Source organism: Limnobacter sp., from assembly GCF_964228395.1.
Classification (GTDB): Bacteria; Pseudomonadota; Gammaproteobacteria; order Burkholderiales; family Burkholderiaceae_B; genus Limnobacter.
This window is the reverse complement of the sequence record NZ_CAXQZX010000014.1, coordinates 1-54887: the sequence shown is the minus strand read 5'-3', so window position 1 is coordinate 54887 and position 54887 is coordinate 1. Positions and strand designations below refer to the sequence as shown.

Sequence of the window (54887 nt, the reverse complement as noted above, 5' to 3'; positions counted from 1 at the left end):
GTCCAGCGGCAGGCTGCCCTTGAAGTGATCCACCCGATCAACCACAAACACCTGGTCAGTTTGGTCGGGCAGTTCATCGAAACGGCGCAGGTAACGCAATACGACTTCAAGAGTCACATCGTCGCGTATGGTTACCATGTCGAAGTCCATGAGCGCACCCACGCTGTCTTCGGGATAACTCATGGCCGCGCGCAGTTGCTCGCGCTCCTCCAGGCTGAGGCTGCTCGCCAGCTTTTCCACCACATCGCGTGGCAGGTCGGGGGCGAGCTCCGCGATTTCGTCAGCGTCCAGGGATTCTGTGGCAGCGAACAACTCTTCACTGTCCATGGACTTGATCAGGGTCTCACGAACGGCGTCGCTGAGTTCGAGAAGAATTTCCCCATCACGCTCCGAACGCACCAGCCCCCACACCACCAGACGTTCTTCCAGCGGGAGGCTTTCAAGCACATAGGCCACGTCGGCGGGGTGCAATTGGTAAAGCTTGTTGGCCAGCTCGGTGAGGTGTTGGCGATGCACCAACTCCTCCACCAAGCTCTGCCTTTCGGGGTTGACGTGGCTTTGCTGATTGTGCACCACGCTTTCGATGACTCTTTGCTTGCGCAACAAGGCCTGCACTTCAGCCAAGGCCTTGTGTGCATCATCCAGATCACGGGGCAGTTGCACTTGCTCCTGATCGTCGTAGTCGGCCGCTTGATCGCTCAAATGGTGGCTCGCACAAAGTTACACAGCAAAAAATTACAATGCCTGGAAGGCCAACACCGCCACTGCGGTGGGGCCAAGCGCCGCCAAAAACAACTTGCCGGGGTGAATTGCGCCATCGTTAAAATAATGACGCAAAATGGCAAAGCCTGCTGGGTTGGGGGCATTGGCAATCACGGTTAAACCACCGCCCGTGACCGCGCCCGCAACCAGCGCGTATTTGAACTCATCGCTGACTCCTTCTACCAGTGAGCCAAGGTAGGTCAGCGCTGCATTGTCCGTGATTGCGGTCAAGGCTGTGGCACCGTAGTACAGCACGGTGGGGCTCATGCCCTTGAGCACGTCCTGTAGCCACCACGCCTGCATACCCCCCAACACCACCAGGCCCGCGAGGAAAAACGCAACCATCAGACCCTCTTTTAAAATCAGACGGTCTTGGTAACGGCTATAGGCCGAGGTGTAACCCAAGAAGAACAAGAACAGACCCATGAACACCGCTGGGTGGTGAGCAAATACAACCACGGACACCAAAAACAAGAGGTGGGTGCCAATGACCCAAAACGGCATGTCCTCGGGTGGGCCGTTCTCAGACGGTTTTTTCATGGCGGCCAGTTCTTTGGCAAACAGCACGGTGAGCGCGGTGGCGTTCACCAACACCGCAAGCGCCGCTTTCCAGCCAAACATGGTCAACATGTAATGCATGTCAAAGCCCCACTTGGCTGCCACCATTAGCACAGGCGGTGCCGCAAATGGTGTAAGCGTACCGCCGATTGAAATGTTGACAAACAAAACACCCAAGGTGCCGTATTTCAGGGTGTTGCTGATGCCCTGGGTATAAAAGCGGTCACGCAGCAAAAACGCGGCCAAGGTCATGGCGGCGGGCTCGGTAATAAAACTGCCCAGCAGCGGCACCAGCGACAAAGTGGTGAAGAAGTAGGCCACCTGCCTGTCCATTGGCAGCAAGGCGGCAGTGCTTTTTACAATGCGCCCGGCCAATACCAAGATGGGCTTGCTGGCGGCAATCACCATGATGGCAAACACAAACAGCGGCTCGGTGTAGTTGCGCGTATCCACATAAGCCACCGCTTCGCTCTGGCCAAGCACAAAAAACATGAACACCACCAAGACCATCGCCCAGAAGCCGAACACCGCTTCCACTTCACCCAGCAAATGCCACAGGCCTGCATGGTTGGGCTGGGTATGCGCCAGGCGCTCAAAAAACTTGGTTGAAAATGTGTGAATGACCGCAATCGCAAACAGACTTGCGCCGATGATCTCGATGGTTGTGGGGTTCACGTTGTTTCCCTTTGGTGTTGTTATGGTTTGGACTGAAATACAATTTCGCCTTGCGGGCCACGAACCTGCGCCACCGGTAACCAGCCACGCAAGCTGTTGATGAGCCACACCGCCTCGGCTCGGCGAAAGTCTTGCACAGTCAGGCGTGCCGTTTGAAGGGTATTTTCCCTTAAAAGCACTTCGCGCATCACCCCAGGCAGCAAAACCACACCGTCATTTTCTTCAAGGGCGGGTGTCAGCAAGCCACCATCCAACTGCAACACCAAATTGCAACGGCAGGTCTCGGTGAGTGCACCGTTTTGGCTATACAACACGGTGTCAAAAACATCCGCTTCCGTGGGTGACCACCTATCGTAGTGACCACGCAAGGTGGTTTTATGCAGCACAAAAGCTGGTGGTGCAATCATGGGGGCGCTTGCCAATTGCAGGTTCACAGGCCCCAGGGGGGAAGGAAGGGGCTGCACATCCACTGCAAGATGCCCTTCGGCGTGCAACAGCCACCGGCTGCGGTGCCGCCCTTTCGGCCAGGCAGAGGCATGCTGCTTTAAAGCCCTTCGAATTGCAGATTCATCCCACACATAGGAAAAAAAGTCGGCTGCCCTGGCCATGCGCGCGATATGCAAATCCAGATGCTGCCATTGGCCCTCGCACAGCAACACGGTTTCCAGCACCTGAAAATCGATGCTGGCCTGCCGCAAGAAAGCGGTTTTTTGCCACCACTCGCGTTTTTCGTCCAATGGGTGGGAGTACCACGTGATGCCACTGCCCACCCCATAGGTGAGCGTGGGAAGGTGATCCTTGTCGGATTGAAAAACTGCAGTTCGAATGGGCACGTTGAACTGGGCAACGCCGCTGGGGCTGATTACACCGGCCGCACCACAATACACCCCCCGAGGCGCTGGCTCCCACTGAGCAATGCGCTTCATGGCTTGCGATTTGGGTGCCCCGGTAACACTGCCACACGGAAAAAGCGCCTCAAACACATCCACCAAAGCCAGGCCTGGCCTCAACGTGCCGATGATGGTGGAGGTCATTTGTTCAACAGTGGGCAAGTGCATGACATCAAACAAAGACGCCACCTGCACCGACTTTGGCACACACACCTTGGCCATGTCGTTGCGAAGCAGGTCAACAATCATCACGTTCTCTGCCCTGTCTTTGCTGCTGTCACTGAGGGCTGACATGGGCAGTTGCCTCTGACGCGGGCGGGTGCCCTTCATGGGCGACGTTTTCAAGGCGCGGCCATTTAATTCAAAGAACAGCTCCGGCGACCAGCTCAGCACCACCTGCCCCGGCATGCGCAAAAACAGGCTTTGCTGCGCAGGCTGTGTATTAAAAAAGTGCAAAAACAAAGGCCAGGGGTCAAGACTCGAACTCTTGGCCTGCAGGCGTGTGGTGAAGTTGATTTGGTAAAACTCGCCAGACTCAATGGCCGCACGTATGTCGGCAAAGCGTTCCAGGTAATCCTGCAACGGCATTGAATCCAGCCAAGGTTCAAACGCTTGCGCTTGAGATTCTGCTTGTTGAAGCAGCGGCAGATTGTGTATTTGAGAGGGTCGGTAGGCGGCAAAATAAGCCAAGGGCGCATGGCCTGCCACGGTGCGCGTCACAAGGCTGGGGTCAAAGGCTGGGGCTGCTTCATAGGCCACTGCCCCCACCACCCAAAGGCCTTGCATGGCCCAGTCGGAGGCCTGCTGCACGGCGGCTTTTACTTCAGCGAGGGCCATGGCTTGCACGGCATGCAAAGGTTCACCCATGGCCACGCGCAAACCGTGAGCATCAGATCCATCGCTGGCCATGCTGGCATGCCAGGCGGCCGTGACTTGGGAACACTCCATGGGGGAAACAAGCCCAAAACATCCAGGTCACATTGTAGCCTGCGCAACCGGCCTTGCTATTGAGCCAGACGCACACCCTGCAGAACAGGCTGCTGTTGACGCTGGTGCTCGAGGCCTTTCTGGCCCAGACCGAAAAACGCATACACCTCATCGCGTTTGGCAATGGTGTCTGCCATGCCCATGCGGATCAATTCGCGGGTGTAATTCGATTCAAACAACAGATAACTGGCCAATGAGGAGCCGCTCGCCTCAGTCGCCCCCAGGGCCGAAAGCATGGTACGCACCGGGCGAGGCAGATCCTGCGTGTGCCTGGCTGCAATTTCGTCGATGCGCTCAGAGGGCGAAATCACCAACAGTTCCACAGGCTTGAGCGTGGTTTTGCTGGCCATTTCAGGCGGTAACAACGACAAGGTTTTATTCACTCGGCTCAGTCGCTCAATGTCGATGGACAAGCTATCCAGAAAGATTGAGGCCATGGCATGGCCTGCAATTTGAGCCAAGCTGGGGTAGGCATCACGCACATCCATCAACTTGGTGTGATCGTTCTCGGACTGGCTGGATCCAATCACCATCACCTTGTTGGCCCCCAAATGGATGGCGGGGCTGATGGGCGCCAACTGACGAATGGATCCATCGCCAAAGTGTTCAGTGTGTCCGTCAATTTCAAGCTTGACCGCCGGGAACACAAACGGGATGGCCGCTGACGCCAGCAAATGCTGCACCGTGATGCGGTCTGGCAAAGCCACCCGCAAGGTTCTGGACCACGATTCAATGGCATCGAGAGACTGAAAGAAGGTGACGTTGCGCCCCGAGCTGTAACTGGATGCTGTGACCGCCAAAGCCCGAATGGTGCCGTTTTCAAGGGCCTCATCCAAACGCCGGAAGTGCAGCAATTCGTGCAGCAAATGCGCCAAGGGTGAGTTATCCAGCAGGCACTTGGGGCGCTTGCGCAACATCCAGCCGATCGACAAGGCCGACAACCAGCGCGCGCCGGTGCGAATAATGCCCAGGGAATCGGAGCGGAACACTTGCTCCGAGCGGAAGTTTTCCCACACCCGCATCATGCGGTCGGTTGACTGGTAAAAATTTCGACCCGCGCACACGAGGGCGGCCGCGTTGATGGCGCCAGCCGAAGTGCCACACAAAATCTTGAAGGGAAAATCAAATTCGCGGCGGTCCTCTTGATCGAACCACTTGGCCAACTGGTGCAACACACCCACTTGATAGGCCGCACGCGCACCACCGCCAGACAACACCAGACCGGTGACGTCGTCTCGGGAATGCATCAGTGGAGTGGGCAGGTTCTCGTTCATGTGAACATTGTGCGCCCAATCGTGAAACATTTAAAAGTCAAACAGGCGCGCCTTGCACGCCCATTTGTACCTTTAAACAGGGCGCGCAAGCACGCCCTTGTAACCTGGATTACAGAGTACTTACCCGCTCAGAGTTGGCATCGAGCACGGCCAGTGCGGTCATGTTCACAATGCGGCGCACGGTGGCAGACGCCGTCAAAATATGCACAGGCTTGGCAGCACCCAGCAGCACAGGCCCCACAGCAATGCCGTTGCCTGCTGCAGACTTCAACAGGTTGTAGGCAATGTTGGCTGCATCAATATTGGGGCAAACCAGCAAATTGGCTTCCCCGGTGAGGGTAGAACCGGCAAAAATGGTGTTGCGTACCGATTCATCAATGGCGCAATCACCGTGCATTTCACCATCGACCTCCAGCCAGGGCGCAATGTCGCGCAACTTTTGCAAAGCTTCCCGCATTTTGATGGCCGAAGGTTGGTTGCTGGAGCCAAAATTTGAATGCGACAACAAAGCCGCTTTGGGCTGAACGCCCAAGCGCAGCATTTCTTCAGCCGCCATCAGGGTGATTTCAGCAATTTGATCGGCGGTTGGGTCGTAATTCACATGGGTGTCGACCAAAAACACTTGGCGGTTGGTGAGCATGAGGCCATTCATCGCACCGTAGGTGTTGCACCCCGCACGCAAGCCAATCACCTGATTCACATAATGCAAATGCAGGGCATGGGTGCCAAAGGTGCCACAGATCATTGCGTCGGCGTGGCCCTTGTGAATCATCATTGAACCGATGAGAGTGTGTCGGCGGCGCATTTCAATTTTGGCATAGGCCTCGGTCACCCCCTTGCGCTTGGTGAGGTCGTAATATGAACGCCAAAAGTCTTTGTAGCGCTCGTCGTACTCGGGGTTGATCAACTCGAAGTCGACACCAGGTTTGATCCGCAAACCGAAACGCTCCAGGCGACGCTCCACCACCGCTGGGCGACCGATTAGAATTGGCTTGGCCAGGCCTTCATCCACGACCACCTGAACGGCGCGCATTACGCGCTCATCTTCAGCTTCGGCAAACACCACACGGCTGGTTTGTGGGGTTTCTTCGACGCAGCGCTTGGCCACGGCAAAGATGGGCTTCATAAAGGTGCCCGAGTGGTAGACAAACTGCTGCAGTTGGTCTTTGTAGGCCGCCATGTCATCGATGGGGCGGGTGGCCACGCCACTTTCCATGGCCGCTTTGGCCACCGCCGGCGCAATATGCACAATGAGGCGGGGGTCAAACGGCTTGGGAATGAGGTACTCGGGCCCAAAACTTAAATTTTGGGTTCGGTAAGCTGCCGCAACAATGTCGGACTGTTCTTTGCGAGCCAGCTCTGCCACGGCGCGCACCGCAGCAATTTCCATTTCTTTGGTGATGGTGGTGGCTCCCACATCCAAGGCACCGCGGAAAATGTAAGGGAAGCACAGCACGTTGTTGACCTGGTTGGGGTAATCGGTGCGACCAGTGCACATGATGGCATCGGAGCGCACCTCGTAAACCTTCTCAGGAAGAATTTCGGGGGTGGGGTTGGCCAAGGCCAAAATCAGCGGCTTGGCGGCCATGCTCTTGACCATGTCTTGGCTCATCACGCCACCGGCAGACAATCCCAAAAACACGTCGGCCCCAGACACCACCTCAGCCAGTTTGCGGGCGCTGGTTGGCTGGGCAAACTTGGCTTTGTCGGGGTCCATATTCTCGGTGCGGCCCTCAAATACAACACCGTCGATGTCGGTCACCCAAATGTTTTTGCGCGGCAGGCCCAAATCCACAAGGAGTTCTAGACAGGCCAGGGCCGCAGCGCCTGCACCAGAGGCCACCAACTTGACCTGATCCAACTTTTTGCCAACCACTTCCAAGCCATTCAAAATGGCGGCCCCCACCACGATGGCCGTGCCATGCTGGTCGTCGTGAAACACAGGAATGTTCATGCGGTCGCGCAGCGCGCGTTCGACTTTGAAGCAATCGGGGGCTTTGATGTCTTCGAGGTTGATGCCCCCAAAGGTCGGCTCAAGCGAGGCAATAATCTCGATCAACTTATCTGGATCGGTCTCTTTGATTTCGATGTCGAATACATCAATGCCGGCAAATTTTTTGAACAGCACGGCCTTGCCTTCCATCACTGGCTTGGCGGCCAGCGGCCCGATATTGCCCAAACCCAACACCGCGGTGCCATTGGTGACCACGCCCACCAAATTGCCCTTGGCGGTGTAACGCACGGCGGTGGATGGGTCCTGCTCAATTTCTTCACACGCTGCCGCCACACCGGGGGAGTAAGCCAGCGCTAGATCACGCTGGTTCACCAGGCTCTTGGTGGCAGAAATTTGCAACTTTCCGGGCTTGGGGAATTCGTGATACTCGAGGGCGGCTTGGCGAAAACGCTGATCCATCGGTTGGGCCATATAATTGTCTCTTTGTGTGGTGATGCTACAGAATCGAAAATTATAGGCTCAGACCCCGGCCAATGTAGTCGGGGTTTTCCACAAATCGGTCATCATCTTGCCTCACACCCATTTCAGGTGAATATCCATGCTGTCCCACCTTGCCAAACTCATCGAACCATTTCACGTGATGGAATTGGTGAAACAGGCCGACCTGCTTGAACAGCAAGGTCGATCCATCATTCATTTGTCGATTGGCGAACCCGATTTTGGTGTGCCTGAACCCGTGCTACAGGCACACCAGCGCGCCCTGCGGGATGGCAAAACACGCTACACGCCCGCCTTGGGGCTTCCCGCCCTGCGCGAGGCGGTGGCCCATCATTACTTGCACACCTTTCATGTGAAAGTGCCCGCTGAACAGGTGGTGATCACAGCGGGTGGCTCGGCGGCCCTGCTGTATGCCTGCCTTGCACTGATTAACCCCGAGCAAGGGGTATTGCTCACCGACCCGGGTTACCCCTGTAACAAGACTTTTGTCATGGCGGCGCAGGGTATTCCACAATTTGTGCCGCTTGAAGAACACAAAAACTTTCAGCCCGCCTGGAGCGATTTGGCGCAGCACTGGCAAAGCAACACGGCGGGCGCCGTGCTGGCCACGCCATCCAACCCCACAGGCACACAAATTGACCCAAAGGCCATGCAAGGCATTCTGGCTGGCCTGGCGGCACGGCGAGGCTTTTTGATTGTGGACGAAATTTATCAATCGCTGTGCTACGGCACACCCGCCCGAAGCGTGCTCCAACTCAGCGGAGCCCCTTCAACGGGTCAGGCTCTGGTGGTGATCAACAGTTTTTCAAAGTATTTTGGGATGACAGGCCTTCGGCTTGGCTGGATGGTGGTTCCGCCTGATCTGGTGGCCCCTGTGGAGCGCCTGGCCCAAAACCTCAGCATTTGCCCTAGTGCGCCAGCCCAGTGGGCAGCCTTGGCTTGCTTCGAGCCAGACACCTTAAGCCTTTGTGAACTGCGTCGGCAAGAATTTGAGCGCAGACGAGACTTCATGCTTAAGGCCCTGCCCAAGGCCGGAATCGCCGTGAACTCAAGCCCAGACGGGGCTTTTTACCTGTACACGCAGAGCCCCTACAACAGCGATCAATACTGCAAAGATCTTTTGGAAGGCGCGGGAGTGTGTGCGATTCCCGGGAAAGATTTTTCAAGAATGCACGGTGCCAATATGATGCGATGGTCTTATGCCAACGCTTTGGACCGCCTGGAGGAGGCCATGCACCGCCTCCAGCAATTTAACACTCGAGCTTGATTAACTTTCGCTGCTGGGCTTGGCCACCGCAGATACTTTTTCGCTCTTGTCGCGGGCTGCCACGAGGTGGCCCTGCTGGTACACAGAGTCAATGCGGGCTTTCAGGCCCAACACTTTGCCAGGGTAACCGCCATCGTTGCCGTGAATGGCTGCACCCACGTACCAACGCAAACCATCTGAAACAGAGCCAGTGCGGCGAGTGTATTCACGGATAATCTTCGCACCCACACGCATGTTCATTTCTGGGTGCAAGGGCGACCAATCGCCAGGGGACAAGGCTTCAAATTTGTCCTTGTGGATCTTGGGCATGACCTGCATCAAACCACGCGCACCCACTGGGCTGGCAGCAAATGGGTTGTAAGAAGACTCAATGCCCACAATGGCCAGAATAAGTGTGGGCTCGACCTTTTCTTCTTTGCCGACCTTGTAGGCCAATCGGACGATCGATTCGACAGCTTCTGGCGACACGCGGTAACGCTTGGCCAAGAAAGACACCACTTCACGCTGACCGGCAGTCAAAGGCTTGGCGCTTTCGGGAGTGCCGAATTTGATGGGCAACATGCCGCCGGGCTGGGTTTGGGGTGCGGGCGAATCACTGCGTGGCACCTCTGCACCGCCACCTGCCAAGCCGGTGGACAGCAGGTCAATTTCATTGGCGAACACCGCCTGAACGGGCTCCGAGAAAAACACCTTGCTGCGCCACTCGGGGTTGACTGCCAGTGCAGCCACCGCACCAGCGGTGATTAAAACAGATGCTGCGCCAAACAATGACAGCGCATTCTTAATGGTTTTGAAGGCCTGGGCGGTATTGACCGGCTGGTCAACCTTCAGGACGGTTTCGTACTGCTTCATGCAACCTCCTCTGCTACGCAAACGCAATTTCTTGCATTGTTTGACTCAGCGGTGCATCTGCCTCGTTTTGATCCGTGAGGCAGAACGTTCTGCTCTGGCCCGAATTCGCCGAAAAGTGGCGCGGCCTGAACACTCTGAAAACGGGGCGAACCCCGTCGCGAATGTGTGACGGTTTTGTGTTGTACCTGTCACTAAGCTGAGCGGATTCTAGGGGGAGCCAGCAAGGGGGTCAACCCGAAATCTGGTAGAGTCTTTCTACACAAAACAGGCACTTAGCGGTTCGCTCAAGCCTGATGCGCTTTTTCGGGGTTTGAAAAAGCGCTCTAGCGCTCGCGTGTGAATGAGTGTTAACTGTTCGATTCCTACAACAAATTGCTTCTTTTTTCACAATGCGGTACAAAAATCTTCGGGACTTCATCGATTTACTCTACAAAGAGGGTGAGTTGCTTCGGGTCCCTGAATCAGTCAGCCCGGTGCTGGAAATGACCCACCTGTGCGACAGGGTGTTGCGTGCCCAAGGCCCTGCCCTGCTGTTTGATGCACCCAGAGGCTACAAGCATCGGGTGCTGGGCAACCTGTTTGGCACACCCAAACGCGTGGCCATGGGCATGGGCGCAAGCAACACCTCGGCGCTGCGCGACATTGGTCAAACCTTGTCTTATTTAAAAGAGCCCGAGCCTCCCAAGGGGCTGCGCGACGCCATGGACAAGCTGCCGCTGGTCAAACAGGTGCTCAGCATGGCGCCCAAGGTGGTGAGCAAGGCCCCCTGCCAACAACACGTGCTGGAAGGCACCGATGTGGATTTGAATCAAATTCCCATTTGGACCTGCTGGCCTGATGATGCAGCCCCCCTGCTAACCTGGGGCTTGGTGATCACCAAAGGACCCAACCGAAAACGGCAAAACCTGGGCATTTATCGGCAACAACAAATAGGAAAGAACAGGCTCATCATGCGCTGGTTGGCCCACCGGGGTGGCGCTCTGGATTTTCGTGAGCATGCCCTTAAAAACCCGGGCCAACCCTTCCCCATTTCAGTGGCCTTGGGTGCCGACCCAGCCACTATTCTGGGCGCGGTCACCCCTGTGCCTGACACACTGTCGGAGTACCAGTTTGCTGGCCTGCTGCGCGGCAGCCGCACCGAGCTGATTAAGTGTGTTGGCAATGAACTCCAAGTACCCGCAGAAGCTGAAATGGTTCTGGAAGGCCACATTTACCCAGCCGACCACCCAATTGCAGTGCAAGCACGGCGAGGACGAAACGATGGCGAAGTGCCCAGCATCCGGGAGGGTGTCACTGTGCTGCGTGAACCCCCACCCATACCCAGCTACCTCAAAGGGTGGGACTGTGCGCTAGAAGGCCCCTATGGTGACCACACTGGCTATTACAACGAACAGGACTGGTTCCCCGTGTTTACCGTGGACCGCATCACCCTGCGCGACGATGCAATTTACCACTCCACCTACACCGGCAAACCACCCGATGAGCCAGCTGTGCTGGGCGTGGCCTTAAATGAAGTGTTTGTGCCAATTTTGCAACGCCAATTCCCGGAGATTGTGGACTTTTACCTGCCCCCCGAGGGATGCAGCTACCGCATGGCCGTGATTTCCATGAAAAAGGCCTACGCTGGGCATGCCAAGCGAGTGATGATGGGCACTTGGAGCTTTTTGCGCCAGTTCATGTACACCAAGTTCATTGTGGTGGTGGACGACGATGTGGATGCTCGGGACTGGAAGGAAGTGATTTGGGCCATCACGACCCGAATGGATCCAGTCAGGGACACAGTGCTGTTAGAGAACACTCCGATTGATTACCTGGACTTTGCAAGCCCGGTGAGCGGCCTGGGCGGCAAAATGGGGCTGGATGCCACCAACAAATGGCCGGGCGAAACACACCGTGAATGGGGCAGAAGCATTCAACCCGACCCGGGTTTGAATGAGCGGGTCAGGGAGCTGATGACCCGGCTTGGCCTTTGAAAGTGGGCCCCCCGGGGCTAGTACCCCGGGTTTTGAACCAAAACACAGCCGTAGCCAACACCACGGCCGCCATGCCAGCCCGCAGCGTGACCTTGGCCAAGGGCTGGCGGTAGCGAAGCATGACGGTCGATGCCAGCAGACCGAGCATGGGATGTTGTTTTAACCAGTCCTGAAGCGGCTGGCCTCCCAAGGCACCCAATGGACCCAAGGCGTTAACATTGCGCTGACCAAACCACTGACTTGCCTTTTTAAACAACTGGAGCCACGCGAATTGTTGTTTCAGGTCATCGATCTCGCCACCCAGTTGCATGCGCTCCAATTGCGCCTTCATTTGCAGCAATTCTTTTTTGGCTTGAAGATGATCAAAGCGCTGGCTCATGAATCGCCCTTGCCTGCAACGGGTTGAATACTTTCCAGAATGGCTTGGCGGTCTTTGCCGAGTTCGGCCAAGGTGGCCTCAAACAAAGGCGGTTGCTCTGCCAAGGCCTGCTTTAAGCGAACTAAAAACCACGCGGCCAGGCCCAGGTAAAAAAGAACACAGCCCATTAAAGCCGCCATGCGGTGGGTTTCCCAAAACCAAGCCACAACAGCCAAACATGCAAACACAGAGGCCAAGGCCGCGGCCAGAGCAAGCAAAATGGACCAAACCACCGTGCGCACCGTGGCCTGGCGAGCTTGGGCCAACTCAACCCCCGCCAGTTCCAGGCGTGTTTGGCCCATGCCCAACAGGCTGGCCATCACACGCTTTAGCGCCGACTGGGCTTGAGAACTCATCACAGCAGACAGGCCTTAACGGCGGTTAACAATAAGACCCAATACAAAGCCAACTGCGGCCGCAATGCCCACTGCGCGCCATGGGTGATCGTGCACGTAGTCGTCGGTTGCGCGCGCGGCGGCTTTGCCCTTTTCAACCACGGCCGATTGAGCGTCTTGCATCACCTCTTTGGCTCGGCGCAAACTCACCATGGCCTTCTCGCGGAGTTCTACGGCGCGCTCACCCGACGATGAGGCAGCGGCTTTTAAAAGGTCTTCCGCATCGCTCAACACGATTTTCATGTCGCTGAAAAGTTTGTCCTTGCTGTTTTCCATGCGTACGCCTCAAAAAAATTGGGTTTTTAACAATCTTTGAGTCTAACAAAGGAAGACCGACCAACGCGGCAGTTGGCCAGCAAGCGTGTTGTTTTTAAGTCAGCATTATTCGCCACGGTACAAAAACTCAAGCAGGTTCTCCATGGGCGGCCAACTGTCGTAGGCCCTGGGGCTTTTAACCAGAACGCCCACAGCCCACCATTGCCCTTCCACATCGCGCAGGTATCCCCCCAGGGAGCGCACGCCGTTCAAGCTGCCAGTCTTTAGGTAGGCATAGCCGCCAATGTTGTTCACCCGGCGGTGCAGAGTGCCATCCACACCCGCGCGCGGCATGCTGGCCAGGTAATCCGGAAAATCGGCTCGCGTGGCCATGTACCGCAAAAACTGCGTCAAACCCTGCGCATCAATCCGCGTGTTGCGTGACAAGCCCGATCCGTTCTCGAAAAACCAGCCTTTGGTGCCTACCCCCATGGTCCCCAGCCAGGCCAGCATGTCGCGATTAAACACCTCGGGCGACCCAGACACAGCCAGCTCCATGTGGCGTGCCATCACATTGCTCGACCATTTGTTCACTTGCTTGACCAGATCGCCCAAAGGCTGGCCAAAGTGGGTGTACAGCGCGATGGTGTTGGAAGGGGTCGTCCCCTTGATGACCTGCCCACCTTGCGGACCAGAAAACTGCCCTCCCAGTTCGGCCCAAATCTCCTTGACCCACGATTCCCACAACCAGTCCTGCACCGGCACGCGAATGGGCAATCTGGAGTGGCCGCAACGCCGCGGATAAGTGCCTTTCACGGTGACCACCACGTGACTGCCTGCCTTTGCAAAATCAATCGACATGCCGTTTTTCCAAGCCCCACAAGCGCCTGGGCTGAGCTGAACCTCCGATACAAAAGCCCAATTTTTGGGGGCCTCTTCGGGCAGCACCTGCACAGAATTGTCCAGAATATGCAGATCGATGGACATGGCTCCGTAATTCATGAGCAAGGCATCGGGCTGTGCATGGTAGGCGCGGTGTGGCGCATCGTCGAAGTCTTCTTCAGACGCGGTTGGCGCAGTGGATGATTGGTCAGCAAAAGCCGAATCGTCGAGCACCACAGGGCCATCGATGACCCGAACTCCTTTGCTGCGCAACTGCCTCAAAGAGAACCACAAGTCAGAAGACAAAAATGCGGGATCTCCAGAACCCTTGATGTAAAGAGGCCCCTGCAATACCCCGTCTTTGGGCTCGGCCTGCGCGTGGAAACCGGTTTTAAAGCGGTAATTGGAACCCAGTTTTTCGAGAGCCAGGCCGGTGGTGAACACCTTGGCCACCGAGGCAGGGTTGACCAACACTTGGCCGCCATGAACAAATGCCTGGGCGCGCCGACTCACATAGGGCGGCAAAGGCAAAGCGTGAGCGGTCAATTCATCTGCCGAAATGCCCTTGGCCTGGAAGGCCTGCAAAACGGGCTTGGGGAAACTTCGCGCGATCGGCTCGGCGGCCTGCGAAGGCGTGGTGTGTGTCGTTAACAGGGCAGCCAACAGGCCGCACATCCAGAAGCTTCGCCTGGCCTTCAAAGTCGCAATCCTCCCGAGTTGAGTTGATCAACTCAGGATAACATTGGCCCCGCCCGCGCCTGCAGGGCCAATTGCTTCAGGTGTGTTTCTTGGGGTCTTTTTTTCGTTCCCAGGGGCGAGAAGGTGACTCTGGCTTCGCCGGCTCTTCGGCCACAGCCGGTGGTGCAGCGTGCGCAGGCTCGGGAACTGCTTGCGGCTGGGCGGCAGCCGCCTCGCCCTGCTCAGGTCGTGCATCTTTGGGCAACCAACGCTGTCGCCCGGTGGCGGGTTCTACCGGTGCAGCAGCAGAGGCAGCCGGGTTTGACTGCGGCGTGAGCACCCCAGGGGCCACAGCCGCCGGCGCAGCGGCATGACCACCAGCAGCCGGGGCAGAGAATGCCGAGGTTTTGATCTCCGGCTTAACCACCTCGATTTCGTTGGCCAGCATGTAATCGTTCATGTCTCGCCACCCCTCAAACACACCCGCGGGGTGGGTCTTGGGGTTGAGAGCGAAGCAGTCTTCCAGCGCGCGGCCCGAGTGCCTGCACGCGGCGCCCACGGCCTTGCTGTCTTCGATCGACAACTTGCCATCCAGCCCGGGGATTTGTGACAAGTCACACGAGCTAAGCATGGTCGCAGCGCCTGCCACCATCATAATTTTGAATGTTTTCATGTGTTCATCCCGCCAAACAGCGATTTGCCCGCCAGTTGGACTGACGGCCTCTACAAGGAATAACGGCGGTACTGGGCAAAAATTGATAGCCCGGGCTCGGGAGTGTGGTGTTTTTCTTCTAAACAGCCGTAAAGACTGAATTATTTCTTGTGCACCGCACACCTTCCCTGTAGACTCCGGTCCCAGATAGCAAATCAACGGGTCGTTTCCATACGATTGTCAATTTGGGCCGCGTTGGGTTGCCTTTGTTACGCACCATGTGTGCCTTGCCCATCGCCGCCAGTTCTCTTGCGACTGTACTTGCCACCCCTCGGGTGATTGTTCGCGTCATTTCTGCTCGTCGATGATTTTTTGAGCCATAAACATTTGGATATTTGTCATGACCACGTCTTTTGACGCCATGGGTCTTGCTGCGCCATTGCAACAAGCCCTGAACGCTTTGAACATTTCAACCCCCACACCAGTACAGGCCCAAGTGGTGCCCCTGGGCATGGAAGGCGGCGACCTGATGGTGAGCAGCCAAACCGGCAGCGGTAAAACCTTTGGCTTTTTGCTGCCCGTGATGCATCGCATGATGGAAAGCGGGGCCAGCCCCATGGAGTCCCTGGCAGGCCCAGAGGTACTCGTGCTGTGCCCCACCCGCGAACTGGCCCAGCAGGTCAGCCAAGACGCCATCAATTTGGTGAAGTTTTACAAAGGCCTTCGCGTAGCCACCGTGGTAGGCGGTATGCCGTATGGCAAGCAAATGGCCGCCCTGCGCGGTGCGCGTCTGGTGGTGGGTACACCAGGTCGTTTGCTGGACTTGGCCCAACAAGGCAAGTTGAATTTGTCGACCGTCAACACCTTGATCGTTGATGAAGCCGATCGCATGCTTGACCTTGGCTTTTCTGAAGACCTGGAAGCCTTGAACGAGCAATGTGGCAATCGCGAACAAACTCTGATGTTCTCAGCCACGTTTGCCAAGCGCATTGTGGGCCTGGCCGAAAACATCATGAACAACCCCCAGCGCATAGAAATGGCCGCTCAGAACGAAGCCAACACCGACATTGCGCAAAAACTGATGTGGGCAGACAGCCGCGGCCACAAGCGCAAACTGTTGAATCACTGGCTGGAGCAACCCGATATCAACCAGGCCGTGATTTTTACCAGCACGCAGGTGGACGCAGAAAACCTGGCCCGCGACTTGATGGACGAGGGCGTGCGCGCCTGCGCCCTGCACGGCGCCATGCCCCAAGTGGTACGTAACCGCCGCTTGGCCAGCGTGCGCAAAGGCGATATTAAAATTTTGGTGGCCACCGATGTGGCCGCCCGAGGCCTGGATGTGCCTGCCATTTCGCATGTCATCAACTACGGCATGCCCATGAAAGCCGAAGACTATGTGCACCGAATCGGTCGAACCGGGCGCGCTGGCCGTGCTGGCGTGGCCATCACCTTGGCTGAGGCAGAGGACATCATTCGCGTTCGAGCCATTGAGCGATTCATCAACTCCCGCATCCCCGAAGAGCAAGTCGAAGGCCTGGAGCCTCGCGGCAACTTCAACAGCGCCCCGCGTGGTGGCAAAGGGGGAGGCCGCGGTCGCCCTCAGGGTGGAGGCAATCGCGGGCGCTTTGAAGAGCGCAAATCGTGTGGAGAAGGCAAGCCCTTCGGTGAGCGCAAGTCTTTCGACGACCGCAAGCCCTTCGGTGAGCGCAAGTCTTTCGAGGACCGCAAGCCCTTCGGTGAGCGCAAGTCTTTCGAGGACCGCAAGCCCTTCGGCGAGCGCAAGTCTTTCGAGGACCGCAAACCCTTCGGCGAGCGCAAGTCTTTTGACGACCGCAAACCCTTTGGTGAGCGCAAGTCTTTCGACGACCGCAAACCTTTTGGTGAGCGCAAATCATTTGGCGACAACAAGCCATGGAATCGTGAAGAAAAGCGCAGCAGCTTCCCCCGTTCTGAAGAACGTGCCCGCCCCGCTTTCCGCGCTGATGGCGCACCAAAACGTGAGCATGCCTCTGGCGCCCGCCGTGAGCAAGCCGCTCGCAACCAGGGGGAACGCGGTGGCTTTAGCCGTCGCCGCGCAGGCTAATTCATATTTGATTGCCTCTACGGGATAATCCCCACCCCAAAACCCCCGACCGCTCGGTTGGGGGTTTTTGTTTTTATGCGACAATCGCGGACATCTCTATGAAACTTTTCGCCAGGTAGGCTCAACCGTGCGGCACAACATCGGCAGCAAATGGATACAACAGGGCGCTCGCTTGTCCCGCTTCTTGGCGGATCGGGGCATGATCGTCTCGGTGGTGTACCTGTTCTCCCTGTTGGTGGGTTTGCTGGCCGTGGGTTTTGCCTGGCTGTCAGATTCGGCCGGCGAATGGAACAAGGAGTTTTTCCGTGAGCACATGTGGATTGCGCTCATGTTGCCCCCCATCGCGTTTCCTGCGGCATTGTGGCTGGTCAACACGGTGTTTTGGGGCTCTGGCGGTAGCGGCATTCCTCAGGCCATCAAGGTCATCAAGCACCCCAAACCCCGGTTGATGGACCGCTTGCTGGGGCCACGTGCTTTTTTTGGCAAGCTGTTGGTGACCCCCTTTGTGATAGCAGCCGGCGCAGCCGCAGGCCGGGAAGGCCCAACCGTGCAACTGGGCGCTGCCCTCATGGCTTACACCCATCGCTTCCCCGGCATCGCCAAATTGTTCGACACGCGCTCCCTGATTATTGCGGGGGGTGCAGCCGGGGTGGCAGCCGCGTTCAACACCCCCCTGGGTGGTTTGATGTTCGCCTTCGAAGAACTGGGGCGGCGCAAAACCATGCGACACACCTCGGCCTTGCTCATGGCCATCGTGTTAGCAGGCCTGGTGGCGCTGGTGTTGCAGGGCAATTACTCCTACTTTGGGTACTCCAACGCCACCATCGATTGGGGTGAAGAATGGTTGATCATTACCGTGTTGGCTATTCTCACCGGCATTGTGGGTGGCTTGTATGGGCGATCCATGCTCATCATCGTTTCAGGCCGCAGCGTATTTGGTGCCTACCGAAGCAAATACCCGTATCGCTTTGCTGCCTTGTGCGGCGTGGTGCTGTCCCTGATGGCCCTAATATTCGGGCCTGAAGTGTTTGGCGCTGGCTACGAAGAAACCAAAGCTGCCCTGCAAGAAAGCGAAGAACTCTCCCCATTGTTTTGGTTGACCAAAATGGCGGCCACAGTGGTGTCGTTTGCCAGCGGTGCGCCAGGGGGCGTGTTTTCCCCCACACTGTCGATTGGCGCGGGGTTCGGTCACTTTTTTGCCGGCCTCACAGACCGCGACACCGCTCCACTCATGCTATTGGCCATGGTGGGTGTACTGTCGGCAGTTACCCACTGCCCCATCACCGCCTTCGTGATTGTGTTGGAAATGGTCGACAACCATGATTTGGTGATGCCTCTGATTTTTGTGTCAGCCATTGCCACGCAGGTGAGCAAGCGTATTTTGCCCGCCTCGATTTACCACTTATTGGCCAACCAGATCAAAGTGAGCTTTGCCCAGGCCGAACAGGCACAAACCACCCAAGCCACCGCAGCAACCCCGCCCGCCAAAGCATCCAGCGATGCTCCGAATGACTCGACGCAGGGCAAGATCCAAGCGCCGTCTGATCAAAAATGAACACCCCCGAAGTGCCACCACACTGGGTCAAGCATGCATTGATCACTGGCCTGCTGGTCATGGGCCTGCTCAGCAACGCTGCGGCCACCCCGGAGGCCATTTCACAACTGCAAAACCCGGCCCTTCATTGTGGGCAGGACGTGCAACTCAACCTCTATGAGGGCCTGGTGCAGGCGCTGGCCGACCAACCCGAAGCCACCGCCTCGGAGTTGGCGCTCAAAGACCACGAGCGCCGGTTGGAACTGGTTATTCACTTTGGCAGCGCTAGCCAACACATTCCAGAAGACTGCGCGAACCGACTGCTGGCTTTGAGTGAAAAAGTAAAAAACGGGGAGTTGGGGCGATTGTTGATTCGCTCGGCCAACCGAGGCTCGGGCAGCACAGAATTTGATTTGGCCAAAGCCGACGAACGCCTTCAGGCGGTGTACGGTTTGCTTCGGGAAGATCGCTTGGCCAGAAAAGCCTTTGTAATAGAACTGCACCCAGAAACCTCCAGCCCTTTGATCGGCTGGTCACTTCGAGCACCGCAAGTGGTTGAAGTTTACTCCAGCCCGGCAAGCTGATCGAAACCCAGCCGATCACTCAAACGGCTTAACAAGGTGGCCAACTCGGCGGCAGAACGCACCTTAAGCTTTTCAAACACATTGGCCCGGTGGACCTCCACGGTTCGCATGGAAATGTCGAGTTCAGAGGCGATGACTTTGTTCAGCTTGCCTTTGGCCACCAAAAACATCACCTCCCGCTCGCGCGGAGATAATTTGTCAATGCGCTCAGACCACTGCTTTAACACCTCTTGGCTGGCCAGGTGCTCGCCCGACTTGGCCAGCGCCTGGCGAACGCGTGCAATCAGGCGCTCGTCGGTGGTGGGCTTTTCGTAAAAATCGAAGGCCCCGCTTTTAACCGCCTCTACAGCGGTGGAAATATCGCCGTGCCCCGTTAAAAAAATCACCGGCAAACGTTCCAGGCTATACCCGTTGCGCTTGAGCCATTCAAACACCTCCAGGCCAGACATATCGGGCATGCGCAAATCGAGCAAAAGGCACAACTGCGCATCGCTTTGCATCAGCAAATCGAGCTTGGCACGCAATTGGTCAAAACTGGCAAAACCGCTCATTGGCAGGTCGACAGTGTTAAACATCCACTGCATGCCCTCACGCAAGTCGTCATCGTCATCGAGCAACAACACATGCACAGGTCTAGGTCGTTCCAACTTGCTCCCCTTCAGTGGATTCTCTAAGTGCCATTGGCAAACTCATTGTAAAACACGTGCCCCCGGTGGGCACAGGTTCAGCCTTTAAGCGCCCCCCGTGGGCCTCGGCCACCGATCGGCACAGGCTCAAGCCCAAACCCAAGCCATCGGGTTTGGTAGACACCAAAGCCTCAAACATTTTTTCGGTGTTGTTCAGGCTTAAACCCGGACCGTCGTCGCGCACCGAAAATTCAAAGGAGTGCTCAAGCACGCGGGCGCCAATCCATACATTGCGAATACGTTGCGAGGCGTTGAAAGCCTCGGACGCGTTTTTTACCAGATTGACCAAAGCCTGTTCCACCATGATTCGGTCAATGTGCAACTGAACGTCGGGATGATCCAGCTCAACATGCAAACGCACCTGATGGAGCACTGCTGTGGAGTTGACCATGAAGCGAATGGAATCAATCACCTCCTGCACCCTCACGGGCTCGCGCATTGGGCGGCGTTTGCGCACCAGATTTTGCACCGAACCGACCACCCGCCCGGCACGCTTGGCCTGATCGCGCAGCTTTTCGAACAACTGGCTGTACATCTCTTCGTTCCCACCGCGCTGGGTCAAATTCAGGCCCGCCTGGGCATAAGACACCATGGTCGCCAAGGGCTGGTTTAATTCGTGTGCAATGTTGGATGCCACCTCGCCCACCAAGGCAAATCGGGAAGCGGCTTGAAGTTTTTCGCGCTGCTCTGCGATCAGTGCCTCAGAGCGCTTGCGGTCGGTGATGTCGATTACTGAACTCATCCAACCAGTGTGCAACCCTCGGCCATCACGCAGTGGGGCCTCTACAATCAGCACGTCGATCAGCCTGCCATCTTTGTGTTGGTACACAGTTTCAAAACCCTCGGGCGGTGCATTGCCTGAGATCACATCGGCCACCAAACGTTTGTATTCTTCCTTGCTTTTGGCCGGCCAGTACGGCAGTGGTTGTGGCACCCCGATCAATTCGCTGGGGCTGTAACCCACCATATTGCAAAACGCCGGGTTGACATAGCGGATAAAACCTTGCAGGTCCCACACCCGCAGACCCACCGCCATGGAATCTTGCATGGACTGGCGGAATAGTTTTTCCTCCTCCAGCCTGGCCTCCACCTCAAGACGACGGCGTGAGTCTCGCCACAGCATCATGAAGCTGATCAGCAACATCAGCAACAAAAAAGCCAGTGCGCCATTGATGCCGTAATTGAACAACCGGGGGCCCTCTTGGATACTGTTGACCCTGAGTTGAAACTGCAAACCACCCAGTTCCAAAGAAGTGGTGTGCACATACACCCCGGCCCCGCGACTGGCTTTCACCAAGCGAGACAACACCATGCCGCCAGAATCAAGCAGGTCCACCTCGTTGTCTTGGGCAAACCACCACGGCAACTCCTTTTCAAGCATGAGGTCCAGGTCAATCAGACCAACCAAGCTGGCTTGTCCACGCTGCGCCACATGCACACTGGCCACATAGTTGCGCCCGTTGAACTGGTAAGTGCCCAAAAACCCATCCAGCCTGGACTCAATTCGATCGTGAACATCGTTCAGCATTTGGGCGCGCAAAGCGGCTGCCCGATCAGCACCCAAGTATTCATCGGCGATTACCACGGGTTCCAGCGTGTCGCCTTTGTACACCGCCACCAATTCTTTGGAGCTGCGGCTGAGCTGCGCCAGACTGGGGGCCAGTCGGCTCGAGGGGTAAATTAAAGAGTCGGCAGCCAGGGCCTGGAGTGAATTGATCATGCCGCCCACCTGGAATTGGATGTTTTGGCGGGCCCACAGCGTATCGGCAATCAGTTTTGCCTGGTTTTGCTCACGCTCGTCACGCTGTGCATAGTAAACTGCCGCCACCATGACGGCCATGAGCAAAAGAAAAACCAGCACTGGCACGCCAAACCGAAGCGCCTGGCGTCGCTTGATTTTCTGTAGATTGGGTGTGTTGGGGCCAAACATTTGCATGGCTGGATAGTGCCACGAAATATCCTTTTTGGCCCCAAGCCTGTGGAAACCCACAATGGTTTGAAGGGTCACACTCTGGAAATGATGGACACGTTGTGAAAAGTTCCCGCCACTGCATCGCCAACCAAGCACCATGAAGCGTTTAATCGGTTTGTTTTTGTCTTGGGCCACCATGGCCGCCCTTAACCTGCCCGGTGTGGTTCATGCTGCTCCGGCCATTGTGATCAAGTTCAGCCATGTTGTGGACGAAAACACCCCCAAAGGCTTGGCCGCGCTTGAGTTTAAGCGCTTGGTCGAAGAACGCACACGCGGCAAGGTGAGGGTGGAGGTCTACCCCAACTCTTCGCTCTACAAAGACAAAGAAGAACTGGAGGCTTTGCAATTGGGTGCGGTGCAAATGCTGGCTCCCTCATTGGCCAAGTTTGGCTACCTTGGCATGCGAGACTTCGAAGTGTTCGACCTGCCTTATATTTTTCCCAATCGGCGGGTATTGAAGGCCGTCACAGAAGGCCCCATCGGGCGTGAACTGCTCAACCAACTCGAAGATCGGGGCATTCTGGGCCTGGCTTACTGGGACAATGGATTTAAAGTGATGAGTGCCAACACCCCCCTGCTGCACCCCGAGGACCTGAAGGGCAAGCGGATGCGCATTCAACCCTCGCGCGTGCTGGAAGCTCAAATGGAAAGCCTGGGGGCCACGCCCATTCCTTTGGCATTTTCTGATGTGTACACCGCACTTGAAACGGGCCTGGCCGATGGCACAGAGAATCCACCATCCAACCTGTATTCCAAAAACATGCACAAGGTGCAAAAGTACGTCACGGTGACCAACCACGGTTACCTGGGCTATGCCGTCATTGTTAACCGTAAATTTTGGACCAGCCTGCCAGCCGACTTGCGGGCCACCTTGGAGCGCTGCATGGTGGATGCCACCAAGCGCAACAACGAGGAATCGGTGAGGCTCAACGCCGAGGCGCTCGAGAAGGTAAAAGCCGCGGGCACGAGCGTGGTCACCCAGCTCACACCGGCCCAACGCGAGGAGTGGCGCAAAGCCTTGGAACCCGTTCAGCGCAAGATGGAAGGGCGCATCAACAAAACGCTTATCGAGCGGATTCGCAAAACAGCCGCCAACGAGCAGTATTCATATGCGCGCTAGGCCTGGGTTTCGTTAAGCGTCCAGCGCCCCCAGTCTTTGACGAGCCAGTTCCAACAAGGCATCTGGCTCAGGCCGCACACGAAGATTGTCCGTGAAATGAGCATGAACAATGCGCCCGTGCTTATTGATCATCAACACCGTGGGAAGCACAGAATGCTCCCCATAACCCATGCGGTGAACGCCCCAAGGCACGCCATGTTCAGCACGCAGACCCAAACGCCGCGCAACCTCGGCCTGCGGATCCACCAAAAACTCGAATGGCACTTGCAGGCGCGCAGCCAACTCAGCTGATTTGTTGACAGGCTGGGGGCTGATGGCATACACCTGCATGCCCAAGCGGTCCAGATCGATGAAGCGCCCCGCCAACTCGCGGACTTGGGTGACCCCAAGGGGGTTCCAGGCGCCCTCATAAAAAACCAACAAACCTGGCTTGCCCTTGAGCTGTTCAGAGCTGAACTCCTCCCCCGCCAGCGTTTTCAGCACAAAGGGTGGCAATTTTTCCCCTTCAGCCAAGCCAACAGGCTTGCGTGACCCTAGGTTTGAATACCAAAACACCATGGCCAGGCTTCCAAAAAACAGCAAGGTACCCACAAGCAAGGGCCAAGGGTTGGACTCCATGCCAGGGTCGGTGAGCACCATGGCATAGCCAGTCAGATTGGTGGCCATGAGCAGATGCATATTGCGTGTTGTGCGGCCTTTGCGTCCCATGAACAACCACACAAAAAAATAAAAGTTGGGCAAGGCCAAAACAAATACCCCAAACCAACCCGAGCCCAGGGGACTGTGCCAACTCAGGGTGGCCACATGCAACAAAGCCAGGTTGACGAGCACCACAAAAAGGGTGATGAAAATGGACTTGAATCGGTTCATGAAAGGGCTTGGGCACAAAGAAAGTAAACGTACCCGTAATTTACACGCATCCGCCTGACATGCGCCTTGCACGACCCCATGCAGTTTTTTTTAAAAAGTCCCCCTTGAAAACACTGGGCTGCGCCCCTATTATTAGCACTCGATGGCAGTGAGTGCTAACAACACCCGAGCCAGTACCTCTAAGCAATTCTTTTTTAAGACAAATTTAGGAGTGGTTTCCATGAACATTCGTCCGTTGCATGATCGTGTGATCGTGAAGCGCCTTGACAGCGAGCGCACCACAGCTTCCGGTATCGTCATTCCCGATGCAGCCGCCGAGAAGCCTGATCAGGGCGAAATCCTGGCCGTGGGCCCTGGCAAGCGCGATGACGCTGGCAAACTGATTCCCATGGACGTCAAAGTGGGTCAACGCGTGTTGTTTGGCAAGTACGCCGGTCAAACCATCAAGGTGGATGGCAAGGAAGTGCTCGTGATGCGCGAAGAAGACATCATGGGCGTGATTGAAGCCTAATCACGACGCCTAACTACACAGCATTCAAGAGGAAGATCTAATCATGGCAGCTAAAGAAGTATTTTTCGGTGACGACGCACGCAGCCGCATGGTGCGTGGCGTAAACATTCTGGCCAACGCAGTGAAAGTAACCTTGGGCCCCAAGGGTCGCAACGTGGTGCTTGAGCGCTCCTTCGGTGCCCCCACTGTGACCAAGGATGGTGTTTCTGTGGCCAAAGAAATCGAACTGAAAGACAAGTTCGAAAACATGGGCGCTCAAATGGTGAAAGAGGTGGCCTCCAAGACAAGCGACAACGCAGGCGACGGTACAACCACCGCCACCGTGCTGGCCCAAGCCATCGTGAAGGAAGGCATGAAGTTTGTTGCCGCCGGCATGAACCCCATGGACCTGAAGCGCGGTATCGACAAAGCCGTGACCGCAGCCATCGCAGAACTGCGCGACCTGTCCAAGCCCTGCTCCACCAACAAAGCCATCGCTCAAGTGGGTTCTATTTCCGCCAACAGCGACGAATCCATCGGCAACATCATCGCTGAAGCCATGGAAAAAGTGGGCAAGGAAGGCGTGATCACTGTTGAAGACGGCAAGAGCCTGGATAACGAGCTGGACGTGGTTGAGGGTATGCAGTTTGACCGCGGCTACCTGTCCCCCTACTTCATTAACAACCAGGAAAAGCAGGTTGCCGCCCTGGAAAACCCCTTTGTGCTGCTGCACGACAAAAAAATCAGCAACATTCGTGACCTGCTGCCCACCCTGGAACAAGTGGCCAAGGCTGGTCGCCCATTGCTGATCATTGCTGAAGACATCGAAGGTGAAGCCCTGGCCACCTTGGTGGTGAACAATATTCGCGGCATCCTGAAGACTTGTGCCGTGAAGGCGCCCGGCTTTGGTGACCGCCGCAAGGCCATGTTGGAAGACATCGCCATCCTGACCGGCGGTGTGGTGATTGCCGAAGAAACGGGCATGACCCTGGAAGGCGTGACCCTGGAACACCTGGGCCAAGCCAAGCGTGTGGAAGTGGGCAAAGAAAACACCACCATCATCGACGGCGCTGGCGACGGTGCAAACATCGAGGCTCGCGTGAAGCAAATTCGTGCGCAAATCGAAGAATCCACCTCTGATTACGACCGTGAAAAACTGCAAGAGCGCGTGGCCAAGCTGGCTGGCGGTGTTGCCGTGATCAAGGTTGGCGCAGCCACTGAAGTGGAAATGAAAGAAAAGAAAGCCCGCGTTGAAGACGCGCTGCACGCCACACGTGCTGCCGTTGAGGAAGGCATTGTGCCTGGTGGTGGCGTAGCCCTCCTGCGTGCTCGCGCCAAGATCGCTGGCCTGAAGGGCAGCAACCCTGACCAGGACGCTGGTATCAAGATCGTGTTGCGTGCCATGGAAGAGCCGCTGCGCATGATCGTGACCAACGCTGGTGAGGAGTCCTCAGTGGTGGCCAACAAGGTCATGAGCGGCGAAGGCAACTTCGGTTACAACGCCGCCACAGGCGAGTACGGCGACATGGTGGAAATGGGTGTTCTGGACCCAACCAAGGTGACCCGCACTGCTCTGCAAAACGCCGCTTCGGTTGCATCTCTGATGCTAACCACCGACTGCATGGTGGCCGAGTTGGTTGAAGAAAAGCCCGCAGCACCTGACATGGGTGCCATGGGTGGCATGGGCGGTATGGGTGGCATGGGCATGTAATTGCCCCACCCTGCCCTGTGCACAAAGCCAGCCTTCGGGCTGGCTTTTTTGTGACCGTTTATTCGCAAGACAGGGCACGGATCCACACCCATCGTTGACACCGATTTGCTTCAAAGCATATAATCTTCGGCTAACCAATTAACCTGCAAGTGATTGGGCTTTTGTCTGGAATGCCATGTTGGCTTCTTCACAGGCCGCCCGGTTGGCTGCACTCGGAGAATTTCATGAAAGAAGGCATTCACCCCAACTACCGCGAAGTGTTGTTCATGGACATGTCCAACGGCTTCAAATTTGTTTGCCGCTCCACCGTGAGCAGCAAAGAAACCGCCGAGCACGAAGGCAAGCAATACCCCCTGGTGAAGCTGGACGTTAGCTCCGAATCCCACCCCTTCTACACTGGCGCTCAAAACACCATCGTTGACACCGCCGGTCGTGTTGAAAAGTTCCGTCGCCGCTTCGATCGTTTCAAGAAGTAATGCGCGCGCGATCAAGCCTAAGGGTCTTGATTTACAAGCAGTTCAGCAAAGGCAGCACAGGTCAACTGGCTGCCTTTTGCATTCATGGCCCCAACTCAGAACTGATTTCCAGCCACAATAAGGCCCATGGTCATCACCGCTGCCACTAACACTCGATTGTCCAGACGGCTATTGTGGGCACTCATCCTGCTCTACATTCTGCCGGGTCTGTTTGCGCGCTCGCCCTGGAAACCCGACGATGCCGCTGGCTTTGGTCAAAGCTACACCTTTGCGCAAACCGATTTGTCCACCTGGGCGATTTCCAGCATCGGGGATCGGCTTTATGTGGAAGGCGGCTTGCTCGCGGCCTGGCTGGCTGGTCTGCTTGGCAAAATAGCGCTGTGGCTGAATGTGCCACACGCCTGGCTGGACGACGCCATGCGGCTGGGCAATGTGTTCTGGATGATTTTGGCCGGCTGGGCCATTTGGAACACCACCTACCGGCTGGCCAAAAGGGTGGAATTGCAACCGGAGGACCCATTGGGCAACGCGCCCACGCGCGTGGATTATGCGCGATCGGTTGCCGACGCATCGGTGCTTTGCCTTCTGGGAACATTGGGTCTGTTGGTGAGGGCTCACATGCAGGTGCCCGAGGTGGCCGAGCTGGCAGGCTTGTCCATCATGCTTCTGGGTGCGGTTCGCGCATTGGACCGACCCATCGGCGCTGGCTGGATGCTGGGCGTGGGCATTTGCATCGCGTTCTTCTCGCGTGGCTGGGCGCATTGGGTGCCGTTTATGCTGGTGTTGTTGGCAAGCTCCACCACCCACAGTGCCATGCGCTTTGGCTTGATGCGCCGCATTGCCCGGGCATCCTTGGTGTTTGCCATTCCCTTTGGGGTCTGGTTTTTGTGGGCCATGACCCAAAAGCAAGGCGAGGTGTGGTGGAACGCCTGGAATCAATGGAACATTAACCGCTTCCTGATTCTTGACCCCAACAAAAGCTTTGACATGGCCGCCTTGGTGGTCACCCTCAAAACCTTGGCTTGGTTTTTGTGGCCCATCTTGCCGATGTCAGCCTGGACCCTTTGGCGCTACCGAAAGGCCATGGCCGAACCAGCCATTCGCATTCCAATGGCGGCGGCTGTGGCCGGGCTGATGGTGCTGCTGCTCACCAACCCCGCCGATGAGGTGAACTACTTCCCGCTTATCCCCCCGCTGTGTGTGTTGGCGGCCATCGGGATTTCGACCATGCGCAAGGGCTTGGTCAGCCTCATCGACTGGTTTGCAGTGCTGTGGTTTACTTTTGCAGCGGTGCTGGTTTGGCTGGGCTGGACGGCCGCCACCTTCGGATTCCCGGCAAAAATTGCGGCCAATTTTGAAAAACTATCCCCCGGTTACGTGCCTGAGGTGATCGGTCTGGAACTGGTTTTGGCCTTAATGGCCAGCTATGCCTGGCTGCGTTTGATCGTATGGCGCACGTCCTCTTTGACCAAGGCCTTGTGGCGACCCATGGTGCTGTCCAGTGGTGGCGTGGTGCTCATTTGGTTGCTTTTGATGACCCTGTGGATACCCAGGATCGACTATGCCAAAAGCTTCAAAAGCCTGGGTGACGCCATCACTGACACAGCCAATGCGCACAGCAGCGAACACGCCAATCCACACAGTGATTTTTGCGTGGGTGATTACAATCTGGGATACGCCCAGCGCGCCACCTTGCAATACCATGCACAGGTCCGCTTTGTGCACCGGGGGCCCAAAGTAGAACCCCGAGCCTGTGAGTTTTTGCTGCTACAAGATGACATACGCTCGGGGCTGCAAACCAAAAAGGAATTTGAGCAACACGCAGCCACCCGCTGGGCCTTGATTTGGAGTGGCAACCGAAATTCCGATCGCCACGAGTTTTTTTACCTTTACGCCAGGCTGCCCGCCTGTCAGGTCGAGGCAGAGGCAGACTCGGGCGGCACAATGAAATGCTCACGGTAAAAGCGCAGTTCATCGATCGACTCGTGAATGTCTGACAAAGCCGTGTGCTTGGTTTTTTTAACAAACTTGCGGGCGGTGCTGGGGTTCCAGCGCTTGCACAATTCCTTGAGCGTGCTCACATCCAGATTGCGGTAGTGGAAGTAGGCTTCCAGTTTGGGCATGTACTTGGCCATGAATCGGCGGTCTTGGCAAATGCTGTTGCCACACATGGGGCTTTTATTGGGGCCAATGAAGCTGGACAAAAAATCAATCAAGAGTTGCTCAGCCTGAGCCTCATCCACCGTAGACTCTTTAACCCGCGCAGTTAAACCGGATTTGCCGTGGGTGTTGGTGTTCCAGGCATCCATACCCGCCAACACCTCGTCACTTTGGTGAATGGCCAGCACAGGCCCTTCGGCGATCACTTGCAAATTGCTGTCGGTGACCACCACGGCCACTTCAATAATACGGTCGTTGAATGGGTCCAGGCCCGTCATTTCCATATCAACCCAGACCAATCGGGTGTCGTCTCGGCTCAGCGTGGTTTCGTTGGGGGTGGCAGGGGCTTGGGCTTGTGACATAATTTGCAGTACATTCAAAAAGTTGAATCATTCAAGGCGACGATTGTCTCACAGCCTGAGTGTATAACCGGCAATTGGCATGCATGTGCAGCCTGTGCCATTCACCCCCGAGCGAACATGATTTTTACAGATGTATTTGTGGCCGTGGTTTTAATCAGCGTGGTGTTGCGCTTGTATTTGGCCAGCCGCCAAATTCGCAATATCGCAGTAAACCGCGCAGCGGTCCCCGCAGAATTCCAGGGGCAAATCAGCCTGGAAGACCACCAAAAAGCGGCGAACTACTCCATCACGAAGACTCGCCTAGGCATGGTCAATGTGGTGCTGGAAGCCAGCATTTTGATGGGCTTTACCTTACTCGGTGGGCTGGAGTGGATACAAAGCCACACGGCAAGCATGGCCGAGGGCTTGCTAGCGGGCCTGCTGTTGATTGCAGCAGTTGGTTTGATGAGCAGCCTGCTGGATTTGCCTTTGATGTTTTACAAGCAATTTGTGATTGAAGAACGTTTTGGCTTTAACCGCATGAGCAAAACGCTGTTTGTCACTGATTGGCTAAAAGGCTTGCTGCTGGGTGCAGCCATTGGCGGCCCATTGGTGCTGGCGGTTTTGTATGTGATGCGCGAGGCCGGCGACTTGTGGTGGGTGCTGGCCTGGGGCCTGTGGTTTGGGTTTAGCTTGCTTCTGATGTGGTTATTTCCAACTGTAATTGCCCCCCTGTTCAACAAATTCACCCCACTGGCCGAGGGTGCCACGCGCCAGCGTATTCTTGATTTGCTGCAACGTTGCGGGTTTGACTCCAATGGCTTGTATGTGATGGACGGCAGCCGCCGCTCCGCCCACGGCAACGCATACTTCAGTGGCATGGGCAAGGCCAAGCGGATCGTGTTTTTCGACACCCTGCTGGCTCGTCTTAATGATGACCAAATCGAAGCGGTGCTGGCCCACGAGTTGGGGCATTTCAAAAAGAAACACATTGTGAAGCACCTTGTTTTCTCAGGCCTGGGTAGTCTGGTGATGTTCTGGGCCTTGGGTGTGCTGGCCAATTCACCCTGGTTTTTTGCAGGCCTGGGTGTGAACCCTGACCTGAGCAACGGCGCCCAGGCCATGGCGCTGGTGCTGTTCATGATGGTGCTGCCCTACTTTACCTTCCCGCTTCGGCCCGTGATGTCTTTTTTAAGCCGCAAACACGAGTTTGAAGCAGATGCCTACGCCGCCCAACAAAGCTCGGCCAGGCATCTGGTGAGCGCCTTGGTTAAGCTTTACCAAGACAACGCATCCACCTTGACGCCCGACCCTTGGCATTCCGCCTTTTATGACAGCCACCCCCCGGCTTCCATTCGTATTGGGCGGCTCAAAATGTTACAGGGTGCGCAGTGAGCGCCGCAAAGGTGGTTCGCCCAGCCTCGGACTGGCTGCATGTGAGTTGCAGACACTGCGGTCGCGATGAAGCCTGGTCGCTTGAACAGGCTCAGGTCCAATTGGGTGAATTCGAGGGTTGGTCACTGGAGGTGGGCAACAACGACGGCCAACCCAGCCAGTTGTGGAAGCGTTATGAATTTGCCAATTTTGAAGGCGTCAAGCTCGCTTTGCATGGTGTGATGCACTTGGCCGACGACGAAGACCACCACCCCGAGGCCTCTTTTAGCTACAACTGGCTGGAAGTCAGCTGGAGTACGCACAGCGCGGGGGGTATTTCTGACAACGACTGGGCTTGTGCTGCCAAGCTGGACGACGCTTTGCGACACGTGGGCTAATACCTTGGGAAAACCATCGCGCAAACCACTCAAAGTGGCGTCAAACACGGCCGAACCTCATCTGGCTGTTGTGGTGGCCAGCCACGGCCGGCATTTTCTGGCAAAAGACGAGCAAAACACCCTGTGGCAGTTGTATGGCAAAGGCAAGCGGCGCGAGGTCGCGGTGGGCGATGTGGTCAGCATCGACCCCAGCGGCGACTGCCAAGCCTGGATTGCAGACATACAGCCGCGCAGCAACTTGCTGTACCGCTCTGATGCACTAAAAAGCAAAATGTTCGCAGCCAACCTGGACCAAGTGATGCTGGTTCTGGCGGTCAGTCCGCCCTACTCCCCAGAGTTGCTTGGCAGAACCTGGGTGGCGTGCCGGCATGCCGGTGTGCCACTTCATATTGTGTTCAACAAGGCCGATTTGTTGCAGGGTGAGGATGAACTTCGCGAGCAATTGATGGACGATCTTGCGCGCTGGACACTGAGCGACACACCCATCCACTTGCTGAGCATCACCGCACAACCCCACGACAGCAAAACCGTGTTGCACCCACTGGTTCACGGCAAGCGCACCTTGGTGCTGGGGCAATCGGGCATGGGCAAATCCACACTGATAAATTTGTTGATTCCGGGTGCGGCCGCCGCCACCAACGAGGTGTCGCTGGCCCTGAATGCTGGCAAACACACCACCACCCACACGCGCTTGCACGCTGGCGACGGGTTTGAACTGATTGATTCGCCGGGATTTCAGGCCTTTGGTCTACATCACTTGAGCGAAGCCGAATTGCTGGCGGTTTTTGAAGACATCCAGGACAGGGGCATGCGCTGCCGGTTTGCCAATTGCCAACATTTAAAAGAGCCCGGGTGTGCCGTCAAAGAGGCGCTAGAGACCGATGACCTGCATGAGCCGAGGTACGCGCTTTATCAATTGCTTAAAGCGGAGCTGCAGGCATCCAGCCCAAAAGGGCCAAGACCAGCCCCACCAACAGCCACAGCATGGCGCATTTGAACATCAATTGCCGAAAAGACTGCAACACCTGCACCGGCAACTCCATGGGTTCATCGTTCGTATCGTTGGCATGACCTTGCCCGCTGCCCAGGCCCACTGCCCCAAAGCACACCGCCGTGAGTGGCGCACGATTGGAAAAACGGCTGTTGATTTTTGCCTGCCGCCAGGCCAGGGCAGCATCATCCAACTGCGAAAGCAAACCGATCGTTAGAGCCAACAGGCGGGCTGGCAACCACTCCAGGGCAAACAATACAAACCGAGCACTACAAAGTGCCCGGGCTTTGCTCTCTTGCCAATCTTCGCTCATGGTGGCGCGTTCATGCGGAAATGCCTGCGATTCCCACATCTCACGCTCTCGCACCACGCTCCAATGCACCATCAAATAGAACACCAAACCGCTGGGGCCGGGCACCATCAAAAACCAAAACACCAGGGCAAAGTACTGGCGCAAGGCACGCTCCACGCCGTGGGCCACGGTGTGATAAACCAGTTCTTCGGGTCGATGGATGTGCACCTCGCTACCATCGTATTCCTTTAGCCACAGGGAAACACGTTCGCGCGCGCGGTAAAAGTCGCCCTGGTTCAAGTACAGCTGAATATTGGTCAACACATCGTTTAACTGCCGAAAACGCAGTCCATACAACAGCACCAGAACACTGAATGCGCCGCCAAGGGCAGGCCAGGTTGACCACAACAGCTGATGCAGAAAGTACGCGCCCAATAGCCACAACAACACGGGGATCCACCACTGCAAATGGGCAAATGAGGGCGCACCCAGTGCGGCCAGGTCGATCTCGAGTTCTTGGTTGAAGCGGGCCAGGCTGCGCCGCGTGCCGTCAAATGCACCCTCAGGCAGCAGGGTTTCAATCACAGCGGCAATCAAAAGTGCAAGGTAACTCACAGTTCATCCGCGTGCAGACAAAAAGTGATACAGGTTGCGCAGCATGGCGGCTGTTGCGCCCCAAATAAAATAGTCTTTGCCAGTGGCCGGATTGGGATAAGGCATGGCGTAAAAAGTGCGTGCGCCTTTGGGTGTTTGCAAGGTGCGTTGCTGGTGGTTTTCGGTGTTCATTAAAAAATCAAGAGGCACCTCAAACACCTCTTCCACCTCAAAGGCATCCGGCTGCAAGGCAAAGCCTGCTTTCACCAAAGCCACCACCGGGGTGACCAAAAAATTGGTGGCCGTTTGGTACACCGGCATGCAACCCAACACTTCCACATGGTCGCGGCCCAAGCCTGTTTCTTCCTGCGTTTCACGAAGAGCGGTCTCGATCAGATCGCGATCCTCGGCTTCTTTGCGGCCTCCGGGGAAGCTGATCTGCCCGGCATGGTCGTTCAAGTGCGCGGTGCGCAAGGTCAACAGCACCTGCAAACCATGGGGGCGGTCCACCAAGGGCACCAACACAGCGGCCTCGGCAGGCTCCCGGTCGGTGAAAAAACGCTCCTCCAGGGGCTCGGGCTGCCAAACCACATCGGGCTGTGCAAAACGTGCACGCAGGGCGTCAGCGGTGAACATGACAAACAAACTCCAGCATTAAACAGCCAGACCAAAGAGCATCAACTCTGCAAATTGCTTGCGCAAGGGCGGCGTGAACTCCATGACATTCAATGCCATTTGCCTACCCGCACCCAACAAGGGGTTGCTGTTTGAAAACCCTTTGACCATCCAGTCTGTCATTTTAACGACCGATCGCCGATCCACCACCCTGGCCCGCTCAAATTCATCGAGTGCGGCGCACAAGCGATGCTCATCCGCAACAATGGCGGGGTCGATGCATCGCGTCAGTTGAGCAGCATCGCGCAAACCCAGGTTGAGCCCCTGGCCTGCGACCGGATGTAGAATTTGCGCTGCATTGCCAATGGCCACACGACGCCCTTGAACCAACTTGTCGCGCCAATTCATGCCCAGCGGAAAAGCCTTGCGGTGGGACAATTCCAGAACCCTGACGCGACGTCCAAACTGCTGGTGCAATAGCGCCATCAAAGCTTGGTCTGGTAAGCCCATGCGCTCCTCCACCAGAGCCTTGGGCGCGCACCACACCAGGGAATAGCGCGCTTGGTCCTGCGATATGGGCAACAAGGCCAAAGGCCCTTCCGAGGTAAACCGTTCAAAGGCCAATGTGTTGCCGCCCTGAAGTAGGCTGGGCTCCACACGGGCGCTAACCTCGCTGACCAAGGCCCACTGGGCATAGTCCACCACCTGGTCACGCTCACCGGCCTCGCCATACAACCCACCCTCGGCGTCCACACGCAGGTTCACGGTGTATTCTTGGCCGCTGTCCAGTTCAAGCACCTCCAAGGAGTCGGTGGCACTGCGGTGGGCAAACCTCACTTGCGCTGGGCGAAACACCTGCACACCGCGCTTTTCAACTGCAGCAGCCAAACTGTTGACCAGCTCGCCGTAACGCACGGTCCACCCCAGCGCGCGCAAACCCAGTTCTTCTGACTTCATGCGAACCTGTCCAAAACTGCCCTGCTCCGACACATGGATGTGATGGATGGGTGTGGCCGTGTTCGGGAAGGCAAGGCTGGTCAGGCGCAGGCGGGTGGCATCGGCCAAGGCCAGCACGCGGGGGTCTTGCGCCGAATGGTCCAGGGGTTTGGCATCAAACAATGCGATTCGGTGTGCACGCTCGCCCCACGCCAATGCAAGCCACCCAGCAAAAGCAAGGCCAACAGGCCCTGCCCCCACCACGGCCACGTCAAAATCGGTGTGGGTGCTCATGCGGCCTTCTTGCGTTCACGCATGAGCGCGTGAATATCCTGGACAGTTTTTGGTGCATCGGCTGTGTAAATTTCACAGCCTTTGGGGGTTACGATGGCATCGTCTTCAATGCGAATGCCAATGTTCTCGAAAGCTTTGGGCACGCCTTTGCCGGGCCGAATATACAGGCCAGGCTCAATGGTCAACACCATGCCAGCCTGGAGTTTTCGGCTGGTGTGGTGGCTTACCCCGTCTTGTGGCTTGGCCGATGGGTCGCGGTAGCTGCCGCAATCATGCACATCCATGCCCAACCAGTGGCTTGTGCGGTGCATGTAGAAGCGCTGATAGGCGCGGGTGTCCAGCGCCTCCTGAAGCGGCATTTTGAGTAGCTTCAGGTCGATCAGGCCCTGGGTAAGCACCACCACCGCCGCGTTGTGCGGGTCGTTGAAGCGAGCCCCCGGTTTGGTGGCCTCAATGGCGGCGTACTGAGCGTTAAGCACCACCTCGTACACGGCCTGCTGGGCCTTGCTGAACGTGCCACTGACCGGGAAGGTGCGGGTGATGTCGGAGGCATAGCAGTCCAGCTCACAACCCGCATCGATGAGCAACAAATCCCCCTCCCGAAGTTGGGCATCGTTGGCGCGATAGTGCAACACGCAAGCATTGGCACCCGATGCGACAATCGATCCATAAGCAGCCGCTTCCGAGCCATTTTTGCGGAAGTGGTACAGCAACTCGGCCTCGACTTCGTATTCGTAACGCCCAGGGGTGGCAGCCAACATGGCCGCCATGTGCGCCTGAGCCGAAATTCGGGCGGCCCGGCGCATGGTGTCCAGTTCGGTTTTGTCTTTGATCAAGCGCATTTCATCCAGGCTGTGGCTTAAATCAAGAATGGCATGGGGCGCCGCAATACCCAGGCGCGCCTGACCTCGAAGGGTGCTTAACACCTCTGCCACAGCCTGTTCCAAAGCGTCGTCTTGACCGAGCCGCAAAAACACGGCGTTTTGGTTGGCCAGGAGTTCTTGTAGTTTTTCTTCCAGGTCGTCGATGGCATGGGCCTCGTGAACGGCAAAGCGTTCTTGCGCCACCGCAGGACCAAAGCGAAAACCGTCCCAAATTTCGCGTTCTTCGTTTTTGGCTCGGCAAAACAGCACACTTTTGGCATCGCCTCGAGGGGGCACCACCAGGGCCAAACAGGCCTCAGGCTCTGGAAAGCCGGTGAGGTAGTAAAAATAACTGTCACTTCGAAAAGCGTAGTCGCTGTCGCGGTTGCGCATCACCTCTACCCCCGATTGCAACAGCGCCACGCCACCGCCCTGCTTTTGAAGGCGTTTGGCCAGCTCAGCCCGGCGTTTTGCATAAATGGAGGGTGGGTTTGTGGGATACCTGCTCATGGTTGCTCTGCCTGTTGCTGCTTCAGTAAATAATCATCCAGTTCTTGGAGGCGTTGGGGGGTGCCCACGTCCATCCAGAACCCGGTGTGCAATTCACCCTTTACTTTGCCCTCTGCCATCGCACTACGCAACAAGGGGGCCAACTTGGCCACAGTGCCTGGGCTGATTGCCTCAAACAAATTGGGCGCATACACGCCGATTCCAGAGAATGTGTAGCTGGGCAAACCACTGGCGGCCCGGGATAGCACCATGTCGCCTTGCAAGGCAAAATCGCCTTCAGGGTGGTGTGGCGGATTGGGCACCAAAACGAGGTGGGCCAGTTGCCCCGGCGACCAGCTCGACAACACTTGCACGGCCCTCGCCATGGGCCAATTGGTGCTTACATCGCCATTGACCACCAAAAAAGGCCTTTGGCCCAATAAGTGCAAGGCCTGTGCAATGCCGCCTGCGGTCTCCAGAGCCTGCACTTCAGGTGAGTAGTCAATGCGCAACCCTTGGTCCGCACCGTCCCCAAGAGCCTGCTCAATTTGCCAACCCAGATGGGCATGGTTCACCACCACTTCAGTGATGCCAGCCTGTTGCAAAGCATCCAAATGCCACTGCAGAAGGGGCTTGCCCCCGGCTTTAAGCAAAGGCTTGGGGCACTGGTCCGTCAGCGGACGCATACGCTCACCACGCCCGGCCGCCAGGATCATGGCTTTCATGGCACTGCCTTTCAAAATGTGTAGCCCACCTGAGCGGCGCGGTTCTCTAACCTGTCCAGAATCAGCAGCAGCGGCTTGAAGGCCATGTAGCGGTGCGCGACCATGCGCACATAGGCCAACACCAAAGGCAAATCGTTCAAATACTGCGATTTGCCATCACGGTGGTTTAAACGCGCAAAGATGCCCAAAATTTTGAGGTGGCGCTGCATGCCCATGAAGTCCACCTGCCGGTAAAACTCGCTTGCATCCGAAGGCACGGCAAGGCCAGCCTTGCGGGCCGACTCCCAGTAGCGAATTGCCCAGTCCAGAGTTTGGTCCTCGGGCCACTCCACATAAGCGTCGCGCAAAATACTGACGAGGTCATAGCTGATGGGCCCAAGCACCGCATCCTGAAAATCCAGAATGCCGTGGCGCGCCCTGTCGCCCTCGAAGCCCAAAAACATCAGGTTGCGGCTGTGGTAATCGCGGTGAACAAACACCTGAGCTTCAGCGCAAGCGCTCTGTACCAGCATGTGCTTGATGTTCTCCAGCCATTGTTGTTCTTGGGACGTTAAGGCGTTGCCGAAGTGGCGCTCAACATACCATGCATCAAACAAATCCATTTCCATGCGCAATTTTTCGGCACTATACAAGGGCAAGCCTTGCGTGGCCGTGTTGGCCTGCATGTGCACCAAATCATCGCAAGCGCTGCGGTAAAAGGCCTCCACTTGGTCAGGGTGCTGCTTTAAAGCCTGCAACATGGTGGTGTTGCCGAAATCTTCAAGCAACAAAAAACCCTGATCCACCTGCTCGGCCAACACGCGTGGAGCGCGGCTGCCGCCTTGGGCCAACAAGCCTGCCACCTGCACAAAAGGGCGCACGTCCTCTTTGTCTGGCGGGGCATCCATCACCACAAAAGTTTGCCCGGCCTCGCCTTCCAGCCGAAAGTAGCGGCGAAAACTTGCGTCGCTGGACGCTGGGGCCAGCGTGCTGGTATTCAGTTGAAATTGCCCCAGGCTGGTCAGCCACTGGGTTAACAATTCTTGACGCGAAGCACTCATGAAACGGCAAACTTCCTTTTATTGGACTCAGGATGCCTATAATAGTAGGATCTGCGGGCACCAAGCCCACCTCACACCCTATTTGAGTACATACCCAGCTTGAAGAAGAGCAACATTCATTCTCAGCCAACAGGCCAGGGCATCCCCCACCTGAAGCCGCTGTGCGCCCTGCTGTTGCTGTGCCTTGGTGGCCACGCGGTGGCGCAGCAGCCTGCCCAGCCAGCACCTGCCCGGCTCAAGCTGGATGGTGGTTTGTTGGGTGTAAAAAATGCGATCCCCGAAGATGAAGCCACCTACATTTCTGCCGACCGCCTGTTTGGCAACAGCGCAGAAGAGACCCGTCTGGAGGGCAATGTCGAAATTCGTCGCAAAAAAATCCAGATCAACAGCGATGCCATCGATTATTCGCCAATCACCGATCGGGCCACGGCCACTGGCAATTTAAAGGTGCAGCAAGAAGGCATGATTTTGCGCGCACCGCAGGGCTCGGTCAAACTGGGCACGGGCGAAACCCAACTGACCCAGCCCAGCTTTGAACTTCAAGACATTGGGGGCAAGGGCAAGGCCAGCGCCATGCAATACGACGGGATTTCCACGCTCACGCTTGAAAACCCCAACTACACCGTGTGCGAAGTGCCCAACCCCGAGCAAGCCGATCAGGGCGACTGGTACATCACCGCCAACCGACTCGAAATTGATCAAAGTGCCGAGGTGGGCCGCGCCGAGGGCGCCAAGGTGGTGTTCCAAAACGTCCCAATTCTGGCTGCGCCCAGTTTTTCTTTCCCGACCACAGACCGGCGCAAAAGTGGTTTGCTGCCCCCGTCTTTCGGTACGGTGTCCAACAGCGGGCTGGAAGTCACCGTTCCCTACTACCTCAACATTGCGCCGGACAAAGACCTCACGCTTTACCCCAAGTTTATTTCTGGTCGGGGCTACCAATTGGGAACCCAAACCCGCTACCTCACAGAAAACAATCGTGGTGAGGTGAAGTACGACTTTTTGCCTGATGACAAGAAGAACGGCAACAATCGATACGCATTGTCGCTCTTGCACCAGTACGACCAAGGGCCATTGTTTGCCGGGTTGAATGTAAACCGCGTGTCTGACAATCAATACTTTGTCGATTTTTCGCGCACACAGGCGGTGGCCTCCCAACGGGTGCTGCTGCAAGAAGGCTACGTGGCCTACCGCCGCAACAACTGGAACGCCAATGTGCGTGCGGTGTCGCACCAAACCCTGCAGTTTGCAAACGACGTCATCATTGAGCCCTACGACCGGCTACCCGAGGCCACCATCGAGCTGAACCCCACCCGTGTCGGTCGGGCATTTGTGTCGGTGTCGGGGCAATACACCGACTTTGCCCGCCCCACCTCGGCACCGGCGCGGGTTGAAGGCTCCAGAGGGGTCAGCAGGGCTCGGGTATTCTTGCCCATGCAAACTGCCGCATTTTCTTTTACGCCCGCATTTTCGGTGCAGGCGAATACCTACGATTTACGGGGCCAAGCGCCTGGTGCAAGCGCCAGCCCGGGCAGTGTGATCCCCACGGTGTCACTGGACAGCACCGTGTACTTCGACCGAAAAACCACCCTGTTTGGCCGCAAGGTTAACCAAACCCTTGAGCCGCGGCTGTTTTACCTCTACACGCCGTTTAGAGACCAGTCTGACCAGCCGATTTTTGACACGGTGGTCACCGATCAAAGCCTTACACGAATTTTTTCCGAAAACCGCTACGCCGGGTCTGACCGGGTGGGCGATGCCAACCAACTCACCGTCGCGGTGACCAGTCGATTTTTTGACGACACCTCCAGCGAAGAGTTGCTGAGCATTACAGGTGGCCAGCGTTTAAACATCAGCACGCCCAAGGTGATTTTGCAGGGCTTTGAAGCCCCGACCACCAGCGATTCCGACTTTTTTGCCAACGCTCGGGGCCGCATTAGTCAATCTGTTTACCTGGATGGCACCACCCAGCTTAATGCCGAGTCCGGCAGGCATGAACGGGGAAATATCTCTCTGAGTTATGCACCCTCCATCGGTAAACAACTCAACTTGGGTTATCGTTATACCCGAGCGCAGATTGACCAGTTCGACGTGTCTGGCCAGTGGCCTTTGTCACAGCGTTGGAGCGGCGTGGGCAGGCTGAATTACTCCATGCTCGATAACCGCCTCATTGAAGGCGTGGCAGGCCTGGAGTACAGCGAAGGTTGTTGGGCCGCCCGGGTGATTGCCCAACGCTTTGCAACAGCGCCGCAGCTGGAAACTACTTCTTTATTTGTTCAACTGGAGCTGACCGGCTTGGGTCGCATCGGTTCCAACCCGGCTGATCTGCTCTCGCGGCGGGTACCTGGTTACACGCCATTCACATCAGCCCAAGCAACGCGATAACCTGGAACATGAAGCACATTCAACTTTGCATGACAGCCTTGGCCACTTTGGCCACTCTTGGCGTGGCCCAGGCCCAAGGGCTGAAGCCCCCGGCAGCGAACGCCCAGCCTTTGGGAAAAATGAGCTCACAACTTGGCGCAAGCAACGCTGGAGACTCTTCCACCATTGATGGCATTGTGGCTGTGGTGAACAATGACATCATCTCCCGCAGCGAATTAAACAGGCAGGTGGCCATGATTGAGCGGCAAATGACCCGCCGTGGCGCACCCCTGCCCGACCGCATGGAGTTGCGCCGCCAGGTGCTGGATCGAATGGTGATGGACCGCGCACAACTGCAACAGGCCGAACAGTTGGGCATCCGTGTGGACGAGGCTCAAGTGGAAGCGGCCATGGCTCGCGTGGCCGAGCAAAATGGCCTCAGCCTGGAGGCATTTCTGGCTCGCCTGCAAGAAGAGGGTGTACCTCCCTCGCGCTTTCGTGACGAAGTAAAAAACGAAATCACCTTGGCTCGCCTGCGTGAACGCGAGGTGGAGCAACGCATCCAGGTGTCTGATGCAGAAATTCAAAACTACCTGGCAAGCCGAAGCAACAGCGCGGCCAGCAAGCCCGAGGTGAACTGGGTGCAGTTGCTGGTCCGTGCACCAGAGGGTGCGCCGGCCGAGCAATTAAGCCAGGCCCGCAGCAAAGCGCAAGCGCTTGAAAAAGCCCTGCGCGATGGGCGAAGCGTCCAAGATCTTCTCAAGGCGGACCCGGAACTGGACATTGCCGGTACGGGTGCCATGGGATGGTCCGGGTTTGATGCTGTGCCCTCTTTGTTCACAGAATTTTTATCCAAGGCGCAAGACAATGCGGTTAGCACAGTACGCAGCCCCAACGGTTTCCATGTGCTGAAGGTCTTGGGCCGTCGCGACGGCGGTGCAGCCCTGGACAAAACCCCGGTGGTGCAAACTCGGGCGCGCCACATCTTGATTCGCACGTCCCCCGATGTGTCTGAAGCCGAGGCCAAGCGCCGCCTGAATTTTGTGCTCGAACAATTGCGCGCAGGGCAATCGGATTTTGAGACACTTGCCAAGCGCTTTTCTGTGGATGGCTCCGCCTCTAAAGGTGGTGACTTGGGTTGGCTGTACCAAGGCGACACAGTGCCTGAGTTTGAACGAGAAATGAACCGCTTGCAGCCCGGTGAGGTGAGCAATGTGTTCGAAAGCCGATTTGGATTCCATGTTGTACAAGTGGTAGAGCGCCGCCAACAGGCCGCATCTGAAGAGCGGCAGCGGCAAGCTGCGAGGCTGGCGCTTCGCAACAGCAAATCTGAAGAAAATTACCAAGAATGGTTGCGCCAGTTGCGTGACAGAACTTACATTGACATCCGCCTGTAAAAAGCCTTTGCGCCCCTTGCTGATCACCAGCGGCGAGCCCGCTGGCATCGGGCCAGAGCTATGCGCCATGCTGGCTGACAGCGACCTGCCCCAAAGGCTTGGGCGTGCGCTCCTTGTGCTCGGCGACACCCAACTGTTGCGTGTACGTGCGCAGCAGGCGGGCATTCCGGCCAAGGGTTACGAATCAGCAAAATCGATCAGCCAGGTTGAACAACTCGGCGAGCTGCCGCCAGGTCTTCACTTTTGGCACCATCCCTTGCTCACGAGCTGCCAGACAGGCCAAACCACTGCGTTAAACGCCCCCTACGTGCTGAGCTTGCTCAACAGCGCCTGTGATGCTTGTTTGCAAGGCGACGCGGCAGGCATGGTGACCGCGCCCATTCAAAAATCCGCCATCAGCCCGCACTGGCCTGGCTTTATGGGGCACACCGAGTACCTCGCCCAGCGTTGCGGCCAAGATGAGGTGGTGATGATGCTGGAAGGCGCTCATCTTCGAGTGGCCCTGGCCACCACCCACCTGCCTCTTAGTGCGGTGCCCAAAGCCATCACAGTGCCCGGGCTTACCAACACTTTGACCATTCTGCTGGATGCTTTAAAGCGCCACTGGGGCAAACCCAAACCACGCGTGCTGGTCACAGGCTTAAATCCCCATGCGGGCGAAGCAGGCGATTTGGGCCATGAAGAAATTGAAGTGATTGAACCCGTGATCCGGCAATTTCAAGCCCTGGGGCATGACGTGCTCGGCCCCTTCCCGGCCGACACGTTGTTTCAACCCAAACACCTGCAGGGCGCTGACGCGGTGCTGGCCATGTACCACGACCAGGGCTTGCCCGTGCTTAAACACGCCAGCTTTGGACAAGGCGTCAACATCTCGCTGGGCTTGCCGATTATTCGCACCTCTGTAGACCACGGGACAGCACTGGACCTGGCAGGCACCAAGAACATGGACCCCAACAGCTTGTTTCAAGCCATTGAATGCGCCCACCGCATGGACCTTCACGCATGACACATCAGGCCCGCAAACGATTTGGCCAGCATTTTTTAACCGACCAAAACATTTTGGCAGAGCTGCTGGGCGAAATGCGCCCCAAACCCACCGACCGGGTGCTTGAAATTGGCCCGGGCCTTGGTGCCCTAACCGCCTGGTTGCTTAAGGCACTGCCACACCTGCATGTGGTGGAAATTGATCGCGACCTGGCGCAGCGACTGCGCACAGGCCCCTGGAAAGACAAACTCACCATTCACGAAGTGGATGTGTTGAAGTTTGATTTTTCCCAGCTGGATGCGCCACTTCGAGTGGTCGGCAATCTGCCCTACAATATTTCTTCGCCCATTCTTTTTGCTTTGCTGGACCATGCAGATCGGGTGCAAGACCAGCATTTCATGCTCCAAAAAGAAGTCATCGACCGCATGGTGGCCAAACCCAAAGAAGCGGCTTATGGTCGCTTGTCGGTGATGCTTCAGGCCTATTACGACATGGAGCATTTGTTTGATGTGCCTCCCGAATGCTTTGACCCGCCGCCACGCGTGATGTCTGCCATCGTGCGCATGGTGCCCAAGGCAGCACAGGAGCGGCAGGCCATTGAACACCGTACCTTTGCAAAAGTGGTCAGCGCTGCGTTTTCTCAACGTCGCAAGATGCTGCGCAACACATGGGCGGGCGTGGTACCAAGCGATGTAGCCCACGCCGCAGGCGTTGAGTTGACCTGTCGAGCTGAAGAAATTGCACCGGAACAATTTTTGGCGGTGGCACGCGCGCTTGCCTCTACACCCGCAGCGGGCTGACTTGTGCCTCGCGCCACTGCGACCCCATCAAGGCTTGCAGCTTGGCATGAAAAGCCGCGGGGTCGCCCGTGGTAAAAAACTGCACCCGCAAGTAAGGTGCCTGCTCGCCTTTCAGCGTCGTGGCGGGCTGGCAAAGCCCAGCCTCTTTTAAGCGCTGCTCAAGCTGACGCGCAACGGGCAGGCCGGTTTCGATGACGGCCACGTTTGCACCCACATGCGCCTGAATTAAATGGCGTACAAATGGGTAGTGGGTGCAACCCAGCACAATCACATCCACCCCTTGTTCAAGCAAGGTGTCCAAAACTGGTGCAAGACGTGCCTGCACGCGCGCTGGGTCCATGGGGCTTTGTTCAATCAGTTCGACCAAGCCAGGGCAGGGCACAGCCAAAACACGCGCCAAGGGATCAAATCGCTCTACCAGGGCTTTAAACCGCTCACTGGCCACGGTGTTGCTGGTCGCCAGAATACCCACCACACCACTGCGGGTCATCATGCTTGCAGGCTTGACCGCAGGCTCAATGCCAACAATCGGCCAAGCCCCATGCACCTGGCGAGCGCGGGTTGCCCCTGCAGCCGTGGCCGTGTTGCAAGCAATCACCATGGCTTTGGTGGGCACCCCCCTGGCCCAGTCACACAGGGTCAACACACGCTGTTCAATAAAGGCTTGAGGCTTGTCGCCGTAGGGCAAATGCACTTCATCGGCCAAAAAAACAAAATTCTCATTGGGCAACTGGGTCAACATGGCTTGCAAGACCGACAGCCCACCTACGCCAGAATCAAAAACAGCCACTGGCTGCACGGCACGACTACTCTCAAACATGGCCACCCGCCTTGCTCACAGGGCAAAAGCCAATTAACCCGCTAAAACACCGCTTGCTTTGGGTATGCATCAGCGCACATAGAAAGTAAACTTGATAAATATAAAGCATTTAACACTTGTAGCATCTAGGGGGTCATTGCCATGGTTTTTCTGCGACGCATTGCACGCCATTGTATTCTCACTTGCGCAGCTTTGCTGCTTGCATTTGGAACAAAAGCCCACGCCCAGCCTTGGCCCACACTCACCTTGATGGTGGTGCCGCAATTTCCGGCCACTGTGTTGTATTCCACTTGGGGAAAGCTGGTGGTGAACATGGATGGCGTGCACATCAAGATGGTGTTTGCCAAAGACATTGACGACTTCGAGGAACGCTTTATGCGGGGCGAAGCCGACTTGATCTATTGCAACCCTTATCACATGGTGATGGCCAAACAATCGCAGGGGTACCTGCCGTTGCTGCGCGACGCAAAACCCCTCACGGGCATTTTGCTGGCTCCTGCGAAGGGTCAACCTGGCCATGTGAGTTCTCTGGAGGAACTGCAGGGAAAGACCATGCTGTTCCCCTCCCCGAATGCATTTGGGGCCTCCCTGTACATGCGAGCCCTGCTCACCGAGCAACGCGGCCTGCAATTTTCGACACAGTATGTGAAAACACACCCCAATGTGATTCGCGGCGTGGTGCGGTCTGAAGGGGCTGCAGGGGGCATGGTTGCCGCCACTTTTTTGTCTGAAAGTGAAGAGTTGCGCAGCAAGGTACAGGTGCTTTACGAGACGCCACCCACAGCCTCTCACCCCTTGGCTGTTCACCCACGGGTACCCGAGCAGCTGCGCAAGCACATTCAAGCCCAGGTGCTTGCACATCTTCGCGATGACCCAGCCACTGCAGCGAGCGTTCAAATGAGCCACCCCATGCTGGCTGACTACAAACGCGACTACCAGCCGCTGGAAACCCTGGGGCTTGAAAAATATGTGTCTCGCTGATGCCTAATCGCGGCCCCACCTTAGAGCACTGCACCAAGCACCCCAGCCTCACCCAGCAAATGCTGGCTCTGGGCGCTGGCATGCTGTTGGTGCTCACTCTGGCATTCACATGGATTAATACCAGCACCCAAAGCTCAGAGCTTCAACGGGTATTCGAACGCCAGGCCAAAGCGCTCGGCTTTAACCTCGCGGTGTCTAGCGCCAACCATCTGCTTGAGCTGGATTACACGCTGGCCGAGAACCTATTGCTTAAAACCGATGGGTTTTCAGAGCTTCAAGAGGCCTATATTTTGAACACCGCGGGCAAGGTGTTGGCTCATGTGCGCAGAGCCACACCAAGCGCCCCACTGGAGAGCGATTATCAAACACAGAACCTTACCTTGCCATTGGGCCACAGCGGCACCCAAGCCGCGCTGGTGCACCAAGACCAGGCCTTGACGGTGATTGAGCCCATTGAGGTGGGGCAAGCCATCGGCACCGTGGTGTTGAAATTTGGCATGGAAGACATACAAGCCAAGCAGCACAGGCTGCTGGTGCGCAATATGTTGCTGGCTTTTTTGCTGGCTGCACCAGCGTTACTCACGCTGTGGTTATTTATGCGCAAAACCAGCGCCGAGCTTGTTGCCTTGGGGCAATTTGCCCAACGCATGGTGAAAAACCAAGGCGTGGTGCACGTTGACAAGCCGCACTCGAGGGAATTGCTGACCCTGCATGAGACCCTGAACTGGGCCTCCGCCACTTTGGCCAGGCAGAACGAAGCGCTGCAGGACGCCAAGCAAAAGGCCGACAAATCGAATGCACTGAAATCGCAGTTTGTGGCCAACATGAGCCATGAAATTCGAACGCCCCTGAACGGCATTCTTGGGCTGGCCGATGTGCTGCTGCAAGCCAACACCGCCATTGACGCCAAATCCCGAAAAAATCTGGAACTGATCCACCTCAGCGCCGAACACCTGCTGCGTGTGGTCAACGACATTCTGGACTTCTCCAAGATTGACGCCAACAAGCTGGACATTGACCCTGAACCTTTTGCGCTACACGAAGCGCTGGAAGCCATGTTCAACACCGTGCGGGGTGCCTATGCCAAACCTGGGGTGCACACCGAATTGTTTTTGGCTCCTCAAGTGCCGCGCTGGGTGCTGGGTGACAAGGCCCGCATTCTTCAAGTGGTGGGCAACCTGCTGAGCAATGCCCTTAAATTCACAGAGCAAGGCCAAGTGAGGTTGTCCGTTCGGTCGCTGGAAGTGCCAGATGAGTCGCAGCGGGTCTCCCTTTATTTTGAGGTTGAAGACACGGGCATGGGCATTTCGCCCTCTGCTCGAGATGAAATTTTCAAGGCCTTTTCCCAAGCCGAGCCGGGCACTGCCCGCAAGCACGGGGGAACTGGCCTGGGTTTGACAATTACGCAAAGGCTATTAGAGTTAATGGGTAGCCACATTGAACTGTGGTCAGAGGAAGGCCGGGGTAGCCGCTTTAGCTTTACACTCACCCTGCCGGTGATTCAGCAATCCCCCACAGTGGAGGACCAAAACAAAAGCATGGGCACACATTGCGCACCCAACAAGGTCGCCTTGGCGCTGGGAACAGCAAGCACCCCGGTTCATGTATTGGTGGCAGAAGACAACATGGTCAACCAAACCTTCATGGCCCATGTGCTCACGCAGTTGGGCGTCACCTATCGCTTCGCAGAAGATGGGCTAGTGGCGATTGCCGCACTGAACAAAGAGCACTTCGACCTGGTGTTCATGGACATGCACATGCCCAATATGGGCGGGCTGGAGGCTTGCAAGGCCATATTGAGCGACCCCAAACACCAAGGTATACCGATTGTGGGATTAACAGCAGACGCCATTGCCGACACCCGCGAGGCCTGCCTAAGCGCTGGCATGCGCGACTATGTGTCCAAACCCTTCAAACGCTCAGACATAGAACACGTGCTGACCAAGTTGGGCTTTGTGTGCAACCCCATCCCCATGCAAAACTTCGACCATGACCGCGAGTTGCTTAGAAGTTCTGCCCTGCTGATTGCCGCCGAATTGCCTGCCCTTTGGCATGAATTTGAACAACACCTGCAAGCGGCAGAACTGCAAGCCACAAAGCGCGTGGTACACACGGTCAAAGGACACTGCAAATTGTTGGGCGAATTCGGTTTCGCCGAGTTTTTGCAAAGAATTGAAAGCGCGCTCAATGATCGCGAATTACCCGGCCCCGAGCATGTTGAGCATTTAAAACACAACCTGTTTATGCTGCAACGACGTTTGCTGGCAATTGGTCAGTGAGCCACTTGCGCAGCGGTGATCACCAATTCAACCCGCCAACCTGGCCTGGCCAATCCTTTTACCTGAACACAGGCGCGCGATGGTGCCGAACCCTCCGGCAACCAGGCCTCCCAAACGGTGTTGAAACCGTCATAATCGGCCATGTCGGTCAAAAATATTTGCACCTGCAACAGTTGGCTTTTGTTCGACCCCGCCTCGGCAAGACGCGCATCCACATTGGCCAAAAGGTCAGTGGCCTGCGCCACGATGTCACCCTGCTCAATGCTGGGCACCTCTACCAAGTAAACCACGCCGTTGTAACAGGTGGAATCAGAGTACCGTTTTGTAGTACCGTGTCTTTGTATCACAGGACCTCCCTCATGAAATTTGAACATTTGGTGCAGATTAACGACCCCAGTCTGCCCGGCGTGGACTGGCTCACAAGGGAGCAGCTTTGGCTTGGGCTGGTGGCGCGCGCGTGGAAGCCTACCAAATTCATCATGGGGCTGGAAGACGCGCAGGTTCTAGAAACCAGTCGAGACGGCAATGTGACCACCCTCACCCGCAAACTGAACTACGGGGCCTTCCAGATTGAAGACACCATCGAATTGTTTGAAGAGGAACGCACAGAAACCCGCATCAAAGCCAATCAGCACTGCGGCAACAGCACACTCACTATCACCATAGAAGAACCAAAAACCGGTGAATTGTGGTTGCGCTTTGAATACCATGTACGGGACCCCGAACCCCACGCAGCCGACCCCTTGAGCAACCACGCCAAAGCCCATGAATATGAGGAAATTCGAAAGCAGGCCTACCGTGCAGCCGACATTGACACGGTGCGAATGATTCGCGAACTGGCACTTAGCCTGCCGGGCACACCACCTGGTGCCCGCAAAGACCACTAAACCAGCGCTGTTGGTTAAGCCTGCCCCTTGGGCAAGGCACATGCGCCCATGTAAATTTGACCCGAACGGTTGCCGCTGCGGCAATACGCCAACACAGGTTTGCTGGCCGATTCCAGAATTTGATTAAAGGCCTGCATGACCTCAAGACTGGGCGGTGCCCCAACAGACATGGGCAAATAATGAATGGCCAGGCCCGCAGCTTTGGCTGCTGCCTCAATGTCGGCATGGGCGGGCTGATCGGCAGCCTCGCCATCGGGCCGGTTGTTGATGATGGTTTTAAAACCCAGGGCCGCAATGTGGGGCACATCTTCGGGGCGAATTTGGCCACACACCGCCACATCTTCACTTAACTTGCGAATGCTCATTGAACGTCCTGTTGTTTGAATCTTGTTTCGCAGTGCTTTAAACCAGGCCAACAGCATGATCAGTACGACAACTCCTTGGCACGGCCCCAGAACACTTTGTAAGAGAAAGCAGTGTACCCGAGGATGGTGGGCAAGGTGATGAGCACACCCACCAGAATGATCTTCAATGATTCTGGTGCAGCCGCCGCCTCCCACACGGTCAGTTGGTTGAGCACCACATAGGGGTATTGGCTGTACGCGAGGCCCATAAAAGCGAGCGTCATCACGCCTGCGGTGAGCGCAAACACCATCCAGCCATAGCCCGCCTGCACAATTCTAGGTGTGGACAAAATATGATGAATGCCCCACAAGCAAAGCACCGTGGCAATCGGAATGGGGACCAGGGCAAAAATATTGGGGAAACTGAACCATTTGTTAAAGATTTCAGGCACCACCAAGGGGGTCATCGCCGAGATAAAAGCAATCGAGGTCAGCATGGGCCAAAAGCTGATGCGGCCCCAGCGGCAGGCCTTGTCGATCAGCTCACCTTCGCCTTTCATCAACAACCAACCGCTGGCCAAAAGCGTGTAGGCAAAAGGCAGGGTGATTGCCACGCCAAGGTTAAACACCAGCTGCGACCAGTGATTGGAAAACCCGGTGATATAACTGCCCAGCATCCACCCCTGCGACACCGAGGTAATGAACGAACCCAAAAAGAAAATGCGGTTCCAAAGCGGCTTGTAAGCCACATCCACCTTCACACGAAAATCAAAGGCCACGCCGCGCAACACCAAGCCCACCAGCATCAGGGTCACAGGCAAATACAGCGCTGTTAATACCACCCCGTGCGCCTGGGGAAACGCCACCAACAACACGCCCACCCCGAGCACCAACCAGGTTTCATTGGCATCCCAAAAGGGTCCAATGGAATTGATCATGGTGTCTTTCTCAGCGTCGCTGGCGTAGGGCAGCAATAGCCCAACGCCCAGGTCGTAGCCATCCAGCACGACATAGATCAACAGGGCCAGGCCCATCACAGCCATGAACAGCAGCGGCATGAATTCATTGAAGGTCATGAGGGCTCTCCCGAGGTTGGCTGGTTCAAGGTTGTTCACGTATGCGGTCTGCCGGTGTAGGGCGCACCGCAGCGCCGCTCCAATCCACTTTTTTGGCAGAGCCTGTGCCACCCAACAACATGTAACGCAGCACCCACACGTAGCAAACAATCAGGGCGATGTACATGGCCATGTACAAAAACACTGTAAATGCCAAGATCTGTGGTGGATGCTCTGCCACCACGCTGGCAGTGCCCAGCACGCCGTACACGATGTAGGGCTGGCGACCAATTTCGGTGACCCACCAACCCGCCACGGTGGCCAACCAACCCGAGAACATCATCCACATCAGTGCAGTGAGTACAAGCCTGTGGCGCTTGTTCTCCAGCACCGGGCCTTGTTTGCGGAAGGTCCAAGCCGCCACCCAAGACACCAGCAGCATCAACATGCCCACGCCCACCATCACACGGAAGGAATAAAACACGGGGGCCACGGGCGGATGAAGGTTTAAAAACTCATTGAGCCCTTTCACTTCGCCATTGAAATCGTGCGTCAAAATGAAACTGGCCATTTTGGGTATGCCAATTTCGAAATGGTTGGTGCGCGCTTTTTCGTCCGGGATGGCAAACAGCAACAAGGGAGCACCACGCTCGGTGTGCCACACCCCCTCCATGGCCGCCACCTTGGCCGGCTGGTGCTTCAGGGTGTTCAAGCCATGCAAATCGCCCACCAGTATTTGTACTGGAATCAGCACCGCTGCCAAGGTCACACCCAGCCTGAGCATGGGGCGGGTGAAGGGCTTTTCGCGCTTGCGCAGTATTTGCAAGGCGCTACCACCCGCGATCACAAAGGCCACGGTGAGGCCACTGGCCAGCAACATGTGGCTTAAACGGTAAGGGAAAGACGGGTTAAAAATAATGGCCATCCAGTCGGTGGCGTGCATTTTTCCGTCAATGAGCTCAAAGCCCTGCGGGGTTTGCATCCAACTGTTGAGCACCAAAATCCAGAACGCCGACAAGGTGGTCCCAAAGGCCACCAGGAAAGTGGCCAGCAAATGCACCCGAGGTGAAACACGTTGCTTACCAAACAGCATCACACCCAAAAAAGTGGCCTCCAGAAAAAAAGCGGTTAGCACCTCGTAGCCCAAGAGGGGGCCGGAGATGTTGCCGGTTTTTTCCATGAAACCCGGCCAATTGGTACCAAACTGAAAGCTCATGGTGATGCCGCTCACCACACCCAAGGCAAAGGTGAGGGCAAAAATCTTGGTCCAAAAGTAGTGAGCCTGCTCCCACTCGGTCTTGCCGGTGCGCACATGCTGCCAGCGCAAATAAAACATCACCCAGCCTAGGCCAATCGTGATGGTGGGAAACAAAATGTGGAATGTGATGTTGGCTGCAAACTGAATTCGCGCAAGGTCGAGAGAGGACAATTCCATGTCGGCTCCTGCTTTTGATGCTGCGTCATCTTCTTATGAGCACCTTGCACGCATCAATGGACAATTTGTCGCAGTGTCGAAGGCTTGTCCACTTGGGGTTTTGTACATTGATCCACCGCCCACTCTTTTTATTGCTCGCGGCCCTGTCGGCCTTTGCACCCCTGGCCATCGATCTTTACCTGCCCAGCCTGGGGCAAATTGCAAGCGACCTGCAAACCACCGGCGGCAGGGCCGAACAGACCGTCACCGTGTTTTTGGCAGGCTTTGCCCTGGGCATGTTGTTTTACGGTCCACTGTCAGACCGCTATGGCCGACGGGCCATGATCTTTGCAGGCACAAGCGTGTTTGTGGCGGCCAGCGTGGCGTGCATGTTTGCTCAAACCATCGAGCAATTGCTGCTGTTTCGGCTGGTGCAAGCGTTTGGTGGCGGTGCAGCTGCTGTGGTGGCACGGGCCGTGGTTCGGGATCTGTTTTCCGAAACCGACGCCGCCAGGGTGATGGCCATGATTGGCATGGTCACTTCCATCGCTCCCATGCTGGCCCCCCTGTTGGGCGCATGGGTGTTGCTGTTGGGCACTTGGCGGCACGAATTTTTGGTGCTGGCCCTGTTTGGCGCACTGTGCATCTGGGGGGCTTACCGATTGCTGCCCGAAACCTTGAGCAAACAACGTTCACAAGCTTCTCTAAAACTGGCTTTCCGTGGATACGCCCACGTGCTGAGGCAACCCAAGAGCGTGACATTGATTGGCATTGGTGGCTGCCACTTCGCAGCCATGTTCGCTTACATCACAGGCACGCCGCTGGTGTACATGGGTCAGTTTGGTGTGAGCGAGCAACAGTACGCGCTTTTGTTTGGCGCCAACATCGGCAGCCTGATGTTGTTTGGCTGGTATTCCGCCCGCAGTGTAAAGCGCCAAGGTACGTCGGCCCTCATTGCCAAAGGGAATTGGTTTTGCGCAGGCGGCGCTGTTCTGGTGTTGCTGGCTGCGTGGGTATTGCCAGTGGGCTGGGTGGGCTTGACCACCATGGTGGTGGGCTTTCTGTTGTGCGTGGGCTCGCTGGGGCTGGTGGCGCCGAACACGATGGCTCAATTGTTGGATGCACACCCGAACAACGCGGGCGCTGCCGCCGCCCTGTATGGGTTTTCTCAGTTTGGTTTGGGGAGTGTAGCCAGCCTCACGGTGACGCTGCTCCACGATGAAAGCGCTCGCCCACTTAGCCTGGGGGTGGGCGTGTTCGCTGGGCTTGCTTGGGGTTTTGGTTGGCTGCTGCGAAATCAGCACAAACAATAACCTTCAATTGTAAGCACAAAATTATTACTGCTTTGCAGATCAAACACCCAAATTACTCAAAAAATTGGACTTTTTGAGCCCTTTCGGGTATGTTGTGCACAACTTTGAGCCGCCCATGGGCGGCGAGCCTTTCATTTAATCAACCAAATTCTCATTGCCGTATGGCCGACACCAAAGCCCAGAGTGGCGAGAACCAACCCGATGTGGATTGGCTAGAGAGCCAATACAACGTCCGCGCCTACCTGCCCGACCATCCAAAAATATTCGCCCGTTGGGCGGAATTGTCGCGGTATGCACGCTTTGACCTTGACGGTTTCTGGAACCAGTACTTTGGCGAATCCGAAGCCGAAACGGTAGACATTATTCCAGGCAAACCCGGTAAGCCTCTGCTGATCTTCATTCACGGTGGCTACTGGCGCTCGCTCGACAAATACGATTTCACTTTTTTGGCCAAACCCTATGTGGCCCGAGGCTACTCCGTGGCCCTGCTGAACTACGGCCTCATTCCCCGCGTCACGATTGAAGACAGCGTGCGCCAAACGCTGCGGGGCATCGAATGGCTGTATCGCCAGGCTGACCGCTTTGGCTTTGATGCCAATCAAATTGTGGTGTGCGGTCACTCCGCGGGTGGCCACCTGGGCGTCATGAGCGCACTGGCCTTTTGGCCATTGTGGGCGTCCGATCTGCCACAGGACGTGGTGAAGTCTGTGGTGGCCGTCTCTGGCATTTACGACCTTAGCCCCTTGGTGCACACGCCCTTCATTCAGAAGGACCTGAAGCTGAACCAAAAGCGTACACGCATGGTTAGCCCGGCTTTGATGCCTAAGCCCACCATTCCAGTGCACTTGGCTTTTGGTACCAAAGAGACCGATGCGTTCAAAGAGCAAAGCGCTTACCTGGCATCGCACTGGGGCTTGAACCCGCCCCTGCAGGTGAACGCCGACCACTTGAACATTGTGGACAGCATTGCAGACCCAAACAGTGAACTGTTTATGCTGGTGCAAAACCAACTGCTTTTGCCCTCGCATTAATTTTGCCCGCGCATTAATGCAGGGCAAGTAAAACCCACCAAGTAACCTTGAGCCCTCTTGCTCAGGGCTACTTGGCGCGACGGCCAGGGGCGCCACCGCGGTCCCATGGGTGAAACTGAACAGGTTATCCCCCCATGTTCGGTACACTGATGCAGCAAACACTGCCGTATAAATGACATGTACACCCCTCTAGGAGGCAAACATGTCCCTCACCCTGGCCTTCACCAACGACAGCGCAACCTTCGGTCGACGCTACCCCGACGGGCACACGCTGATGCGAAGAAAAACACTCACCCTCACTGCCAAAGCGTTTCGTGTAGGCAGCGCCGTGTGGATGGACGACACAGCCGCCACCGTGGTCGCCTACAACATCGCTGAATTTGGCCGATACATTTGCACCAGCCACCCTGTGCTGGTTCGGCTGGACAACGGCGAGTTCATGTTTTGCAGGCCCGGCGAGCTTCGCCCACGGGTGCGCCAAGACAGCTAAACACTGAAGCAAGCACCAGCGCTGGCCGGGTAAACACCTAGCAGCGCAGTGGGCACAGGGCCGTATGCGATTTGTATAATCCCGGCATGACACCCATTACACCCCACACCCCCATCGGATTTATTGGCCTTGGCAATATGGGAGGCGCCATGGTGCGTCACCTTTGCAAGGCGGGCTACACTGTGCGCGCATGGGCCCGAAACCCGGCCGTTCTCTCGCAGTTTGCTGACACGCCACTGATCGCAGCGGACACGCTGCAAACCCTTTGCGAACACAGCGCAGTGATTTGCTTGAATGTCACCCGCACCGAGGACGTGGAATCACTGCTGTTCCGTGACGACGGTTTGGCTCAACACGCAAAAGCAGGCACAGTGATTGTGGATTTCAGCACCATTGATGCGGGCCGGGTAAAAGCCTTTGTACCCGCCCTGCAGGCCAAACAAATTCAGTACTTGGACAGCCCGGTGTCTGGCGGTGCAGCAGCGGCGAAAGCAGCAACACTCACCATCATGGTGGGTGGCAATGCCGAAGTATTCCAGAGCCTTCTACCGCTGTTCCAGGTGCTGGGTAAAACAGTGCGCCACGTGGGCCCCAATGGTGCAGGCCAAGCCATCAAGGCTGCCAACCAAATGGCCATGTGTATTCAATTGGTCGGCATTGCCGAGGCCATGAATTACGCCCTGGAACAAGGTGCCAACCCAACCATGGCGCTTGAAGTGATGCAGGCCGGCCTGGCCGGACGCAAAGTGGTGGAGTGGGCCGGCCCTCACATGGTGGAAGGATTCACCCGAGCCCCCAGCATCGAAGCCCATTTGCACGCCAAAGACGTGAACATGGTGGCCGAGGCTGCAAGGGCGCAGGGCCTGAACCTGCCATTGCTGTACCGCACCGCTGACATTTTGCGTGAATTGGTGGAAAACGGGCCAGCAAGCCAAGACACCTCTCGTGTGTTTGAGCTGGTGCGGGCGCATCTGAAAGGCCCGGGCATTCAGCGTTGACTTGTATACGCCTTGAAGCAAGCAGGTCCATGCCCCGGTTGAGGTTATCGCTTGCTCCTTGAAGCAAGCAGGTCCATGCCCCTTTGCGACGGCCAATCTGTATTTCCCTCCCTGAGCCTCG

General features: G+C 56.5%; 50 protein-coding genes. 24 read left to right on the top strand and 26 right to left on the bottom strand.

The genetic code is table 11. From position 1 onward, the window contains the following. The 5 genes from ACEQU8_RS01445 to ACEQU8_RS01425 form a co-directional block, all read right to left on the bottom strand. Positions 1-702 (bottom strand): magnesium transporter MgtE N-terminal domain-containing protein (locus tag ACEQU8_RS01445; RefSeq protein ID WP_370260962.1); only part of this gene is annotated, 702 nt, incomplete at its 3' end. A gap of 33 nt (positions 703-735) precedes the next feature. After that, the gene (locus ACEQU8_RS01440; protein ID WP_370260961.1) at positions 736-1995 is read right to left on the bottom strand and encodes a putative Na+/H+ antiporter; all 1260 of its coding nucleotides are present in this window, start codon (positions 1993-1995) and stop codon (positions 736-738) included. A gap of 20 nt (positions 1996-2015) precedes the next feature. Continuing rightward, complete coding sequence (locus ACEQU8_RS01435) at positions 2016-3833, bottom strand: chorismate-binding protein (protein WP_370260960.1); 1818 nt, start codon at positions 3831-3833, stop codon at positions 2016-2018. 56 nt (positions 3834-3889) lie between these two features. After that, positions 3890-5146: a patatin-like phospholipase family protein gene (locus ACEQU8_RS01430; protein WP_370260958.1), complete on the bottom strand. Its 1257-nt coding sequence runs from the start codon at positions 5144-5146 to the stop codon at positions 3890-3892. A gap of 109 nt (positions 5147-5255) precedes the next feature. Further along, positions 5256-7571, bottom strand: coding sequence for an NADP-dependent malic enzyme (locus tag ACEQU8_RS01425; RefSeq protein ID WP_370260957.1), 2316 nt, complete (start codon positions 7569-7571; stop codon positions 5256-5258). A gap of 127 nt (positions 7572-7698) precedes the next feature. Between ACEQU8_RS01425 and ACEQU8_RS01420 the strand changes: the two genes are divergently transcribed. Next, positions 7699-8865: an aminotransferase class I/II-fold pyridoxal phosphate-dependent enzyme gene (locus ACEQU8_RS01420; protein ID WP_370260955.1), complete on the top strand. Its 1167-nt coding sequence runs from the start codon at positions 7699-7701 to the stop codon at positions 8863-8865. Here ACEQU8_RS01420 and ACEQU8_RS01415 read toward each other — a convergent pair whose 3' ends face one another. Next, positions 8866-9717 carry a transglycosylase SLT domain-containing protein gene (locus tag ACEQU8_RS01415; protein WP_370260954.1) on the bottom strand — a complete coding sequence of 284 codons (852 nt, stop codon included), beginning with the start codon at positions 9715-9717 and terminating at the stop codon, positions 8866-8868. It abuts the gene before it with no gap. 389 nt (positions 9718-10106) lie between these two features. Between ACEQU8_RS01415 and ACEQU8_RS01410 the strand changes: the two genes are divergently transcribed. Then, positions 10107-11690 carry a UbiD family decarboxylase gene (locus tag ACEQU8_RS01410; RefSeq protein WP_370260953.1) on the top strand — a complete coding sequence of 528 codons (1584 nt, stop codon included), beginning with the start codon at positions 10107-10109 and terminating at the stop codon, positions 11688-11690. Here ACEQU8_RS01410 and ACEQU8_RS01405 read toward each other — a convergent pair. The 5 genes from ACEQU8_RS01405 to ACEQU8_RS01385 all read right to left on the bottom strand — a co-directional run bounded on the left by ACEQU8_RS01405 (position 11659) and on the right by ACEQU8_RS01385 (position 14991). Next, positions 11659-12069, bottom strand: a complete 411-nt coding sequence (locus ACEQU8_RS01405) for a hypothetical protein (protein ID WP_370260951.1) — start codon at positions 12067-12069, stop codon at positions 11659-11661. The genes ACEQU8_RS01410 and ACEQU8_RS01405 overlap by 32 nt on opposite strands. Beyond that, positions 12066-12464, bottom strand: coding sequence for a phage holin family protein (locus tag ACEQU8_RS01400; RefSeq protein ID WP_370260950.1), 399 nt, complete (start codon positions 12462-12464; stop codon positions 12066-12068). The genes ACEQU8_RS01405 and ACEQU8_RS01400 overlap by 4 nt, the downstream gene beginning before the upstream one ends. A 15-nt stretch (positions 12465-12479) precedes the next feature. Next, positions 12480-12779 carry a YqjD family protein gene (locus tag ACEQU8_RS01395; protein WP_370260949.1) on the bottom strand — a complete coding sequence of 100 codons (300 nt, stop codon included), beginning with the start codon at positions 12777-12779 and terminating at the stop codon, positions 12480-12482. A 105-nt stretch (positions 12780-12884) separates the two neighbouring features. Continuing rightward, positions 12885-14339, bottom strand: coding sequence for a D-alanyl-D-alanine carboxypeptidase/D-alanyl-D-alanine-endopeptidase (gene dacB, locus ACEQU8_RS01390; protein WP_370260947.1), 1455 nt, complete (start codon positions 14337-14339; stop codon positions 12885-12887). A gap of 76 nt (positions 14340-14415) precedes the next feature. Further along, the gene (locus ACEQU8_RS01385) at positions 14416-14991 is read right to left on the bottom strand and encodes a hypothetical protein (RefSeq protein ID WP_370260946.1); all 576 of its coding nucleotides are present in this window, start codon (positions 14989-14991) and stop codon (positions 14416-14418) included. Between the two features lie 379 nt (positions 14992-15370). Between ACEQU8_RS01385 and ACEQU8_RS01380 the strand changes: the two genes are divergently transcribed. The 3 genes from ACEQU8_RS01380 to ACEQU8_RS01370 all read left to right on the top strand — a co-directional run bounded on the left by ACEQU8_RS01380 (position 15371) and on the right by ACEQU8_RS01370 (position 19174). Further along, positions 15371-17056 (top strand): DEAD/DEAH box helicase, encoded by a 1686-nt coding sequence (locus ACEQU8_RS01380; protein WP_370260945.1) that lies wholly within the window; start codon positions 15371-15373, stop codon positions 17054-17056. A 127-nt stretch (positions 17057-17183) separates the two neighbouring features. Beyond that, positions 17184-18611, top strand: a complete 1428-nt coding sequence (locus ACEQU8_RS01375; RefSeq protein ID WP_370260943.1) for a chloride channel protein — start codon at positions 17184-17186, stop codon at positions 18609-18611. Further along, positions 18608-19174 carry a hypothetical protein gene (locus ACEQU8_RS01370; RefSeq protein WP_370260942.1) on the top strand — a complete coding sequence of 189 codons (567 nt, stop codon included), beginning with the start codon at positions 18608-18610 and terminating at the stop codon, positions 19172-19174. The genes ACEQU8_RS01375 and ACEQU8_RS01370 overlap by 4 nt, the downstream gene beginning before the upstream one ends. Here the strand turns inward: ACEQU8_RS01370 and ACEQU8_RS01365 are convergent. Beyond that, the gene (locus ACEQU8_RS01365; RefSeq protein WP_370260941.1) at positions 19153-19821 is read right to left on the bottom strand and encodes a response regulator transcription factor; all 669 of its coding nucleotides are present in this window, start codon (positions 19819-19821) and stop codon (positions 19153-19155) included. The two genes, ACEQU8_RS01370 and ACEQU8_RS01365, sit on opposite strands and share 22 nt — an antisense overlap. Next, entirely contained in the window at positions 19808-21796 is a 1989-nt protein-coding gene (locus ACEQU8_RS01360) for a nitrogen regulation protein NR(II) (RefSeq protein ID WP_370260939.1), read from the bottom strand. The genes ACEQU8_RS01365 and ACEQU8_RS01360 overlap by 14 nt, the downstream gene beginning before the upstream one ends. 133 nt (positions 21797-21929) lie before the next feature. Here ACEQU8_RS01360 and ACEQU8_RS01355 point away from each other — a divergent pair, with 133 nt between their 5' ends. Then, positions 21930-22952: a TRAP transporter substrate-binding protein gene (locus ACEQU8_RS01355; protein WP_370260937.1), complete on the top strand. Its 1023-nt coding sequence runs from the start codon at positions 21930-21932 to the stop codon at positions 22950-22952. Positions 22953-22964: 12 nt separating this feature from the next. Here ACEQU8_RS01355 and ACEQU8_RS01350 read toward each other — a convergent pair whose 3' ends face one another. After that, positions 22965-23822, bottom strand: a complete 858-nt coding sequence (locus ACEQU8_RS01350) for a peroxiredoxin family protein (protein WP_370260935.1) — start codon at positions 23820-23822, stop codon at positions 22965-22967. 220 nt (positions 23823-24042) lie between these two features. On the opposite strand from ACEQU8_RS01350, the gene ACEQU8_RS01345 reads away from it, so the two are divergent. From ACEQU8_RS01345 to ACEQU8_RS01330, 4 genes are all read left to right on the top strand, one after another. After that, positions 24043-24333: a co-chaperone GroES gene (locus ACEQU8_RS01345; protein WP_370260934.1), complete on the top strand. Its 291-nt coding sequence runs from the start codon at positions 24043-24045 to the stop codon at positions 24331-24333. A gap of 43 nt (positions 24334-24376) precedes the next feature. Continuing rightward, positions 24377-26023: a chaperonin GroEL gene (gene groL, locus ACEQU8_RS01340; RefSeq protein ID WP_370260932.1), complete on the top strand. Its 1647-nt coding sequence runs from the start codon at positions 24377-24379 to the stop codon at positions 26021-26023. A gap of 224 nt (positions 26024-26247) precedes the next feature. Next, positions 26248-26499 carry a type B 50S ribosomal protein L31 gene (locus tag ACEQU8_RS01335; protein ID WP_370260931.1) on the top strand — a complete coding sequence of 84 codons (252 nt, stop codon included), beginning with the start codon at positions 26248-26250 and terminating at the stop codon, positions 26497-26499. Positions 26500-26625: 126 nt separating this feature from the next. Further along, a complete protein-coding gene (locus ACEQU8_RS01330; protein WP_370260930.1) occupies positions 26626-28461 on the top strand; it encodes a hypothetical protein in 1836 nt (611 codons plus the stop codon). Here ACEQU8_RS01330 and orn read toward each other — a convergent pair. Further along, positions 28410-29021: an oligoribonuclease gene (gene orn, locus ACEQU8_RS01325; protein WP_370260928.1), complete on the bottom strand. Its 612-nt coding sequence runs from the start codon at positions 29019-29021 to the stop codon at positions 28410-28412. The genes ACEQU8_RS01330 and orn overlap by 52 nt on opposite strands. A gap of 117 nt (positions 29022-29138) precedes the next feature. Between orn and ACEQU8_RS01320 the strand changes: the two genes are divergently transcribed. From ACEQU8_RS01320 to rsgA, 3 genes are read left to right on the top strand one after another with little or no spacing between them, the layout of a single operon-like run. Further along, entirely contained in the window at positions 29139-30395 is a 1257-nt protein-coding gene (locus ACEQU8_RS01320) for a M48 family metallopeptidase (RefSeq protein ID WP_370260927.1), read from the top strand. Further along, the gene (locus ACEQU8_RS01315; protein ID WP_370260926.1) at positions 30392-30772 is read left to right on the top strand and encodes a 4a-hydroxytetrahydrobiopterin dehydratase; all 381 of its coding nucleotides are present in this window, start codon (positions 30392-30394) and stop codon (positions 30770-30772) included. Before ACEQU8_RS01320 ends, ACEQU8_RS01315 begins: the two co-directional genes overlap by 4 nt. A 4-nt stretch (positions 30773-30776) precedes the next feature. Then, a complete protein-coding gene (gene rsgA, locus ACEQU8_RS01310; protein WP_370260924.1) occupies positions 30777-31769 on the top strand; it encodes a ribosome small subunit-dependent GTPase A in 993 nt (330 codons plus the stop codon). Here the strand turns inward: rsgA and ACEQU8_RS01305 are convergent. The 6 genes from ACEQU8_RS01305 to ACEQU8_RS01280 are packed head-to-tail and all read right to left on the bottom strand — an operon-like array spanning position 31693 to position 37611. After that, positions 31693-32670, bottom strand: coding sequence for a hypothetical protein (locus ACEQU8_RS01305; protein WP_370260923.1), 978 nt, complete (start codon positions 32668-32670; stop codon positions 31693-31695). The two genes, rsgA and ACEQU8_RS01305, sit on opposite strands and share 77 nt — an antisense overlap. Positions 32671-32673: 3 nt before the next feature. Beyond that, positions 32674-33285: a CoA pyrophosphatase gene (locus ACEQU8_RS01300; protein ID WP_370260922.1), complete on the bottom strand. Its 612-nt coding sequence runs from the start codon at positions 33283-33285 to the stop codon at positions 32674-32676. Positions 33286-33303: 18 nt separating this feature from the next. Continuing rightward, the gene (locus ACEQU8_RS01295; protein WP_370260920.1) at positions 33304-34494 is read right to left on the bottom strand and encodes an FAD-dependent monooxygenase; all 1191 of its coding nucleotides are present in this window, start codon (positions 34492-34494) and stop codon (positions 33304-33306) included. Further along, positions 34491-35867, bottom strand: coding sequence for an aminopeptidase P N-terminal domain-containing protein (locus ACEQU8_RS01290; protein ID WP_370260919.1), 1377 nt, complete (start codon positions 35865-35867; stop codon positions 34491-34493). The genes ACEQU8_RS01295 and ACEQU8_RS01290 overlap by 4 nt, the downstream gene beginning before the upstream one ends. Next, positions 35864-36571 carry an N-acetylmuramate alpha-1-phosphate uridylyltransferase MurU gene (gene murU / locus ACEQU8_RS01285; RefSeq protein ID WP_370260918.1) on the bottom strand — a complete coding sequence of 236 codons (708 nt, stop codon included), beginning with the start codon at positions 36569-36571 and terminating at the stop codon, positions 35864-35866. The genes ACEQU8_RS01290 and murU overlap by 4 nt, the downstream gene beginning before the upstream one ends. Before the next feature lie 11 nt (positions 36572-36582). Then, entirely contained in the window at positions 36583-37611 is a 1029-nt protein-coding gene (locus tag ACEQU8_RS01280; protein WP_370260916.1) for an aminoglycoside phosphotransferase family protein, read from the bottom strand. 99 nt (positions 37612-37710) lie between these two features. Here ACEQU8_RS01280 and ACEQU8_RS01275 point away from each other — a divergent pair, with 99 nt between their 5' ends. Genes ACEQU8_RS01275 through rsmA form a run of 4 tightly spaced genes read left to right on the top strand, consistent with a single transcriptional unit; the run spans position 37711 to position 43154 of the window. After that, positions 37711-39993 carry an LPS-assembly protein LptD gene (locus tag ACEQU8_RS01275; protein WP_370260915.1) on the top strand — a complete coding sequence of 761 codons (2283 nt, stop codon included), beginning with the start codon at positions 37711-37713 and terminating at the stop codon, positions 39991-39993. 8 nt (positions 39994-40001) lie between these two features. Further along, on the top strand, positions 40002-41369 hold the full coding sequence (locus ACEQU8_RS01270; protein ID WP_370260914.1) for a peptidylprolyl isomerase: 1368 nt from the start codon (positions 40002-40004) through the stop codon (positions 41367-41369). Beyond that, complete coding sequence (gene pdxA / locus ACEQU8_RS01265) at positions 41338-42375, top strand: 4-hydroxythreonine-4-phosphate dehydrogenase PdxA (protein ID WP_370260913.1); 1038 nt, start codon at positions 41338-41340, stop codon at positions 42373-42375. Before ACEQU8_RS01270 ends, pdxA begins: the two co-directional genes overlap by 32 nt. Next, positions 42372-43154 (top strand): 16S rRNA (adenine(1518)-N(6)/adenine(1519)-N(6))-dimethyltransferase RsmA, encoded by a 783-nt coding sequence (gene rsmA / locus ACEQU8_RS01260; protein WP_370260911.1) that lies wholly within the window; start codon positions 42372-42374, stop codon positions 43152-43154. Before pdxA ends, rsmA begins: the two co-directional genes overlap by 4 nt. Here the strand turns inward: rsmA and murI are convergent. Continuing rightward, positions 43135-43974 carry a glutamate racemase gene (gene murI, locus ACEQU8_RS01255; RefSeq protein WP_370260910.1) on the bottom strand — a complete coding sequence of 280 codons (840 nt, stop codon included), beginning with the start codon at positions 43972-43974 and terminating at the stop codon, positions 43135-43137. The genes rsmA and murI overlap by 20 nt on opposite strands. Positions 43975-44115: 141 nt before the next feature. On the opposite strand from murI, the gene ACEQU8_RS01250 reads away from it, so the two are divergent. After that, a complete protein-coding gene (locus tag ACEQU8_RS01250; protein ID WP_370260909.1) occupies positions 44116-44955 on the top strand; it encodes a phosphate/phosphite/phosphonate ABC transporter substrate-binding protein in 840 nt (279 codons plus the stop codon). Further along, positions 44955-47234, top strand: a complete 2280-nt coding sequence (locus tag ACEQU8_RS01245) for an ATP-binding protein (RefSeq protein ID WP_370260908.1) — start codon at positions 44955-44957, stop codon at positions 47232-47234. The genes ACEQU8_RS01250 and ACEQU8_RS01245 overlap by 1 nt, the downstream gene beginning before the upstream one ends. Here the strand turns inward: ACEQU8_RS01245 and ACEQU8_RS01240 are convergent. After that, positions 47228-47608 carry a RidA family protein gene (locus tag ACEQU8_RS01240; protein ID WP_372521222.1) on the bottom strand — a complete coding sequence of 127 codons (381 nt, stop codon included), beginning with the start codon at positions 47606-47608 and terminating at the stop codon, positions 47228-47230. The genes ACEQU8_RS01245 and ACEQU8_RS01240 overlap by 7 nt on opposite strands. Here ACEQU8_RS01240 and ACEQU8_RS01235 point away from each other — a divergent pair. After that, positions 47594-48121: an SRPBCC family protein gene (locus tag ACEQU8_RS01235; RefSeq protein ID WP_370260905.1), complete on the top strand. Its 528-nt coding sequence runs from the start codon at positions 47594-47596 to the stop codon at positions 48119-48121. The genes ACEQU8_RS01240 and ACEQU8_RS01235 overlap by 15 nt on opposite strands. 14 nt (positions 48122-48135) lie before the next feature. Here the strand turns inward: ACEQU8_RS01235 and ACEQU8_RS01230 are convergent, their stop codons facing one another. From ACEQU8_RS01230 to ACEQU8_RS01220, 3 genes are read right to left on the bottom strand one after another with little or no spacing between them, the layout of a single operon-like run. After that, on the bottom strand, positions 48136-48486 hold the full coding sequence (locus tag ACEQU8_RS01230; RefSeq protein ID WP_370260903.1) for a TIGR01244 family sulfur transferase: 351 nt from the start codon (positions 48484-48486) through the stop codon (positions 48136-48138). A gap of 59 nt (positions 48487-48545) precedes the next feature. Beyond that, positions 48546-49541 (bottom strand): cytochrome d ubiquinol oxidase subunit II, encoded by a 996-nt coding sequence (locus ACEQU8_RS01225; protein ID WP_370260902.1) that lies wholly within the window; start codon positions 49539-49541, stop codon positions 48546-48548. Between the two features lie 25 nt (positions 49542-49566). Further along, the gene (locus tag ACEQU8_RS01220) at positions 49567-50955 is read right to left on the bottom strand and encodes a cytochrome ubiquinol oxidase subunit I (protein ID WP_370260900.1); all 1389 of its coding nucleotides are present in this window, start codon (positions 50953-50955) and stop codon (positions 49567-49569) included. A gap of 107 nt (positions 50956-51062) precedes the next feature. Here ACEQU8_RS01220 and ACEQU8_RS01215 point away from each other — a divergent pair, with 107 nt between their 5' ends. The 4 genes from ACEQU8_RS01215 to ACEQU8_RS01200 all read left to right on the top strand — a co-directional run bounded on the left by ACEQU8_RS01215 (position 51063) and on the right by ACEQU8_RS01200 (position 54766). After that, positions 51063-52247 carry a multidrug effflux MFS transporter gene (locus ACEQU8_RS01215; RefSeq protein WP_370260899.1) on the top strand — a complete coding sequence of 395 codons (1185 nt, stop codon included), beginning with the start codon at positions 51063-51065 and terminating at the stop codon, positions 52245-52247. A 161-nt stretch (positions 52248-52408) separates the two neighbouring features. After that, entirely contained in the window at positions 52409-53278 is an 870-nt protein-coding gene (locus ACEQU8_RS01210; protein ID WP_370260897.1) for an alpha/beta hydrolase, read from the top strand. 202 nt (positions 53279-53480) lie between these two features. Continuing rightward, positions 53481-53768 carry a hypothetical protein gene (locus tag ACEQU8_RS01205; protein ID WP_370260896.1) on the top strand — a complete coding sequence of 96 codons (288 nt, stop codon included), beginning with the start codon at positions 53481-53483 and terminating at the stop codon, positions 53766-53768. A gap of 86 nt (positions 53769-53854) precedes the next feature. Then, positions 53855-54766 (top strand): NAD(P)-dependent oxidoreductase, encoded by a 912-nt coding sequence (locus ACEQU8_RS01200; RefSeq protein ID WP_370260895.1) that lies wholly within the window; start codon positions 53855-53857, stop codon positions 54764-54766. The last annotated feature ends 121 nt before the right edge of the window (positions 54767-54887 follow it).

Bases quoted from the DNA above. Each gene is read 5' to 3' on its own strand.
- groL (WP_370260932.1), top strand. From the start codon at position 24,377: ATGGCAGCTAAAGAAGTATTTTTCGGTGACGACGCACGCAGCCGCATG.
- ACEQU8_RS01345 (WP_370260934.1), top strand. From the start codon at position 24,043: ATGAACATTCGTCCGTTGCATGATCGTGTGATCGTGAAGCGCCTTGAC.
- ACEQU8_RS01250 (WP_370260909.1), top strand. From the start codon at position 44,116: ATGGTTTTTCTGCGACGCATTGCACGCCATTGTATTCTCACTTGCGCA.
- ACEQU8_RS01355 (WP_370260937.1), top strand. From the start codon at position 21,930: ATGAAGCGTTTAATCGGTTTGTTTTTGTCTTGGGCCACCATGGCCGCC.
- ACEQU8_RS01350 (WP_370260935.1), bottom strand. From the start codon at position 23,822: ATGAACCGATTCAAGTCCATTTTCATCACCCTTTTTGTGGTGCTCGTC.
- ACEQU8_RS01225 (WP_370260902.1), bottom strand. From the start codon at position 49,541: ATGACCTTCAATGAATTCATGCCGCTGCTGTTCATGGCTGTGATGGGC.
- ACEQU8_RS01405 (WP_370260951.1), bottom strand. From the start codon at position 12,069: ATGAGCCAGCGCTTTGATCATCTTCAAGCCAAAAAAGAATTGCTGCAA.
- ACEQU8_RS01320 (WP_370260927.1), top strand. From the start codon at position 29,139: ATGATTTTTACAGATGTATTTGTGGCCGTGGTTTTAATCAGCGTGGTG.
- ACEQU8_RS01245 (WP_370260908.1), top strand. From the start codon at position 44,955: ATGCCTAATCGCGGCCCCACCTTAGAGCACTGCACCAAGCACCCCAGC.
- ACEQU8_RS01425 (WP_370260957.1), bottom strand. From the start codon at position 7,571: ATGGCCCAACCGATGGATCAGCGTTTTCGCCAAGCCGCCCTCGAGTAT.
- ACEQU8_RS01235 (WP_370260905.1), top strand. From the start codon at position 47,594: ATGAAATTTGAACATTTGGTGCAGATTAACGACCCCAGTCTGCCCGGC.
- ACEQU8_RS01415 (WP_370260954.1), bottom strand. From the start codon at position 9,717: ATGAAGCAGTACGAAACCGTCCTGAAGGTTGACCAGCCGGTCAATACC.
- ACEQU8_RS01230 (WP_370260903.1), bottom strand. From the start codon at position 48,486: ATGAGCATTCGCAAGTTAAGTGAAGATGTGGCGGTGTGTGGCCAAATT.
- ACEQU8_RS01280 (WP_370260916.1), bottom strand. From the start codon at position 37,611: ATGAGTGCTTCGCGTCAAGAATTGTTAACCCAGTGGCTGACCAGCCTG.
- ACEQU8_RS01335 (WP_370260931.1), top strand. From the start codon at position 26,248: ATGAAAGAAGGCATTCACCCCAACTACCGCGAAGTGTTGTTCATGGAC.
- ACEQU8_RS01295 (WP_370260920.1), bottom strand. From the start codon at position 34,494: ATGAGCACCCACACCGATTTTGACGTGGCCGTGGTGGGGGCAGGGCCT.
- ACEQU8_RS01430 (WP_370260958.1), bottom strand. From the start codon at position 5,146: ATGAACGAGAACCTGCCCACTCCACTGATGCATTCCCGAGACGACGTC.
- murU (WP_370260918.1), bottom strand. From the start codon at position 36,571: ATGAAAGCCATGATCCTGGCGGCCGGGCGTGGTGAGCGTATGCGTCCG.
- ACEQU8_RS01400 (WP_370260950.1), bottom strand. From the start codon at position 12,464: ATGAGTTCTCAAGCCCAGTCGGCGCTAAAGCGTGTGATGGCCAGCCTG.
- ACEQU8_RS01370 (WP_370260942.1), top strand. From the start codon at position 18,608: ATGAACACCCCCGAAGTGCCACCACACTGGGTCAAGCATGCATTGATC.
- murI (WP_370260910.1), bottom strand. From the start codon at position 43,974: ATGTTTGAGAGTAGTCGTGCCGTGCAGCCAGTGGCTGTTTTTGATTCT.
- ACEQU8_RS01420 (WP_370260955.1), top strand. From the start codon at position 7,699: ATGCTGTCCCACCTTGCCAAACTCATCGAACCATTTCACGTGATGGAA.
- rsmA (WP_370260911.1), top strand. From the start codon at position 42,372: ATGACACATCAGGCCCGCAAACGATTTGGCCAGCATTTTTTAACCGAC.
- ACEQU8_RS01330 (WP_370260930.1), top strand. From the start codon at position 26,626: ATGGTCATCACCGCTGCCACTAACACTCGATTGTCCAGACGGCTATTG.
- orn (WP_370260928.1), bottom strand. From the start codon at position 29,021: ATGTCACAAGCCCAAGCCCCTGCCACCCCCAACGAAACCACGCTGAGC.
- ACEQU8_RS01270 (WP_370260914.1), top strand. From the start codon at position 40,002: ATGAAGCACATTCAACTTTGCATGACAGCCTTGGCCACTTTGGCCACT.
- ACEQU8_RS01395 (WP_370260949.1), bottom strand. From the start codon at position 12,779: ATGGAAAACAGCAAGGACAAACTTTTCAGCGACATGAAAATCGTGTTG.
- ACEQU8_RS01205 (WP_370260896.1), top strand. From the start codon at position 53,481: ATGTCCCTCACCCTGGCCTTCACCAACGACAGCGCAACCTTCGGTCGA.
- ACEQU8_RS01200 (WP_370260895.1), top strand. From the start codon at position 53,855: ATGACACCCATTACACCCCACACCCCCATCGGATTTATTGGCCTTGGC.
- ACEQU8_RS01410 (WP_370260953.1), top strand. From the start codon at position 10,107: ATGCGGTACAAAAATCTTCGGGACTTCATCGATTTACTCTACAAAGAG.
- ACEQU8_RS01435 (WP_370260960.1), bottom strand. From the start codon at position 3,833: ATGGAGTGTTCCCAAGTCACGGCCGCCTGGCATGCCAGCATGGCCAGC.
- ACEQU8_RS01360 (WP_370260939.1), bottom strand. From the start codon at position 21,796: ATGCAAATGTTTGGCCCCAACACACCCAATCTACAGAAAATCAAGCGA.
- ACEQU8_RS01300 (WP_370260922.1), bottom strand. From the start codon at position 33,285: ATGTTCACCGCTGACGCCCTGCGTGCACGTTTTGCACAGCCCGATGTG.
- ACEQU8_RS01290 (WP_370260919.1), bottom strand. From the start codon at position 35,867: ATGAGCAGGTATCCCACAAACCCACCCTCCATTTATGCAAAACGCCGG.
- ACEQU8_RS01220 (WP_370260900.1), bottom strand. From the start codon at position 50,955: ATGGAATTGTCCTCTCTCGACCTTGCGCGAATTCAGTTTGCAGCCAAC.
- ACEQU8_RS01210 (WP_370260897.1), top strand. From the start codon at position 52,409: ATGGCCGACACCAAAGCCCAGAGTGGCGAGAACCAACCCGATGTGGAT.
- ACEQU8_RS01380 (WP_370260945.1), top strand. From the start codon at position 15,371: ATGACCACGTCTTTTGACGCCATGGGTCTTGCTGCGCCATTGCAACAA.
- ACEQU8_RS01385 (WP_370260946.1), bottom strand. From the start codon at position 14,991: ATGAAAACATTCAAAATTATGATGGTGGCAGGCGCTGCGACCATGCTT.
- ACEQU8_RS01240 (WP_372521222.1), bottom strand. From the start codon at position 47,608: ATGTTCAAATTTCATGAGGGAGGTCCTGTGATACAAAGACACGGTACT.